The 57,671-nt window shown below is 38.9% G+C and carries 58 protein-coding genes and 1 riboswitch (2 of these 59 running past the window's edge); of the genes, 45 read left to right on the forward strand and 13 right to left on the reverse strand.

All coding sequences use genetic code 11. The features are described 5' to 3' along the window. Together gltB and gltD are read left to right on the forward strand one after the other, a co-directional pair. On the forward strand, positions 1-3,204 hold the 3' portion of the coding sequence (gene gltB / locus LIS78_RS11095) for a glutamate synthase large subunit (protein WP_252285159.1). It extends 1,350 nt beyond the left edge of the window; only the last 3,204 of its 4,554 coding nucleotides appear in the window; the start codon falls outside the window, past its left edge; its stop codon occupies positions 3,202-3,204. 16 nt (positions 3,205-3,220) lie between these two features. Next, positions 3,221-4,702: a glutamate synthase small subunit gene (gltD, locus tag LIS78_RS11100; protein WP_252285160.1), complete on the forward strand. Its 1,482-nt coding sequence runs from the start codon at positions 3,221-3,223 to the stop codon at positions 4,700-4,702. 33 nt (positions 4,703-4,735) lie between these two features. Here the strand turns inward: gltD and LIS78_RS11105 are convergent, their stop codons facing one another. Next, positions 4,736-5,215 carry a hypothetical protein gene (locus LIS78_RS11105; protein ID WP_252285162.1) on the reverse strand — a complete coding sequence of 160 codons (480 nt, stop codon included), beginning with the start codon at positions 5,213-5,215 and terminating at the stop codon, positions 4,736-4,738. Between the two features lie 52 nt (positions 5,216-5,267). Beyond that, positions 5,268-5,738 (reverse strand): staygreen family protein, encoded by a 471-nt coding sequence (locus LIS78_RS11110; RefSeq protein WP_195780229.1) that lies wholly within the window; start codon positions 5,736-5,738, stop codon positions 5,268-5,270. Positions 5,739-5,940: 202 nt separating this feature from the next. Between LIS78_RS11110 and LIS78_RS11115 the strand changes: the two genes are divergently transcribed. From LIS78_RS11115 to LIS78_RS11125, 3 genes are all read left to right on the forward strand, one after another. Continuing rightward, on the forward strand, positions 5,941-7,341 hold the full coding sequence (locus LIS78_RS11115) for an alpha/beta hydrolase (RefSeq protein WP_252285163.1): 1,401 nt from the start codon (positions 5,941-5,943) through the stop codon (positions 7,339-7,341). A gap of 248 nt (positions 7,342-7,589) precedes the next feature. Then, the gene (gene folD / locus LIS78_RS11120) at positions 7,590-8,444 is read left to right on the forward strand and encodes a bifunctional methylenetetrahydrofolate dehydrogenase/methenyltetrahydrofolate cyclohydrolase FolD (protein WP_195780227.1); all 855 of its coding nucleotides are present in this window, start codon (positions 7,590-7,592) and stop codon (positions 8,442-8,444) included. Positions 8,445-8,808: 364 nt separating this feature from the next. Further along, a complete protein-coding gene (locus LIS78_RS11125; protein WP_116515871.1) occupies positions 8,809-9,408 on the forward strand; it encodes a DUF3298 and DUF4163 domain-containing protein in 600 nt (199 codons plus the stop codon). A gap of 2 nt (positions 9,409-9,410) precedes the next feature. Here the strand turns inward: LIS78_RS11125 and LIS78_RS11130 are convergent, their stop codons facing one another. Next, a complete protein-coding gene (locus LIS78_RS11130; RefSeq protein ID WP_195780226.1) occupies positions 9,411-9,677 on the reverse strand; it encodes a diaminopimelate epimerase in 267 nt (88 codons plus the stop codon). 172 nt (positions 9,678-9,849) lie between these two features. Here LIS78_RS11130 and LIS78_RS11135 point away from each other — a divergent pair, with 172 nt between their 5' ends. Next, entirely contained in the window at positions 9,850-11,274 is a 1,425-nt protein-coding gene (locus tag LIS78_RS11135) for a phospholipase D-like domain-containing protein (protein WP_252285164.1), read from the forward strand. Positions 11,275-11,463: 189 nt separating this feature from the next. Further along, entirely contained in the window at positions 11,464-11,976 is a 513-nt protein-coding gene (locus tag LIS78_RS11140) for a GNAT family N-acetyltransferase (protein WP_195783272.1), read from the forward strand. Between the two features lie 36 nt (positions 11,977-12,012). Here the strand turns inward: LIS78_RS11140 and LIS78_RS11145 are convergent, their stop codons facing one another. Beyond that, entirely contained in the window at positions 12,013-12,300 is a 288-nt protein-coding gene (locus LIS78_RS11145) for a phospholipase (protein ID WP_342394269.1), read from the reverse strand. Between the two features lie 99 nt (positions 12,301-12,399). After that, positions 12,400-12,831: a MarR family winged helix-turn-helix transcriptional regulator gene (locus tag LIS78_RS11150; RefSeq protein ID WP_116515875.1), complete on the reverse strand. Its 432-nt coding sequence runs from the start codon at positions 12,829-12,831 to the stop codon at positions 12,400-12,402. Between the two features lie 191 nt (positions 12,832-13,022). On the opposite strand from LIS78_RS11150, the gene LIS78_RS11155 reads away from it, so the two are divergent. The 4 genes from LIS78_RS11155 to LIS78_RS11165 all read left to right on the forward strand — a co-directional run bounded on the left by LIS78_RS11155 (position 13,023) and on the right by LIS78_RS11165 (position 15,478). Further along, positions 13,023-13,427, forward strand: coding sequence for a CidA/LrgA family protein (locus tag LIS78_RS11155; RefSeq protein ID WP_252285165.1), 405 nt, complete (start codon positions 13,023-13,025; stop codon positions 13,425-13,427). Beyond that, the gene (locus LIS78_RS11160) at positions 13,397-14,089 is read left to right on the forward strand and encodes an LrgB family protein (protein WP_195780223.1); all 693 of its coding nucleotides are present in this window, start codon (positions 13,397-13,399) and stop codon (positions 14,087-14,089) included. The genes LIS78_RS11155 and LIS78_RS11160 overlap by 31 nt, the downstream gene beginning before the upstream one ends. Positions 14,090-14,250: 161 nt before the next feature. Further along, entirely contained in the window at positions 14,251-14,373 is a 123-nt protein-coding gene (locus LIS78_RS31350; RefSeq protein ID WP_286676972.1) for a hypothetical protein, read from the forward strand. Between the two features lie 232 nt (positions 14,374-14,605). Further along, complete coding sequence (locus LIS78_RS11165) at positions 14,606-15,478, forward strand: STAS domain-containing protein (protein ID WP_252285166.1); 873 nt, start codon at positions 14,606-14,608, stop codon at positions 15,476-15,478. Between the two features lie 135 nt (positions 15,479-15,613). On the opposite strand, the gene LIS78_RS11170 is transcribed toward LIS78_RS11165, so the two are convergent. Together LIS78_RS11170 and LIS78_RS11175 are read right to left on the reverse strand one after the other, a co-directional pair. Next, complete coding sequence (locus LIS78_RS11170) at positions 15,614-16,090, reverse strand: hypothetical protein (RefSeq protein ID WP_195780221.1); 477 nt, start codon at positions 16,088-16,090, stop codon at positions 15,614-15,616. 68 nt (positions 16,091-16,158) lie between these two features. After that, on the reverse strand, positions 16,159-16,731 hold the full coding sequence (locus LIS78_RS11175; protein ID WP_252285167.1) for a GNAT family N-acetyltransferase: 573 nt from the start codon (positions 16,729-16,731) through the stop codon (positions 16,159-16,161). 240 nt (positions 16,732-16,971) lie between these two features. Here LIS78_RS11175 and LIS78_RS11180 point away from each other — a divergent pair, with 240 nt between their 5' ends. From LIS78_RS11180 to LIS78_RS11240, 13 genes are all read left to right on the forward strand, one after another. Continuing rightward, positions 16,972-19,176 (forward strand): glycosyltransferase family 39 protein, encoded by a 2,205-nt coding sequence (locus LIS78_RS11180; protein ID WP_252285168.1) that lies wholly within the window; start codon positions 16,972-16,974, stop codon positions 19,174-19,176. A gap of 13 nt (positions 19,177-19,189) precedes the next feature. Continuing rightward, positions 19,190-20,155 carry a glycosyltransferase family 2 protein gene (locus LIS78_RS11185; RefSeq protein ID WP_164797937.1) on the forward strand — a complete coding sequence of 322 codons (966 nt, stop codon included), beginning with the start codon at positions 19,190-19,192 and terminating at the stop codon, positions 20,153-20,155. Then, complete coding sequence (locus LIS78_RS11190) at positions 20,148-20,552, forward strand: GtrA family protein (RefSeq protein WP_252285170.1); 405 nt, start codon at positions 20,148-20,150, stop codon at positions 20,550-20,552. Before LIS78_RS11185 ends, LIS78_RS11190 begins: the two co-directional genes overlap by 8 nt. Next, entirely contained in the window at positions 20,549-21,436 is an 888-nt protein-coding gene (galU, locus tag LIS78_RS11195) for a UTP--glucose-1-phosphate uridylyltransferase GalU (protein ID WP_252285171.1), read from the forward strand. The genes LIS78_RS11190 and galU overlap by 4 nt, the downstream gene beginning before the upstream one ends. 144 nt (positions 21,437-21,580) lie before the next feature. After that, positions 21,581-22,255, forward strand: coding sequence for a response regulator transcription factor (locus LIS78_RS11200; protein ID WP_195780216.1), 675 nt, complete (start codon positions 21,581-21,583; stop codon positions 22,253-22,255). 1 nt (position 22,256) lies between these two features. Further along, the gene (locus LIS78_RS11205) at positions 22,257-23,636 is read left to right on the forward strand and encodes a sensor histidine kinase (RefSeq protein WP_195780215.1); all 1,380 of its coding nucleotides are present in this window, start codon (positions 22,257-22,259) and stop codon (positions 23,634-23,636) included. 372 nt (positions 23,637-24,008) lie between these two features. Then, the gene (locus LIS78_RS11210) at positions 24,009-24,173 is read left to right on the forward strand and encodes a YezD family protein (RefSeq protein WP_013056824.1); all 165 of its coding nucleotides are present in this window, start codon (positions 24,009-24,011) and stop codon (positions 24,171-24,173) included. 346 nt (positions 24,174-24,519) lie between these two features. Beyond that, the gene (locus LIS78_RS11215) at positions 24,520-24,672 is read left to right on the forward strand and encodes a Fur-regulated basic protein FbpA (RefSeq protein ID WP_013056825.1); all 153 of its coding nucleotides are present in this window, start codon (positions 24,520-24,522) and stop codon (positions 24,670-24,672) included. A gap of 252 nt (positions 24,673-24,924) precedes the next feature. After that, entirely contained in the window at positions 24,925-25,989 is a 1,065-nt protein-coding gene (locus tag LIS78_RS11220) for a sulfate ABC transporter substrate-binding protein (protein ID WP_214987118.1), read from the forward strand. A gap of 94 nt (positions 25,990-26,083) precedes the next feature. Beyond that, positions 26,084-26,920, forward strand: a complete 837-nt coding sequence (cysT, locus tag LIS78_RS11225) for a sulfate ABC transporter permease subunit CysT (RefSeq protein ID WP_209151582.1) — start codon at positions 26,084-26,086, stop codon at positions 26,918-26,920. A gap of 12 nt (positions 26,921-26,932) precedes the next feature. After that, the gene (gene cysW / locus LIS78_RS11230) at positions 26,933-27,799 is read left to right on the forward strand and encodes a sulfate ABC transporter permease subunit CysW (protein WP_195780212.1); all 867 of its coding nucleotides are present in this window, start codon (positions 26,933-26,935) and stop codon (positions 27,797-27,799) included. Between the two features lie 19 nt (positions 27,800-27,818). Next, entirely contained in the window at positions 27,819-28,892 is a 1,074-nt protein-coding gene (locus LIS78_RS11235; protein ID WP_195780211.1) for a sulfate/molybdate ABC transporter ATP-binding protein, read from the forward strand. A 108-nt stretch (positions 28,893-29,000) separates the two neighbouring features. Further along, complete coding sequence (locus tag LIS78_RS11240) at positions 29,001-29,996, forward strand: ketoacyl-ACP synthase III (RefSeq protein ID WP_252285172.1); 996 nt, start codon at positions 29,001-29,003, stop codon at positions 29,994-29,996. A gap of 149 nt (positions 29,997-30,145) precedes the next feature. On the opposite strand, the gene LIS78_RS11245 is transcribed toward LIS78_RS11240, so the two are convergent. After that, positions 30,146-30,985, reverse strand: coding sequence for a YitT family protein (locus tag LIS78_RS11245; RefSeq protein WP_063248093.1), 840 nt, complete (start codon positions 30,983-30,985; stop codon positions 30,146-30,148). 248 nt (positions 30,986-31,233) lie between these two features. On the opposite strand from LIS78_RS11245, the gene LIS78_RS11250 reads away from it, so the two are divergent. The 9 genes from LIS78_RS11250 (at position 31,234) to LIS78_RS11290 (ending at position 40,511) form a co-directional block, all read left to right on the forward strand. After that, the gene (locus tag LIS78_RS11250) at positions 31,234-31,587 is read left to right on the forward strand and encodes a YolD-like family protein (RefSeq protein WP_195780209.1); all 354 of its coding nucleotides are present in this window, start codon (positions 31,234-31,236) and stop codon (positions 31,585-31,587) included. A 121-nt stretch (positions 31,588-31,708) separates the two neighbouring features. Beyond that, positions 31,709-31,849, forward strand: coding sequence for a hypothetical protein (locus LIS78_RS11255; protein WP_013056833.1), 141 nt, complete (start codon positions 31,709-31,711; stop codon positions 31,847-31,849). 382 nt (positions 31,850-32,231) lie between these two features. Continuing rightward, the gene (locus tag LIS78_RS11260) at positions 32,232-32,984 is read left to right on the forward strand and encodes a DeoR/GlpR family DNA-binding transcription regulator (protein WP_013056834.1); all 753 of its coding nucleotides are present in this window, start codon (positions 32,232-32,234) and stop codon (positions 32,982-32,984) included. Further along, a complete protein-coding gene (gene pfkB / locus LIS78_RS11265; protein WP_014460320.1) occupies positions 32,981-33,895 on the forward strand; it encodes a 1-phosphofructokinase in 915 nt (304 codons plus the stop codon). The genes LIS78_RS11260 and pfkB overlap by 4 nt, the downstream gene beginning before the upstream one ends. Before the next feature lie 12 nt (positions 33,896-33,907). Beyond that, positions 33,908-35,779 (forward strand): PTS fructose transporter subunit IIABC, encoded by a 1,872-nt coding sequence (locus LIS78_RS11270; protein WP_195780208.1) that lies wholly within the window; start codon positions 33,908-33,910, stop codon positions 35,777-35,779. Between the two features lie 195 nt (positions 35,780-35,974). Next, the gene (locus LIS78_RS11275) at positions 35,975-37,357 is read left to right on the forward strand and encodes an aspartate kinase (protein WP_252285173.1); all 1,383 of its coding nucleotides are present in this window, start codon (positions 35,975-35,977) and stop codon (positions 37,355-37,357) included. 116 nt (positions 37,358-37,473) lie between these two features. Next, positions 37,474-37,959, forward strand: coding sequence for a YusW family protein (locus LIS78_RS11280; RefSeq protein WP_195780207.1), 486 nt, complete (start codon positions 37,474-37,476; stop codon positions 37,957-37,959). A 357-nt stretch (positions 37,960-38,316) separates the two neighbouring features. Continuing rightward, positions 38,317-38,907 (forward strand): superoxide dismutase family protein, encoded by a 591-nt coding sequence (locus tag LIS78_RS11285; RefSeq protein WP_195780206.1) that lies wholly within the window; start codon positions 38,317-38,319, stop codon positions 38,905-38,907. A 116-nt stretch (positions 38,908-39,023) separates the two neighbouring features. After that, positions 39,024-40,511, forward strand: coding sequence for an FAD-dependent oxidoreductase (locus LIS78_RS11290; RefSeq protein ID WP_252285174.1), 1,488 nt, complete (start codon positions 39,024-39,026; stop codon positions 40,509-40,511). A 74-nt stretch (positions 40,512-40,585) separates the two neighbouring features. Here the strand turns inward: LIS78_RS11290 and LIS78_RS11295 are convergent, their stop codons facing one another. Continuing rightward, positions 40,586-41,818, reverse strand: coding sequence for a helix-turn-helix domain-containing protein (locus tag LIS78_RS11295; RefSeq protein WP_195780204.1), 1,233 nt, complete (start codon positions 41,816-41,818; stop codon positions 40,586-40,588). A 308-nt stretch (positions 41,819-42,126) separates the two neighbouring features. On the opposite strand from LIS78_RS11295, the gene LIS78_RS11300 reads away from it, so the two are divergent. Genes LIS78_RS11300 through LIS78_RS11310 form a run of 3 tightly spaced genes read left to right on the forward strand, consistent with a single transcriptional unit; the run spans position 42,127 to position 44,635 of the window. After that, a complete protein-coding gene (locus LIS78_RS11300) occupies positions 42,127-42,906 on the forward strand; it encodes an SDR family NAD(P)-dependent oxidoreductase (protein WP_209151585.1) in 780 nt (259 codons plus the stop codon). A gap of 12 nt (positions 42,907-42,918) precedes the next feature. After that, on the forward strand, positions 42,919-43,221 hold the full coding sequence (locus LIS78_RS11305) for an ArsR/SmtB family transcription factor (RefSeq protein ID WP_033578848.1): 303 nt from the start codon (positions 42,919-42,921) through the stop codon (positions 43,219-43,221). Between the two features lie 13 nt (positions 43,222-43,234). Then, a complete protein-coding gene (locus LIS78_RS11310) occupies positions 43,235-44,635 on the forward strand; it encodes an aldehyde dehydrogenase (RefSeq protein ID WP_195780202.1) in 1,401 nt (466 codons plus the stop codon). Between the two features lie 28 nt (positions 44,636-44,663). Here the strand turns inward: LIS78_RS11310 and tenA are convergent, their stop codons facing one another. Further along, entirely contained in the window at positions 44,664-45,353 is a 690-nt protein-coding gene (gene tenA / locus LIS78_RS11315) for a thiaminase II (protein WP_013056845.1), read from the reverse strand. A gap of 96 nt (positions 45,354-45,449) precedes the next feature. Continuing rightward, positions 45,450-45,548: riboswitch (TPP riboswitch) on the reverse strand. Positions 45,549-45,774: 226 nt separating this feature from the next. Here tenA and LIS78_RS11320 point away from each other — a divergent pair. The 3 genes from LIS78_RS11320 to LIS78_RS11330 all read left to right on the forward strand — a co-directional run bounded on the left by LIS78_RS11320 (position 45,775) and on the right by LIS78_RS11330 (position 48,517). Beyond that, positions 45,775-46,521 carry a TspO/MBR family protein gene (locus LIS78_RS11320; RefSeq protein WP_209151588.1) on the forward strand — a complete coding sequence of 249 codons (747 nt, stop codon included), beginning with the start codon at positions 45,775-45,777 and terminating at the stop codon, positions 46,519-46,521. A gap of 302 nt (positions 46,522-46,823) precedes the next feature. Continuing rightward, positions 46,824-47,006 (forward strand): hypothetical protein, encoded by a 183-nt coding sequence (locus tag LIS78_RS11325; RefSeq protein WP_013056847.1) that lies wholly within the window; start codon positions 46,824-46,826, stop codon positions 47,004-47,006. 176 nt (positions 47,007-47,182) lie between these two features. Beyond that, a complete protein-coding gene (locus tag LIS78_RS11330) occupies positions 47,183-48,517 on the forward strand; it encodes a sodium-dependent transporter (protein ID WP_209151589.1) in 1,335 nt (444 codons plus the stop codon). A gap of 325 nt (positions 48,518-48,842) precedes the next feature. Here LIS78_RS11330 and LIS78_RS11335 read toward each other — a convergent pair whose 3' ends face one another. Next, entirely contained in the window at positions 48,843-49,418 is a 576-nt protein-coding gene (locus LIS78_RS11335; RefSeq protein WP_209151590.1) for a cell wall hydrolase, read from the reverse strand. A 250-nt stretch (positions 49,419-49,668) separates the two neighbouring features. On the opposite strand from LIS78_RS11335, the gene LIS78_RS11340 reads away from it, so the two are divergent. From LIS78_RS11340 to LIS78_RS11360, 5 genes are all read left to right on the forward strand, one after another. Continuing rightward, entirely contained in the window at positions 49,669-50,700 is a 1,032-nt protein-coding gene (locus LIS78_RS11340; protein WP_209151591.1) for a LacI family DNA-binding transcriptional regulator, read from the forward strand. An 89-nt stretch (positions 50,701-50,789) separates the two neighbouring features. Then, a complete protein-coding gene (locus LIS78_RS11345) occupies positions 50,790-51,515 on the forward strand; it encodes a ThuA domain-containing protein (protein WP_013056851.1) in 726 nt (241 codons plus the stop codon). A 32-nt stretch (positions 51,516-51,547) separates the two neighbouring features. Further along, positions 51,548-52,573 carry a Gfo/Idh/MocA family protein gene (locus tag LIS78_RS11350; RefSeq protein ID WP_016763946.1) on the forward strand — a complete coding sequence of 342 codons (1,026 nt, stop codon included), beginning with the start codon at positions 51,548-51,550 and terminating at the stop codon, positions 52,571-52,573. 12 nt (positions 52,574-52,585) lie between these two features. Then, the gene (locus LIS78_RS11355) at positions 52,586-53,590 is read left to right on the forward strand and encodes a Gfo/Idh/MocA family protein (protein WP_209151592.1); all 1,005 of its coding nucleotides are present in this window, start codon (positions 52,586-52,588) and stop codon (positions 53,588-53,590) included. Between the two features lies 1 nt (position 53,591). Then, complete coding sequence (locus tag LIS78_RS11360) at positions 53,592-54,560, forward strand: sugar phosphate isomerase/epimerase family protein (protein WP_195780194.1); 969 nt, start codon at positions 53,592-53,594, stop codon at positions 54,558-54,560. A gap of 68 nt (positions 54,561-54,628) precedes the next feature. Here the strand turns inward: LIS78_RS11360 and LIS78_RS11365 are convergent, their stop codons facing one another. After that, positions 54,629-55,237, reverse strand: coding sequence for a DNA-3-methyladenine glycosylase (locus LIS78_RS11365; protein WP_209151593.1), 609 nt, complete (start codon positions 55,235-55,237; stop codon positions 54,629-54,631). A 462-nt stretch (positions 55,238-55,699) separates the two neighbouring features. Here LIS78_RS11365 and LIS78_RS11370 point away from each other — a divergent pair, with 462 nt between their 5' ends. Then, complete coding sequence (locus LIS78_RS11370; protein WP_252285175.1) at positions 55,700-57,199, forward strand: UDP-N-acetylmuramoyl-L-alanyl-D-glutamate--2,6-diaminopimelate ligase; 1,500 nt, start codon at positions 55,700-55,702, stop codon at positions 57,197-57,199. A 97-nt stretch (positions 57,200-57,296) separates the two neighbouring features. On the opposite strand, the gene LIS78_RS11375 is transcribed toward LIS78_RS11370, so the two are convergent. Beyond that, on the reverse strand, positions 57,297-57,671 hold the 3' portion of the coding sequence (locus LIS78_RS11375) for a hypothetical protein (protein WP_195780192.1). Its footprint extends 132 nt past the window's final position; the window shows 375 of its 507 coding nt (coding positions 133-507); the start codon falls outside the window, past its right edge — the gene reads right to left on this strand; its stop codon occupies positions 57,297-57,299.

The raw sequence follows: 57,671 nt of genomic DNA on the forward strand, positions 1-57,671 counted from the left end.
GAAGAAAAATCTGAATACTTCGATGATTTGGTCATTCGCCAGAAGTCATTTGGCTACACGTATGAAGATATTCATAAATATTTAGTTCCAGTTATTACAGAAGGAAAAGATCCGCTTGGTTCAATGGGTAATGATACTCCATTAGCCGTGTTGTCTGATCGTCCTCAATCGCTGTTCAATTACTTTAAGCAGCTATTTGCTCAAGTAACGAATCCACCGATTGATGCTATTCGTGAGCAGTTGGTTACATCGACAATGACATTGCTTGGTGCAGAAGGGAATTTACTGCATCCAACCAAAGAAAACATTCATCGAATTCAGCTTGAGACGCCGGTTTTAACAAACGATCAAACTGATCAGCTGAAGTCTGCAATTCATCCGGATTTCAAAAGTGCCGTTATATCTGCTGTATTTACAAATGATTTAAAAGCAGATCTTGATCGCGTATTTGCTGAAGCTGAAGCGGCAATTAACGCAGGTGCTAGCATTCTTGTTCTGACAGACCGTGAAGCGGGAGCTCAATCTGTAGCTATTCCAGCTTTATTAGCGGTCAGCGGGCTGCACCAGCACCTAGTGCGAAAAGGAAACCGTACAAAGGCGAGCATTGTAGTGGAAACGGGAGAAGCGCGTGAAGTGCACCATTTTGCAGCGCTGATTGGTTACGGCGCAGACGCAATTAATCCATATCTTACTTTTGCAACATATCAAAATGAAATTAACGCAGGTACGTTGAACGTATCGTATGACTATGCTGTTGAGAAATATGTAAAAGCCGTTACTGAAGGTGTCGTAAAAGTAATGTCTAAAATGGGTATTTCAACGGTGCAAAGTTATCGGGGCGCACAAATTTTTGAAGCAGTTGGAATCAGTGCAGAGGTTATCGAGCAATATTTTACAGGTACTGCTTCGCAGCTTGGCGGTATCGGTTTAGATGTTATTGCAAAAGAAGCGAAAACGCGTCATGACAATGCTTATGTTGAAACAATTGAGCAAACGTTAGAATCAGGAAGTGACTTCCAGTGGAGACACACTGGCGAGCATCATGCGTTTAATCCAAAAACAATTCACACGCTGCAGTGGGCTTGCCGCAAGGGAGATTACAGCTTATTTAAAAAATTCTCTGAATCGGCTAATGAAGAACGCATCGGTTTCTTGCGCAACCTGTTCTCGTTTAATGCATCGCGTTCATCTATCTCCATTGATGAAGTGGAATCAGTTGATTCGATTGTAAAACGTTTTAAATCAGGTGCTATGTCGTTTGGATCTTTAAGTCAAGAAGCTCATGAAACATTAGCGATTGCGATGAACCGTTTAGGGGCACGCAGCAACAGTGGAGAAGGTGGCGAGCATCCTAGCCGCTACACTCTGGATGAGAATGGAGATAATCGCCGCAGTGCGATTAAACAAATCGCTTCTGGGCGTTTTGGGGTGAAAAGTCACTACCTTGTGAATGCGGATGAGCTTCAAATTAAAATGGCACAAGGTGCAAAACCTGGAGAAGGCGGTCAGCTTCCAGGAAACAAAGTATATCCATGGGTGGCAGATGTGCGTGGATCAACGCCAGGAGTAGGCTTAATTTCACCTCCTCCACACCACGATATTTATTCGATTGAAGATTTAGCGCAGCTTATTCATGACTTGAAAAATATAAACCGTGATGCACGAATCAGCGTCAAGCTCGTTTCAAAAGCAGGTGTAGGAACGATTGCTGCCGGAGTAGCAAAAGGAGTAGCGGATGTTATTGTCATTAGCGGTTACGACGGAGGTACGGGAGCATCTCCAAAAACAAGTATTAAACATACTGGACTACCGTGGGAACTTGGCTTAGCAGAAGCTCATCAAACGCTTATGTTAAACGGTCTTCGTGAAAAAGTAGTGCTTGAAACAGACGGGAAACTAATGACGGGTAAAGATGTAGTCATGGCAGCACTTCTAGGAGCAGAAGAGTTTGGTTTTGCTACGGCGCCTTTAATTGTTTTAGGCTGTATCATGATGCGTGCGTGTCACTTAGATACATGCCCAGTTGGAGTGGCAACGCAAAATCCAGAGCTTCGTAAAAAGTTCCTGGGAGAAGCGGACCACATCGTTAACTATATGAAATTTGTTGCACAAGAAGTGCGCGAAATTATGGCTGAACTTGGATTTAAAACAGTGGATGAAATGGTTGGACGTACAGACGTATTAAGCGTTAGCGAACGTGCAAAAAATCACTGGAAGGCTCAGCACTTAGACTTAACAACTCTTTTATATCAAGCTGAAGGTGTCCGTACCTTTAAAACACCTCAAAATCATAAAATTGACGAATCTCTTGATATGCAAAAGATTTTGCCTGCGGTACAGCAAGCAATCGAGCATAAGTATCAAGTCGAGTTAGAACTTCCAATTTCTAATATTAACCGTGTAGCTGGAACAATTGTAGGAAGTGAAGTTACAAAACGTTACGGGGAGAAAGGTCTGCCAGAAGATACGATTACCCTTCGATTCACTGGCTCTGCAGGACAAAGTTTTGGTGCGTTTGTTCCAAAAGGGATGTCTATGTATCTAACTGGAGATGCAAACGATTATATCGGAAAAGGTTTATCAGGAGGTAAAATCATTGTTGCTCCACCTAAGGAAACAACAGCTGTGTCAGGTGAGAATGTTATCGTCGGGAACGTTGCATTTTACGGTGCAACAAGCGGTGAAGCCTATGTTAGCGGGCTAGCAGGAGAACGTTTTGCAGTTCGTAACAGCGGTGTGAACGTAGTGGTTGAAGGAATTGGCGATCATGGCTGTGAATATATGACTGGCGGACGTGTTGTCGTATTAGGCGATGTAGGTAAAAACTTTGGTGCAGGAATGTCAGGCGGTATTGCTTACGTATTTGCTGATGATCAAGAAGCATTCAAAAACCTTTGCAATAAAGACATGATTGGGTTTGAGAGCTTAAAAGGCGAAGAAGCAGAAGAAGTAAAAGAGATGGTTTCAAATCATCTGAAATATACGAACAGTCATAAAGCAGCATTTGTCTTGGAAAATTGGGAACAATCACTTTCAAAATTTGTAAAAGTGATTCCGAATGATTATAAACGCATGATGAATCGCATTGAAGAGCAAAAAGCAGCTGGACTAACGGAAGAAGAAGCAGCTATGAGTGCGTTTGAGGAAAATGCAAAACAAGAAAAGAAAGCATCGGCAAAACAACAAGAAGCGGTAGCTCAGTAAGAAAGGGGAGAGTACGATGGGAAAACCAACAGGATTTATGGAAATCAAACGTGAAAAAGGGAAGGAACGTGACCCGTTAAAACGTTTAGGTGATTGGAAAGAGTATGCTGCTCCTTTATCTGATGAAGCGCTAAGCCGTCAAGGGGCACGATGTATGGATTGTGGCACACCTTTTTGCCACATGGGAATGGATATTAATGCTTTTACTTCTGGATGTCCAATCTATAACTTAATTCCAGAGTGGAATGATTTAGTTTATAAAGGACGCTGGAAAGAAGCTTTAGAGCGTTTAATGAAAACGAACAACTTCCCGGAGTTTACAGGACGAGTTTGTCCTGCTCCGTGTGAAGGTTCCTGTACGCTTGCTATTTCAGATCCAGCGGTTTCGATTAAGAATATCGAACGCGCTATTATTGATAAAGGCTTTGAGAATGGGTGGATTACTCCGCGTATTCCCGAGAAAAGAACAGGCAAAAAAATTGCTGTTATTGGCTCTGGGCCAGCAGGCTTAGCAAGCGCAGATCAGCTGAACCAAGCGGGTCATTCAGTAACAGTATATGAAAGAGCAGATCGTGCTGGCGGTTTATTAACATATGGAATCCCAAATATGAAGCTAGATAAAGAAGTAGTGGAAAGACGTGTTCGTTTATTGACGCAAGAAGGTATTGATTTTGTAACGAATACGGAAGTTGGAAAAGACATTACTGCTGAAGAGTTAAAAGAACAATATGATGCTGTGATTTTGTGCACAGGAGCTCAGAAGCAAAGAGATCTAGTATTAGAAGGTCGTGAAGCAAAAGGAGTTCACTTTGCAATGGACTACTTAACAACTTCAACAAAAAGCCTTTTAGACTCTAACTTCAAAGATGGTCAATTTATTGATGCTGAAGGAAAAGACGTTATTGTTATTGGAGGCGGAGACACGGGAGCTGACTGTGTAGCTACTGCTCTTCGTCAAAAATGCCGCAGCGTTGTTCAGTTTGGTAAACATCCTCAGCTTCCTGCTGAGCGTACGGAAGATAATATGTGGCCTGAATATCCACATGTATTTAATCTTGAATATGCTTATGAAGAAGCACAGGCGAAATTTGGGGACGATCCACGTGAATATTCAATTCAAACGAAAAAAATCGTGGCAGATGAGCAAGGCAATCTAAAAGAACTTCATACGGTTCAAATGGAAAAAGTAAAAGGTGAAAATGGACAGTACATCTTTACCGAAATTCCAGGAACAGAAAAAGTATGGCCAGCTCAGCTTGTCTTTATTGCGATTGGGTTTGAAGGTCCAGAGCATCCGGTTCTATCAGCGTTTGGTGTTGAAACGAAAAACCGTCGCGTAGATGCAGCGTATGGAAATTACAAAACAAATGTTGAAGGTGTTTTTGCTGCTGGTGATGCTCGTCGTGGGCAAAGTTTAATTGTATGGGCTATTCATGAAGGTCGTGAAGTAGCTAAACAAGTTGATAGCCATTTAATGGGAGCAACTGTATTACCATAACAAAAAACCGTCACAATTGTGGCGGTTTTTTGTTTATCTAGGATTTGGTACTTCATTTCCTCTACGTAAATTTTCAAATGAAACGGTTAAAATCGTGTTGGTAATTCGAACTTGTGAAGCGGGGGAAACGCTGTATAAGTTAAAAAGTTCAAATATCCAGGGATCACGTTTTTTTAGCTGTCGCGCGGCTTTTTCGACGCGTTCGTTAATAGATCCGCTGTAATTGTTATAGTTATCATCAACAAACCTTACAATGGAACGAAATAAGTATTCTGTTAGTTTGCTATCCATCCCGCCTCGTTGAGCATCTCTGTAGATGGACTGATACTGGCGTTTTAAAATTTTCATCACTCTGTCTACATCGCGTGTTGATCTAACTTCCTCTTCTTCATGCAGGACATAAGAAAATAAGTCTTCATTGTATCTATAAGGTTCTAAATAATTTTCATTCGTAGTAGGAACCACTGGATGGTAGTAGCGTGGCATATAGGGGTAAACCCATTGACTGTACATGAAACATTCACACCTTCCTCGTTCATTTCCCATTAGTTTATGCACTAGAGTGCTAGCTACTGCATGTTTGTTTTAAATAAAATTTAGGAGTTTGATAATAGGACCACCCTCTAAATTCTTGATAAGTCGATGCAAAATAAATGTAAATCGGTGTATTTAGCAAGTCTGGATAATGTTGAAAAAACGCTTGGTCTCCGTAAAATATTGCTTCTAAAGCAAGCGGGAGCTCCCGGCGGAAAATGTGATAACGAAGCTGTGCTTGCTCGCGGCTGAACTCACCTCCGCTAACAAAAACTTCGCCTTGAATAACTGCTTGTCGGTCTGTTACGTGAAGAGCAGCTAGTACTTCATCACGCATATTTTCATCTATCGCCTTGTTGTTATATGAGCATCCGATGCTTAAAAAAAGCTGACCGGTTGTATCAGAATGAGTAAGAGTATATTTTCTTCCAGAAACCGGATAGGAGGAAGTAGCAGGGGGAATAAGAGTCGTAGAAAGTTTTGAAGAATTAAACGAACTCATAGTCATTGACACTCCTTTTTTTGAATAAATTTCAATATTATACGGCGCTATGGGCTCAGTTGTGATAAATGTCTACTTTCTTTCTGCAAGAAAGGCGTTTTGATGTACTTTTTGAGAAATGGATGGTAATATTTAACTAAAATTATGCGTGTACAGTCCCCCAAGATTGTCTTCAAAAGCAAATGTGAATGGAGGTTATCACTTGAATATCACGACGTTTGACGGTAAGTATGGAAACTGGTTAACGACTAAAAACCCTCTTCAATTTCAAGCAGCGACTGCCTATGGGAACATTGGGCTGGCTCCTATCTATTGGGGAACGAAAGAAGAAAAAAATGGATGGTATTACATGTATCAGCCTGAAGAAATAACGGGCGTTCAAGTAGAAGGTGAAGTTGACGGTGGTAAATTTCTCATTCGAATTCCTGATGACTGGAATGGAAAGTTAGTTATGTCAGGAGTTCCAGCTACCCGAGATGAGAAATCAACGGATTTACTGTTCAGCGACTATGTGTTGGCAAAAGGGTTTGCGTTTGCTGCTTCTGATAAAGGAACTCAGGGAGAAGAAGTGAGAGATGATCCATTTGCTAAAGCAAAGAACGCTCTAGTCAAAGAAGAAGACTCCATTAGAAAATGGCATATTCAATACCGAGAAGTGACAAAAATAGCTCAGAGATTTTTGTTTGAAAATTATCGTCACAAACTTCAAAAAGAATTGACAGAATATTTTGATATAAAAACGTATGCGTTAGGTATTTCTAATGGGGGTTATGTTGTTCGCTATGCTTTAGAAAACGATGGAAAAAATGGAGAGCCTCAGCTTTTTAATGGAGGCGTTGAATGGGAAGGGGTTATGTGGCGAGCTGATCACGATAACTTGATTACTTCCCTAACACCTGTTGTAAATCATGCCGAAGAAGCACTGTATACGGTAGGTGAATCGCAAAAAGAAGCTTTGCATCGTTTGTATCAAGCAGGGTTGCCAAAAGGATCTGAGTTTTTATGGCCATATCATGACCAGTATTATTGGTTTTTAACGCTTAATATATATAGAGATGAGTTTGACAGTCAAGCACCTAGAAGCATTCCATGGCAAAAATACTTGACGCTTTTTGAAAACGGAGTCAGAGATCGTTCGTTAGATTCTATTTTTGAAAAGTATGATTATCAAGAAAGGCCGCAAGATGTAAAGCAAAGAGTTCGTGAAATTGAAAATACAGGTGATATTTCCGTTCCGTTGATAAGCATTACAGGGTCGTTAGATGCTCTTATTTTTCCGGATATTCATGCTTATCCTTATGAACAACTGGTAAAAGATTCTGGTAAGCAGCACCTTCATCGTCACTATGTAATTGAAAATGGAAACCACATTGATAGCTTAGTATGGAATCATCAAATTGACCCAGATCGAAAGCTTCAGCCTCTCCTGCCTTATGTGTATCAAGGATTTGAACTGCTATGTGATTGGGTGGAGAATTTTGAAGAACCTCCGAAAAATAAGAAAATAAGTGCGCCTCTCAAGGAAATGCATGTAAAGGATCTAAAAACAGAGGAAGACGTGCTGCCGTTGACTACAAAGAAAAGCATATCAACAGAAAAATAAATCGTCGAAAACCGTGCCGAAGGTGCGGTTTTTAATTTGGAAAAGCAACGTTTGAATAAAAACAGCTTTGGTGAATACAAAATATTATAGTACGATAAGAACGGAACATACGTTATTTGTTGTTTATTTTCATCTATTTAAAATAAAAATTATAAAAACATTGAACAAAACCGAACTTTTGTGTTAGATTAATAACTATAATTCGTACATTTATTAAATGGCTACAGTTGAAAGGAGCAAAAAACATCATGACAGCGAAAGTAATTAAAGGAAAAGAAGTAGCGCAAGAACTGCGCGCCGCATTAAAAGAAGAGGTAGCTCAATTAAAAACAAAAGGTATCGTTCCTGGTTTAACCGTGATTTTAGTAGGAGAAAATCCTGCTTCCCAATCATATGTAAAAGCAAAAGCAAAGGCTTGTGAAGAAATCGGTGTTGCATCTGAAATTATCAAACGTGACGTAACGATTACTGAAGAAGAGCTTTTAAACGAAATCCATCACTTGAATGGAAATCCATCTGTTCATGGTATTCTGATTCAACTTCCATTACCAAAACATATTGATGAAAAGGCAGTATTAAATGCTGTATCTCCTAAAAAAGATGTAGATGGCTTCCACCCAGTAAGCGTAGGGAATATGGTTATTGGCGATGAGTGCTATTTACCATGTACACCACACGGTATCGTTGAGTTAATTAAACGTTCAGGTGAAGAAATTTCAGGTAAACATGCGGTAGTAATTGGACGAAGCAATATTGTTGGTAAACCAGTATCCATGCTGTTACTTCAAGAAAGTGCAACGGTAACAATTGCTCACTCTCGCACAAAAGATTTATCTTCTTTAACAAAACAAGCTGATATTCTTGTGTCAGCTGTAGGACAACCTAGACTTATCAAAGCAGATGATATTAAGCCGGGTGCCATTGTAATTGATGTGGGTAACACAATGGAAAATGGTAAACTCGTTGGTGATGTTGATTACGAAGCGGCTTTAGAAGTTGCAGGTTATATCACACCAGTACCAGGCGGAGTTGGTCCGATGACCATCACAATGTTATTAAAAAATACGGTAGACGCTGCTAAAACAATTAACAACGTAAAATAATAAGAAGTTAAAAAGAGGCTGAGACAAAGATATTTTCGTTGAAGGAAGATCCGAACGAGTTTGATTCTTGATTGAGAATCAAACCCGTTCGGATTTTTTTCATTGATAGGGTCAACATAGGTTTCATGTATGGAGGTGCTTCTAGCCGTTGATTGGAGGGCAAGGCGAAGACTCCCGCGGAAAGCGAAATCTTGCACGGAAATTAATAGCGGTGTTACAAGCGATCAATACTAGAGCATTTATCCAGTTTGTTCGTCTTTAGATTGGATTGATTTCGTTATGTCTGAATCTTTTTTTGTTTCAGTAATGGAATAAAAGCTAAAAGAATAGAATGTAACAACCTGTATAGAAAGAGGAGGAAGCGATGGTTACATTACCTGCAACCGTATATTCTCAACAAATGGTGAAGAAAAAGTTAAACGTTTACTATCCAGTTGTACATTTGACTAATCAAGCTGTTCAGCACAGCATGAACAGTAAAATTTTGCAGCGTACGAATGAATTAATACGTCAGCAGGGATATGGAGAAAATCCGGATACAGAAGAAACGGGTTATTATGAGTTGAAAACAAACGAGCGAAATGTGCTCAGCTTAACACTTGTCAATTTTGCTTATTCCGGGGGAGCGCACGGATTGACCGTGGTAGTTCCGTTAACGTTTAATGTGCTGACTGGAAAAACGTATCAACTCAAAGATCTATTTAAAAAAGACAGTAATTACGTGAGCGTTCTTTCTAAAATAGTAGGAGAGCAAATAAAAGAGCGCGATATTATGGTTCTTGGAGAATATAAAGGAATTAAACCAGATCAAGATTTTTATATCGCCGATAAATCACTTGTGCTATTTTATCAGCTGTATGACCTGGCTCCTTACGCATATGGAATTCCTTATTTTCCAATTTCTATCTATGCTATTCAAGATATTATTGAAGATGAAAGTCCACTTGGACAAATGTTTGGATAAAGTTATAAAAAATTGCGGTGCGGCCGTACGTATCTTTTTAATTCGGCCGCTAACTGCTGACGAAGCGAACGAACGCCAATCGCTTCAGCAATATCTTTTGCTACAGGAAATACCCCGATTTTAGTGATATGAACACGAAGATAACCCTCATACAAGCATCCTCGCTCCACATGCTTGATTTTGGTGCGTACAACAGCTTCTATTTTATCGTTTTCATTTTGCAAAGGGTAAGAATCTGTAATATGAAAACGAAAAGAATATTCCTCCATCACCATCATCCTTTTTTCTATGATATGTACTAGCATACTATACAAATAGTGAATCAGAAAAAATAAATGTGTCAAAAAGACAAAGCGCAAAGCAATCAAGGAAGCAGTTTCTTGCATCTAATGATCATTATTTGTGAACGATAACAGAAAAAGACAAAAAGCTGGAGTTGCGATGATAAAAATAGCATTCAAAGGATTACTTATTATTTTATCTTTATATATTCTGTATGTGGTTATAACGGCGGTGGTTCTCTTTTATGTACCTTTAAAAACAGGAGAGGAAACGACCTCAATTAAACCGGCTAGCTTTTTTGGTCACAGTGAGTCTACGGACCGAGTCAGACTTCTTGAAGATGGTTATGAGGCAGGAAGAGTTCGTATTCAAATGATTCAAGAAGCTGAGAAATCGATTGATATTGCTTATTACTCAATAGGAAAAGGAGAGTCAACTGATTTAATTATGGCCGCTCTTTTTAAAGCAGCTGATCGAGGCGTCCATACTCGCGTTCTTTTAGATGGGATAGCTAACGGCTTACGGGGAAACCGAAGAGGCGTGCTCTATGCATTAGCTTCACATCCTAATATTGAAGTAAAGTATTACGAACCGTTTCAATTGTTTAAACCTTGGGCGTGGCATAATCGTATGCATGACAAAATAATGATTGTAGACGGGAGACTAGGTATAATAGGAGGACGGAATATAGGGGACAAATATTTGGCTAAAAAGCCTCCTCCAGACTTCGTCTATGATCGTGATGTCTTTATTACAAACAGCAAACATAAACAAGATAGCGTCATCACTCAAATGCAAAATTATATAAATGAATTATGGGCTCATCCTTACACTAAAAAAGCTTTTCATCATCTCACCCAGTACCAGGTCGATCAGGGAAAGAGGATGAAAGCTTTGCTGCTGCAGCAATATGATAAAGCTAAGCAAGTAGGAGAAACGTTTGCGACGCCTAAGATTAATTGGAATGCTTCCACCGTTCCTACAAAGCGTGTTTCTTTTATTCATAATCCAATTGAACGCTTTAATAAAAGACCTTTTATGTGGAAAACGTTTATTAACCTGGCAGAAGGAGCTAACCGCTCTGTTCTTATTCAAAGTCCTTATGTGGTGCCAACTAATGCGATGAGAAAGTATACAGCAATGAAAAAGAATCCAGCTGTTCAATGGACACTACTCACAAATTCAGTTACATCTACGCCCAATGTGTTGGCTTTTTCCGGGTATATAAGTATGCGTGATACGATTATGAAGACAGGTGTAAAGCTTTACGAATACCAAGGACCTTATTCGATCCATGCAAAGTCTGTGATTTATGATCAAAGACTCAGCGCCGTAGGCTCTTTTAATTTAGATTCCCGTTCTACATTTTTGAATAATGAATCAATGGTCATTATCGATAGTCAAGAATTTGCAAAAAAGTTGACGATAGCGATGGAAAACAAAATGGATAAAAGTATCCTTATTGCCAACCATAAGCGATGGATTAAATCTCCTGACATCCAAAAGAAAGAAGAACCTGTTATGAAGCGAACCTTCCTATACGCCCTTGCAAAAGTGACGAGGTTTTTTAAGGAATTTATTTAAACAACCGGCAGTAGAACAAAAAGCACTCAATGAACATTCATTGAGTGCTTTTTGTTACATATCTTATAAATAAGTGAATAAACACACTTATCACATGATGTAAATTATCCTCTTTTATTTACTGGGGAAAATAGGTAGTATAAACATAATAAACAAAAAGGAGGAAGGCACGTGGAAACCGCTGTTTTGATGAAACCAGATGTAGCCTACCGGAAGGCTTATATGAGCTTTTATAATGAATGGAAAGAAAGCGGAGAAAAAATGATTCCGTGGGTAATTGCTAAAGATCCTGCTTACTTTGAAAAAATGGTTCAAGAGTTGTTAGATGCAGAAAAAGGGATCGGATTAAAAAAAGGATATGTACCCGATTCCACCTACTGGCTAATGCATCACGAAAAAGTAATAGGCGTAGTTAATATCCGCCATGAGCTAAGTGAAATACTTCGAAACAGCGGAGGACATATAGGTTATGGCATTCGGCCAAGCGAAAGACAAAAAGGATATGCGAAGCTGCTACTGAAGTTATCTCTTCAAGAAATTAAAAAGCTGGGGGTTCAACGGGCATTAGTTGTGTGTGATGATTGGAACACCGCTTCTCATCGAACTATTCTGGCAAACGGTGGTATACAAGACGAGGATTATATAGAAGAGGACGGAGCTGTTGTTCAACGCTTTTGGATTCATACGGATAAAATGGCATAAGAAAGAGGTGAATTTTTCAATTCTCCTCTTTTATGCTTAGTCATATTGTTTTAAAGCTAGCTTCAACCGCATATAGGTATACATGGCGTATGCCTGTCTTCCTTCTAAACTGTACGGATTTGCTTTGGAGCAAAGACAGTCAAGAAATTGCTCATCACATGAGCGGCATGATCCGTAATCTTCATAGCATAAATCATGGTATTTACAGCAGCAGTCTACATCATTTACAGGACATCCGGGACCACTGCATCCGGGACCACACCATTTATAGCCAGGGAAGAGGCAGGGCGTGGCTTTCCGTTTGTTCGGAACAGACATAATCATACATCCTTTTCAATAGTCTCTTTACATTAAATGCAAGAAAAAGAAAAGAGACAGGGACAAACACCTTGCAGCAGCAGCCTAATTTTCATGAATTTCTATTTAATCGATAAATGCGTCATTCATCCGCATTAATAGTTTGCCAAAAAGCTCCTTTTCTTCACTTGACCATTTTTTTAACATACTATGATAGCGTTCAAGACGCATTTGCTTATCAGTTTGCAGCATTTGTTTTCCACGTGGTGTGATGTCAAATAGGCTGACGCGTCCATCCGAAGGATCAGAGGAGCGGGAAATAAGCTTTTTATTTTCTAAAGCAGCTGCTTGTCTAGACAGAGTTGAAATGTCAAGTTTAAATGCTTCTGCTAGCTCTTTTACACGCGCTGGTCCAAATTCATCTAATTGCCGTAATAATAAATAAGCTGATCTTTCTAGGTTTCCTATTTTATTTTCAGAATTATCAAGATAGACGGCTCGTCTAATAAAGGTAGTAAGTTCATATTCAATCAATTCAATTGAATTCTTTTCTTGCATTATAATCTCTCCTTACAAAATCATTCATTGACAAAGAAATATATACTTGTATAATACAAATGTATATATAGTTGTATAGTACAAGTAAAAGTAGGTAAAGTAAAGGATGTTTATATAGTTAAATGTTAGACAACATGACAAAATAAAGAGAGGAGGACAGCTGTTCTTTATCTATAGGACAGTGACCTATAATGAAAGTGATACGAATCATTTTACAAATCGCGATTCTTTATACTTTTTCTATGATTGGCGAAGCCGTTCACCACATACTTCACCTGCCTATTCCAGGCAGTATTATAGGCTTAATTTTAATGCTCATTTGCTTAACGTGCAAAGTCGTTCCCATCAAAGTGATTGAAGACGGAGCAAGCTTCTTGTTATCTTTTTTACCTTTATTATTCATACCAGCTATGGCAGGAGTGATGAATTATCCTTCGCTTCTTTCAAGCAGCGGAGCGATTTTGTTTTTAATTATTGTGCTTAGTACAATCATTACGATGGCCGCCGCAGGGGCTGCTAGCCAACTTTTGGAAAAGAAAGCGAACAAACGAAAGGAGAAACAACAGTGCAAGAATTCTTTATCGCGGTCTTTATAATCATAGCTACAGTTGCTCTGTATCTAGTCATGGCGAAAGTATACGTACGGTTCTCCTACCCAATTCTTATTCCAGTTTTAACTACAACCGTATTCGTTATTCTTCTTTTGCTTGCTTTTCATATTTCCTATGACGAGTATATGATTGGAGGCAAATGGATTAATTCACTTCTGGGGCCAGCGGTTGTTGCATTAGCGTATCCACTGTATAAACAGCGTGAGATGCTAGTAAAATACAGCATTCCTATTATTGGAGGAGTGTTTGTAGGATTATTTGCAGGCATGATTAGCGGACTTGTGTTCGCTGAAGTATTCGGCATTGACCGAAGCCTGATTTTATCCATTATTCCTAAGTCTATTACCACTCCCGTTGCAATTCAAATTGCCATGGGACTAGGAGGGGTTCCATCCATGACTGTGGTATTTGTTATGATTGCAGGCTTTTCGGGAGTAATTCTTGGACCTTTACTTTTAAAGTGGATTCGTATTAAAAGTTCTTTAGGAAAAGGAATTGCACTAGGCAGTGCTTCTCATGCGCTAGGAACTTCTAAAGCATTTGAATATGGTGAACTAACGGTATCGATGAGCTCAGTATCAATGACGTTAAGCGCTGTACTAGGATCAGTTTTTGGACCTATTGTTGTGTGGCTATTCCAAGTGTAAGGTGAGGTAAAAGAAAGTGAATATAAAAAACGAGGCTGAGACAAAAGTATGTTAGTTAAAGTTAAACACGAACTATCTATTGAAAAGTGATGGATAGTTCGTGTTTTTTTATGATCATCGTAAACGTAGATTTAATGTATGTACTGGCTTCTAGCTGTTGATTGGAGCGCAAGCGACGAGGAGGCTTATCGGCCGCCCGCGGAAAGCGAAGCCTTGCACGGAAATCAACGGCGGTGGAACAAGCAGTGCAGATCATTTATCCAATTTGTTCGTCTTTAGATTGATTTCGTTATGTCCCAATCTGGTTTTTTATATAAAAGCATAAATTTTTTCCGCAGCAAACTTTAAGTTGTGCAGCTCTTTTTCAGGTACTATAATAAAAAGAAAGAAAATTCATAAAATAACCACTTTTTTGTTATTTTTAGGAAGGCTAGTCAATTGTCGGGTGGGTAAGCAGGCTTAGTCAAGGTTATATACGCAGTAAAAATAGCAGAAAAGAGGAGCTGAACATATTTTATGAAAGAGGAGCTCGTGTATATAGGAAAAAAGATTCTTGAACATAAATATAGCTTGTCAGAAAAATTAGCCGAACGTTTAGATTCTACACATACGCTAAGTCTAGAGGAATTGAAAGAAAAGAAAATTTTGAAATGGCGAGTGTCAATTATGGAGTACTTTGGAAGAGCGCTATTTGAAGAACAAGAGGCTGTACTTAAACTTGTTAAAGAATGGGCACTTGACACGGGAAAATATACAGTGGAAAAAAATATTCCTTTAGAAAAAGCACTCGGTAGCCTCCCAATCTATCGCAGCGTTATTTGGGATGTATTTACAAGAGAACTAGAGGAGCATCAGTTTGCTGCAATTACCATGCTGCATGTCAGTGAGCGAATTGATCCGCTTTTAGATACGGTAACATGTGTTTTTGGTCAAATTTATGATGAACATAATCGATATATGATGAATTTAGCTTACACGTCACTAGAAGAACTGTCAGTTCCGCTCGTGCCTGTCACAAAAGGTATCGCTATTATGCCGATTATTGGAGAAATTGATACTCATCGCTCCCAAGTTATTATGGAAACTTGCTTGAAAAAAGGGACAAGCCTTCAATTATCCTATCTTATTTTGGATATTTCAGGTGTGGTGATTATTGATACAATGGTAGCAGACAATCTTTTCAAAATTCATCAGTCTCTCAAATTAGTAGGAGTGGAAGCTATTATAACAGGGATACGACCGGAAATTGCCCAAACGGTAGTGAAACTGGGAATTGATTTTAATCAAATTAAAACAGAAGCAAATTTAGAAGCAGCGCTTTTAAAAATTGGGTTTAGACGTCCTGAAGAACATAGCCGCGCGCATGTGTCATCACGGCGCATAAAATGACCGGCTATGAACACGCAGCACCTGTGTTACATATGGAGATATTCATTCTTCTAAACGTCGGTATGAAATATGGATTTCAGCAGATAGAAAGTAAGCGCATAGTAAAAAAGCGGATGTTAATCAACATCCGCTTTTTTACTTAATAAATGCTATATGCCATGGTAGCACAAAAGCATAAACGAGGAAGTATACCACTATTGAATAGATAAAAAACCAGCTGTTTAAATGCATATAGCCACTTTTAATCATTCCGTATTCTATGAGTAGTGAACCCGCGCAAAAGAGAAGTGATAAAACCCATTTATTTTTAGCTGTTAAGTAAGTCAAAAATAAAACGGAAAGGGAAGGTGGAATAAATGTATAGCTTAGAATATCTCCAAGTCCTGTAACTTTTGGATCTCCCAAATCAATCACGTTAAAAACACGCGTAATGATAACATCACAAAGCCATCCGACAAATCCAACTACGCTAAACGTGATATAAAAATCTCGCCAAGTTAGCTGTCGTTTAAATAAAACAAGGGCAAGAATAAATAAACATAAACTAACGGTAATCGGAAACCACAAACCATGTGCAGGTAAGTCTAAATGCTGAATTGCTTGCTCCAACATTGTTCACCTCAAAAGGAAGAGTTAGTGTTGAAGCTAGCCTATGTTATGGAAAGTATTTTATACATTTTCTACGCGTTGCGTGTATATTCTTCTCGCAAGATTGAATATAACTTTAAGTCTTGATGAGCTCCCTTAATAAACATGGCTTTTCGAATCGTTCCTTCATAAGACATACCGATTTTTTTCATCACTTTCTCAGATGCAGTATTTTCAACAAAGCACCTCGCCTGAATGCGGACTAAATCCATTTCTTCAAATCCAAACGCAATTACTTTTTCAGCTGCTTCCGTAACAAATCCCTTATTCCAATATGCTTCAGAAATCGCATAGCCAATTTCCGCAATGCGATGAGTAGGGTTCCAAGTGACAAAGTCAATGGTGCCAATACATTTTTTCAAGGCTTTGATTTCCATAGCCCAAGGAGAAATGGATTGGTTGCTGTACTGCTTTAAAACGAAGGAAACAAACTCTTTTGTATCTTGAAGCTTTCGGTGCTTTTCCCAATTTACATATCTGCTTACCTTTTCATTTGAGGCATATTCAAACATGTCACGCACATCTTTTTTGGTAACTTTCCGCAAGCGGAGTCTTTCTGTTTCTAGTGTGGGTAAATTTCCGTATATATCTTTTACTTGAATCATAAAGTTGTCTCCTTTCTCAGCAAGAAGTGGATGAAGTGTTGATGATAATGTTTCATAGAAGCTGCAGCATTCCAAGAATACGCTTTCTATTTCATGTGCTTGATTCTTTAATTGTAAAATATTTCATTGGTGAGCGTAAGAGGTCAAATGGATTTTTAAAAAATAAAAAATTATTTTTGCTGTTCATAATCAGTTCACATATGCTTGTTAGACTAAAGTCAGAAATTACGAAGGAGTGAAATGAAACACATGAACAGTGAAGTGAAAGAAGAACGAACTTCAAATAAAAAAAGAATAGATTTATTTTTAGTTCCCATTGTTTTAATTGCAGCGTTTTTGAACTTATTTAAAATTTGGACAGATGAATACGCCAACGCTTATTACACGGCAGCTGTCAAAAGTATGCTTCAAAGTTTTCATAATTTCTTTTACGCATCTTTTGATCCAGGAGGCTATGTAACGATTGATAAGCCGCCGGTTGTGTTTTGGATTCAGACAATTAGCGCCAAAATATTTGGATTTCACGGATGGAGCGTCATTCTACCGCAAGCATTAGCGGGCATCGGTTCAGTCCTTTTACTATACGTACTCGTAAAACGTACGTTTGGCGTATGGGCTGGGAGATTTGCTGCTCTTGCCATGGCTCTGACGCCAATTGTACCTGCGGTAAGCCGAACAAATAATATCGATAGTATGCTTGTATTTACATTATTAGTAGCAACGTGGATGTTATTTCGTGCTGTGCGCACGGCTAAATTTGGCTGGGTTTTAGCAGCTTTTGCGATGATTGGTGTCGCATTTAATATGAAAATGCTTCAAGCATACATGGTTTTACCAGCATTTTATGTTTTCTATGTAGTGGCAACCAAAATCACTTGGAAAAAGAAAATTGCTTTTTTAACAACAGCGACTGCACTAATGCTCGCCGTTTCTGTCTCATGGGCAGTTGTAGTGGATTCAACTTCTGCTGATAAGCGACCTTATATGGGAAGCAGTCAAACAAATTCAGTTCTAGAGCTTGCTTTCGGATATAACGGTATTAATCGTTTAACTGGAAATACAAGCGTGACGGGAAGCAGTCATAAGCAGCCTGCTCAAACTCAGCAGCAAACAGCAAGCAATGAAACAAAACAAAATAGCAGTTCAAGTGCTGATGCTTCACAAAGCTCAAATCAAAGCAAGAGCTCTTCTCAAAAGATGCAGGCTCCAGGTGGAGGGAATCAAAACGGAATGTTCAACACGGGGAATCCTGGTCCATTCCGACTATTCCAAAAAGGGTTATCAGATCAAATCAGCTGGTTATTACCATTTGTAATCTTTTCAATCGTGGGTCTATTTGCCGGAGTGAAATTTAAAGGGCCTTACACGACAAAACAAAAAGAAAGTTTATTTTGGTTAGCGTGGCTGCTACCAGTAGCTGTCTTCTTTAGTATCGCAGGATTTTTCCATCAGTATTATTTAATTATGCTGGCACCTCCAATCGCCGCATTTGCAGGAGCGGGAGCAGTAGCTTTATGGAGCATGTACAAACAGCGTAATGGCTGGAAATCATGGCTGCTGCCAAGTGGTATTTTAACAACAGCAGCACTTCAAGTATATATTATGTCTCCTTATGTCAGCTCAATTGGGGTAACACCAATTGCCGGTGTAGGAGCACTGGGCGTTATTTTAGCTCTTGTTTTAGCTGTTCGTAAAGAGCGTAAAAACTCTGTGACCAATTATCTAGGAGTCGCAGCGATGGTTGTCTTGCTTGCAATGCCGGCGTACTGGGCGATGACACCGATTATTTATGGTGGAAATAGCATGCTTCCAGCAGCAGGTCCTGATTCTTCAAGCGGTATGGGAGGACTTCCAAGCACAGCTACAAATAGCAAACAGTCTGGTTTTAACGGCATGCAGCCTCCAGGAAGCTCTAATGGCAATTCATCTTCAAACAATCAAATGCAGCCGCCAAGCGGTTCATCAAACGGCGGTCAAATGCAAATGCCGGGCGGTTCATCCAATAATAGTCAAATGCCAAACAGCTTTTCAGGCAAATCATCATCTTCAAAACGAAAAAGTGGAGGGATGAACGCAGAAGTAAACCAAAAGCTACTAAATTATTTAACAAAAAATAATACAGGTGAAAAATATTTATTTGCCACAACGGATTCAACTTCAGCTGCGCCTTACATTATTAAAACGGGCAAGCCAGTAATGGCAATGGGTGGATTTAGCGGTTCAGATCCAATTTTAACGGTAAGTAAATTAAAAGCCATGATTAAAAAAGGTGAAGTGAAATATTTCTACTTGTCTGGAATGGGCAAGGGAGGTCAATCTGACGTTATCACGTGGATTAAAGAAAACAGTAAGGAGGTTCCTTCTTCCAAATGGCAGTCTACTTCATCAAGTTCTCAGCAAGGACCATTTGGAAATGGAACACTATACGAAATAACGCTTAAATAAGGAGGACATGAATATGAGTTCAATTGTCAAATATTCTATTGTTGTTCCTGTGTACAACGAAGAAGAAGTGATTCATGAAACCTACCGCCGTCTAACAGAAGTGATGCGTTCAACGAAAGAAGCTTACGAGCTTCTTTTCGTGAACGACGGCAGTAGAGATCGAACAGCAGAAATCATTAAAGAATACAGCGAGCAAGACCCGGCCGTTGTTTTATTGGATTTTGCCCGTAACTTTGGTCATCAAATTGCTATTACAGCTGGTATGGATTATGCAAGAGGAGAGGCCGTCGTTGTAATTGATGCTGATTTGCAAGACCCGCCTGAATTAATTTTAGAGATGATTGAAAAATGGAAGCAAGGGTTCGACGTTGTATATGCTAAGCGTACAAAGCGAAAAGGAGAAACATACTTTAAAAAGCAAACAGCTGCTATGTTTTATCGTTTCTTACGTGCGATGACCGATATTGATATTCCTCTCGATACAGGGGATTTCCGTTTGCTAGATCGCAAAGTGTGCAATCAAATGAATAGCATTCAAGAAAAAAATCGCTTTGTTCGCGGATTGGTAAGCTGGGTCGGCTTTAAACAAATAGCAGTAGAATATGAGCGAGACGAGCGTTTGGCCGGGGAGTCGAAATATCCTTTGAAAAAGATGCTGAAGCTTTCAATGGATGGCATTACATCTTTTTCCTATAAACCGCTAAAGCTAGCTAGCTATGCTGGTGTAACTCTATCTGGTATCGGTTTTATTTATCTTTTAGTGGTGCTGTATTTGAAGTTATTTACAGACAGCACCATCACAGGGTGGTCGTCATTAATTGTCATTCAGCTATTCTTTAGCGGCATCATTTTAATTATTCTTGGTATGATTGGAGAATATATTGGCCGCATCTACGATGAAACAAAAAACCGTCCACTCTATATCGTCCGTGAAAAGTATCAGCTTGAAACACGCAAGGAAGTATCACTTCGTGACTAACAAATGGATATCTTTTATTAAATTTGCGTTAGTAGGAGTTGTAAATACACTGATTGATTTTGTAGTATACGCACTTTTAACAACAATCGGTGTTAACTACATACTAGCGCAGTGGATTTCATACAGTGCGGGCATTTTAAACAGTTATGTCATGAATCGCAAATGGACGTTTGAGAGAAAAGAAAAAAGCAGTAAGCGTGAAGTGATTTCATTCGTAATCGTAAATTTGATCACTTTATCCCTAACATCTTTTCTGTTGACTGTTCTATATAATAAATGGGGTATAGCGCTGCTAATCAGTAAACTTCTGATTACAATCGTAAGTGTCGGTATCAACTTTATTGGTACTAAATTATTTGTATTTACTACTAAAAAAGAAAGAGGGATTCATATATGACGATAAAAAAAGCAGTTATTCCAGTAGGCGGTTTAGGAACACGATTTTTGCCAGCGACAAAAGCGCAGCCGAAAGAAATGCTGCCAATTGTCGATAAGCCTGCTGTACAATATATTGTAGAAGAAGCAGTGAAATCAGGCATTGAAAGTATTATTTTTATTACAGGACGAAACAAAAAATCAATTGAAGACCATTTTGATAAATCAATTGAGTTAGAGCAAATGCTTGAAGAAAAGCACAAGTTTGACATGTTAAAAGAAGTACAAACGATTTCATCAATGGCCAGCATTCACTATATTCGTCAAAAAGAGCCGTTAGGACTCGGTCATGCTATTCTCTGTGCCGAGCAGTTCATTGGTGATGAGCCGTTTGCCGTTCTTCTTGGAGACGATATTATGACTTCTGAAGAACCTGCGCTCAAACAGATGATCCAAGCGTATGAAAAGACGGACCAATCAGTTATCGGCGTGAAAAAAGTGGATGCAGAAGAGGTATCAAAATACGGAATCATTCAGCCGAAAAATAAATCTGGCAGCCTTCATGAAGTGAATGACTTGATTGAAAAACCATCGATAGAACAAGCTCCGTCAACTATTGCCGTTATGGGCCGCTACATTTTAAATCCTTCTATTTTTTCTTATCTAAAAACGATTGAAAGAGGGGTAGGAAATGAATTACAATTAACAGATGCACTGCGTGTGGTATGTGAAAAAGAGCGACTGTTTGCTCTTGAACTGGAAGGGCAGCGCTTTGATATTGGAGATAAGGTAGGCTATATGAAAGCGATGGTAGAAGTGGCGTTAAAGCGCAGAGATTTACGTCAAACGTTTTTATCGTATTTGGAGGGAATTGTAGAAAAAGAACGAGCAAACAACTTCAGCTAATAAGAGTTAATCAGTTTGTTCATATTCAGTTCATATTTGAAGTATAAAATCATTGTATTATCTTATGTCGCTCTCTGTTTGGTATAAACAGAGAGCTTACTGTGCGTAAAAGCTGGACAAACTTAGGAGTAGGGAGAGACATGTATGATTCAAATATTAGTTGCAGATGATGATCAACATATTCGAGAGCTGATATCATTATATTTAGAAAATCAAGGATTTAAAATTATAAAAGCAGCAGATGGTGAAGAAGCATGGGCGAAAATGGAAGAGTTTCGAATTGATCTAGCAGTCGTTGATATCATGATGCCATTTAAAGACGGATGGGAACTAACAAAGGAAATTAAGGAGTATTTTGATATACCGGTTTTGATGGTAACAGCTAGAGGCGAATCGCATGATAAACTAAAAGGATTTGATATCGGAACAGACGACTATGTCGTGAAGCCTTTTGATCCTCAGGAAATGGTTGCTCGTGTAAAGGCCCTTTTACGCAGGTACCGAGTAGAAGCTAACAATGTAATCTATATGGGGAATATAAAATTAGACCGTACCAAATTAGAGATGAGTGCAGGAGAAACAAGCGAACAGCTGCCGTTAAAAGAGTTTGAATTACTGTTCACGTTAGTTAGTTCTCCAGGAAAGATTTTTACTCGTGATCAGCTTATTCAATTAATTTGGGGATATGATTATGAAGGTGATGAGCGCACGGTAGATGTTCACATAAAACGTCTGCGAGAGAGGCTTAATCATATGAAAAAAGTCGGTATGGAAATCAAAACAATTCGTGGACTAGGCTATAGAGCAGAAGGGTGTTAACGTGAAATCAATTTATGTAAAGCTGGTTCTGTCGTTCATCATTACGATTTTATTGAGCGTTGTGATTACCGTTGTCGTTACGACATTTCTTAGCAAGCAGAAGCTCGAAATGCGATTAGGTCAGGATATGGTGAAGATGGGAGAAGATTTTATCGATTTGTACGGAGCAGAAGACTCCGACAAAGCTGCAAGGTTTTTATCTAATTCATCATTCATTCATTTTTCGTTTATTATTATTGATGATCAGCATGAAGAAAAAGTATTAGGACAGCCAGGACCGCCTATTCCAATTACACCGGAAGAAATCGATCAAGTATTAGACGGGAAGCGTTATTCTAATTTAAACGAGGAAAAAGGTGATCGTCCACAGCCAAACGTAGTGGGTCTTCCTTTTAAAGAAAATGGACGGTCGTATGCCCTATTTATTCAGTCTCATCCACAGCGGCAATTTTCAGTTATTCAAGATGTTCAAAATATCCAGCTTATTACGATTTTATTAGTAGGTATTGTATTATTTGCATACGTTTCAACGATTATTATTAAACCGATTAAGCGCCTGAGTACAGCGATGAAAGTGGTCGGACAAGGCGAATACAATGTGCAAGTCGAGCACACAGCGAATGATGAAATCGGTCTGTTAACTAAAAACTTTAATCAAATGACTAAAGAATTAAACAAAATAGAAACGATGAGGCAAGAGTTCATTGCTAGCGTTTCGCATGAAATTCAATCACCGCTGACCTCTATTCGCGGTTTTTCAGCGGCACTTAAAGATGATATCGTCAGTGAAGATAAAAAGATACAATATTTAACGATTATTGAAAAAGAAAGTACAAGACTTTCTCAGCTTAGTTCCAATTTGCTAAAGCTTGCTTCTCTTGACTCTGAACATCAAACGCTAATGCTGCAGCAATACCGGTTAGATGAACAGATCAGGCATGTGGTCATGGCTTTAGAACCTCAGTGGACAAAAAAGAACATAGAAATTGACCTTGATTTATCCAATGTTCAAATGGAAGCAGATAAAGATTTGTTAGAACAAGTTTGGCTAAATTTAGTAACAAATGCTATTAAATATACGCCTGAAAATGGATTGGTGAAAATATCCATTCATCAAAAAAACGAAGAAATAGACGTGAAAATAAAGGATAATGGAATTGGTATTGCCGAAGAAGATCAAAAATATATTTTTGAAAGCTTTTATAAAGTAGATAAATCCAGAACGTTAAAAGGAAGCGGCCTCGGTCTAGCCATTACAAAAAAAATTGTGCGGCTGCATGAGGGCGCAATACGTGTTGAAAGCAAAAAAGAACAAGGAAGTATCTTTACGGTAACCCTGCCTACCCAAAAAAATAGGACTAAAAAAGACTCGTCTGTGTAAGTTCATCCAGATGAGTCTTTTTTATTAGGTCAAAGATATAAAAAAAATTAATAATATCTATTTATTTTTTTAATCCCTACTTGACATATAGGTAAAGTGTAAATAATATAGATAGTATAAATCTTTTGAAAAAATTGGGATGCTAAAGAAGCTGATCGGTCAACCGAAGGCTCATACTTGTTCGCTACTAGTGTGGGCCTTTTCTGTACATTGGTTGTGGTCATTAAAATCTCAATCTTCAACTGAACATATGGGGAGGATTACCATGTATTTATCTTCTGCACATTATACAAGTACTTATAGATGTTGTTCGCTTTGTTTATTCAACTGCAACTAAAATATAAATTTATCTATGAATAGGAGAATGATAAAATGGCTTCAATTACACAAGAAAAATTAGATTATATTGTTAAATTACTAACTGAAATCAACTATGGATCTGTACTAATTACTCTGCACGACGGACAAATTACTCAAGTGGACAGCACGGAAAAAAACCGCTTTTTAGCTAAAAGCAAAGTAGCAAGCCACAAATAAGCCTATTTAAATACGTATTTAGAGAAACTGAAGGGCCAGCCTAGATAGCGAACGCTTGACGGCGGGGCAAGCAAGTACTGTACTAAATATAGAAAACGTGCGTATTTGAAGAAGAATTGACTTTCTTTCCGGTCAAAGATTTAGAATTTTTCGAATTAAAATTGAGTTATAGGTTGTATGAGTATGACGATGAGAAGTGTAAAGCTGCTAAAGCAGCAGCTTTATACTTTTTAAAATTATGAAGATCTGACAGTTTCATTCCTGTGCTGATCGGATTACCGAAGGCTTCTGACCTGTGTTAGGAGTCTTTTTTTATTCTTAAATTAATATAATAGGAGGAGAAAAAATGGAAAATTTATTACGAGCAGCGGTGCGGCAAAGAAAACAATACCTCATTGAAGAGTTACTGAAAAAAGGGATTTACAAAAAAGAAAACCATCATCTTTTTGAACTCACACTCTCTGACTTAGAAAAAGAGTATCAGGCACGCAGTAAGTAAGGAAAACACGTAAAAAGAACTAAAATAAGTGTAAAAAAGATTAAAAACCTAGTTGACTAATAGGTAAAGTGTGTTTATTATAAAAACAAGAATAAATTGTCTTTTCAGAAAGTATCTTCTTTTTATTCTTACGAATAAATTTAATAAGAATAATTTAAGAGCATATACGCTGATCAGACTAACTGAAGGCTGCTTCTCTTTTTTAAGAGATAGCGGCCTTTTTGTATTTTTTTATAAAAAGGGGAGTAAAACATGAAGAAAAAAGCAGTTCAGTTTTTAATGGTGCTGACAGCACTGCTCGTGGTGCTAGCAGGTTGCGGCAATGGGAAATCTACTGAAACAGCAGGGAAAGATAGTTCTGCGAGTAAAAACGATTCAAAAAAACCAGTAGAACTTTTAAACGTTTCATATGATCCTACACGTGAGCTTTATCAGGAGTTCAATAAGAGCTTTGCGTCTTATTGGAAAGATAAAACAGGGCAAGACGTTACTATCCAGCAATCACACGGTGGCTCTGGTAAGCAAGGTCGAGCAGTTATTGACGGTTTAGAAGCTGATGTAGTAACGCTGGCGCTTGCTTACGATATTGATGAAATCGCTCAAACTCGCCAATTATTAAACAAAGACTGGGAAAAAGAATTGGCTCATAATTCTACACCATACACATCAACGATTGTTTTTTTAGTTCGTAAAGGAAATCCAAAGGGAATTAAAGATTGGGATGATTTAACGAAAAAAGGTACATCTGTTATTACGCCGAATCCAAAAACTTCTGGAGGCGCACGCTGGAATTATTTAGCGGCTTGGGCATACGCGAAGAATAAATATAACGGAGATAACAAAAAGATTGAAGACTTCATGAGTAAGCTTTATGGAAATGTCGAAGTGTTAGACTCAGGCGCACGCGGAGCTACAACTACCTTTGTAGAACGAGGCATTGGAGACGTGTTAATTGCATGGGAAAACGAAGCTTACTTATCGTTAAATGAGCTAGGAAAAGATAAATTTGAAATTGTAACACCGTCATTAAGTATTTTAGCAGAGCCGCCTGTTGCTGTAGTAGATAAAGTAGCTGAAAAGAAAGGCACGACAAAGGTAGCAAAAGCATACTTAAAATACTTATATACAGAAAAAGGTCAGGAAATCGCAGCGGAAAACTACTATCGCCCTCGAAATGAAAAAGTATTAGAGAAACACAAAGATCAATTTCCTTCTCTTAACCTAGTCACCATTAAAGATTTTGGTGGATGGAAAAAAGCTCAAGAAACGCATTTTAACGATGGAGGAACATTCGATCAGATTTATCAGCCAAAGTAATATGATTCATTAAAAAAGTAGAACGAGGAAGATACGAATGGTGATTCGTATCTTCTGTGTACATGTATCTTGAAAGCAGAAAGAGGTGTAAGACGTGAGGGTGTTACAACGACAGAAGAAAAAGAAAAGCATCTTACCTGGATTTGGGCTTTCTTTAGGTTTTACGATGTTTTATGCAAGCATCCTTGTTCTTTTTCCGTTAGCTATGATTTTTTTTAATACGGCATCTATGGGGTGGAGCGACTTTATTAAAACTGTTACAGACCCTAGAGTAGTAGCATCGTATAAATTAAGCTTTGGAGCAGCATTTGCAGCCGGTTTCATTAATGTTATTTTTGGAACCATTATTGCGTGGGTATTAGTGAGGTATCATTTTCCTGGAAAGAGGTTTATTGACGGACTTGTGGATTTGCCGTTTGCCTTACCAACGGCTGTTGCCGGCATTGCCTTGACCACTCTTTACGTTCCGAAAGGATGGATTGGTCAATTATTTACGTTTAAAATCGCATTTACGCCTATCGGAATTATTATCGCTCTTACGTTTATCGGTCTGCCGTTTGTCGTCCGAATGGTGCAGCCGGTATTGCAAAACTTTAATGCAGAGATCGAAGAAGCATCTGCTAGTTTAGGAGCTAGCCGAATGCAAACGTTTAGAAAAGTTATTTTTCCAGAGCTGGTGCCTGCTATTTTAACAGGTTTTTCTCTTTCATTCGCAAGAGCGCTTGGAGAATATGGATCGGTTGTTTTTATTGCTGGAAATATGCCGATGAAAACTGAAATTACGCCGCTTATTATTATGACAAAACTCGAGCAGTACGACTATGCGGGCGCTACTGCTATTGCATCAGTCATGCTCGTTGTATCATTTTTTCTGTTATTACTTATTAATATTATTCAATGGTGGACAAATCGTAAATTTGTACATAGTTAAGGAGGGATGACATTGGCAGGACATGTTCCAATGCAGCATGCAAAAACGACTGTTAAACTTAATCATTCTAGTTTAAAAGAGCCCAAAGTCGTCCGATGGCTGCTTACATTTATTGCGCTGGCTTTTTTAGCTCTATTCTTAGTGCTTCCGCTCATCACCATTTTTATGACAGCTTTTCAAAAAGGGTTGGAAACGTATCTAGCTGCGATTACGAATCCGGATGCTTTGGCTGCTATTAAACTAACGTTAATCGTTGTGCTTATTACCGTTCCTTTAAATGCCGTTTTTGGCGTGGTAGCTGCATGGTTAATTACAAAGTTTGATTTTAAAGGAAAGAATATTTTAATTACGCTTATTGATTTACCGTTTGCCGTTTCGCCTGTTATTGCTGGATTGGTTTTTATTTTATTATTTGGTGCACAAGGGTTATTCGGAGAATGGTTGTTTAATCAAGATATTAAAATTGTCTTTGCTATTCCCGGTATTATATTAGCTACCCTTTTTGTAACGCTTCCGTTTGTTGCCAAAGAATTGATTCCACTCATGCAAGCTCAAGGGTCAGCCGAAGAAGAAGCGTCGTTAACGTTAGGAGCCAGCGGTTTCAAAACTTTTTTTCTAGTGACGTTACCTAATATTAAATGGGGCTTATTATATGGCATTATTTTATGTAATGCGCGTGCGATTGGGGAGTTTGGAGCTGTTTCCGTTGTGTCTGGGCACATTCGAGGAATGACAAATACGATGCCTCTTCATATTGAAATTCTCTACAATGAATATCAATTTGCAGCAGCGTTTGCGGTAGCATCTTTAATGTCAGTTTTAGCTATTTTTACATTAATTGTAAAAAATATTATTGAGTGGAAAGCCAAACATATTTAAATAGGAAGGAGCTTATGAGATGAGTATCCATATTAAGCACGTATCAAAGAACTTTGGTGATTTTAAAGCGCTGGATTCTATTAACATTGATATTCAAACGGGTGAATTAGTAGCTTTACTCGGTCCGTCCGGTTCTGGAAAAACATCTTTGCTTCGCATCATTGCCGGTCTTGAACATCTTGATCAAGGAGCTATTTTATTTGATGAAAAGGAAATTACGCACGTAAATCCAAAAGAGCGGAATGTAGGGTTTGTTTTTCAACACTATGCTTTGTTCAGGCATATGACTGTGTTTGATAACATTGCGTATGGTTTAAAAGTACGACCTAAAAAAACAAGGCCTTCTAAAACAGACATTACCAAGAAAGTAACCGAGCTGCTGCAGCTTGTTAAACTAGAGCCGCTTGCAAATCGCTATCCCTCTCAATTATCGGGCGGACAGCGCCAGCGAGTAGCGCTTGCTCGAGCGTTAGCAGTAGAACCGAAAGTACTGCTACTAGATGAACCTTTTGGCGCTCTGGATGCAAAAGTTCGCAAGGATTTGCGCAGATGGCTGCGTAAATTGCATAATGATTTTCATATTACGAGTATTTTCGTTACACATGATCAAGAAGAAGCCTTAGATGTAGCTGATCGTATTGTTGTTATGAACAACGGGAAAATTGAGCAGATTGGAAGTCCTGAGGAAGTATATGATCATCCTAATGGTCCATTTGTGTACGATTTTTTGGGGAATGTCAATTTATTAAAGGGCCGCATTCATAAAGGCAGACTAAAACAAGGAAGCTTTGAAATAGATGTTCCAGAATTTAGCGGAAGAAATGAAGAAGCAGCTGTTGGATATGTACGACCTCATGATATTCACCTTGAAAAGGTAAAAACAAGTGCAGATGCTGTTTCTGCAACCGTTAGCCATATTCATGTGATAGGTCCTATTGTGCAAATTGAATTAAAAAGAGAAGATGCAGAAGAATTTTTAGAAGCTGAATTCAGCAAAGAGCACTATAAAACACTCAGCCTTCAAGTGGGAGAGCAGGTGTATGTAAAGCCCAAGCAGCTAAAAGTATTTATTCCAGAAGATTATTCTATTTAATAAAAAGCGTAAAGGGTATGCCTTTGCGCTTTTTATCTGCTAATAAATTAGTACCAGATATTAAAAGTAGATGTTATAATTAAGTATCAACTGATTTGAGGTGGAGAAATGATACAATCAAAAGCTAGAATCACAGGAATGGGGACGTATACACCAAAGCAAAAATTAACGAACGACCATTTGAAAGAAATGGTTGATACAAGTGACGAATGGATTGTGCAGCGTACGGGAATGAAAGAACGACGAATTGCTGGTGAAGGCGAATACACGTCTACGCTTGCCATTCGAGCAGTTGAAAGTTTGCTTAACCGATATACTGTAGAAATAGAAGATGTAGATGCAATTATTGTTTCGACAACAACGCCGGATCACTTTTTTCCTAGCGTAGCATGTCAGGTTCAAGAATACTTTCATATTGAGCAAGCTGCAGCATTTGACTTAAGTGCCGCATGCGCCGGGTTTACATATGGCCTTCATGTGGCCAATGGCTTAGTGACATCAGGATTGCATAAAAAGATTTTAGTTATCGGTGCCGAAGTGATGTCCAAAATCACAGATTATACGGACCGGGCAACATGCGTGCTTTTTGGTGACGGAGCGGGAGCCATGCTTGTAGAGTACGATGAGCATAATCCGAGTTTCTTAGGCTCTCATTACGGAACGGATGGAAGCGGAGGCGTAAATTTATACCGTTCTAATTTATCTAACACTCTTTCCGGAAAAGAAATTAATTTCAGTGGGAATTTAGTTCAAAACGGGCGTGAAGTATATCGCTTTGCTGTCCGAACGATTCCAAAAGGAATAGAAGAATTATTAAAGAATACTTCCATTTCTCTTTCTGATGTAAATTGGTTTATTCCGCACAGTGCAAACCTTCGAATGATTGAAGCTATTTGTGCTAAAACAGGTGTTTCAATGGATAAAACGTTAACGAGTGTGCAATACTGCGGAAATACATCTTCAGCTTCTATTCCGCTTGCTTTAAACGAAGGAATAATGACAGGAAAAGTACAGGATAATGACCTCCTTATTCTCTATGGGTTTGGAGGAGGATTAACGCACTGCGGTTTGTTAATTAAATGGACGTGTAAAGAAAAAAGCTAAAAGGCATCGCCTTTTAGCTTTTTAGATTTTCATTACAGAGCTTTTTATTGTCGTTACAAGAAAGTTTTTTCTTTTTATAACAGCAGGTTTACTGTATTTTCAGCGCAAACATATATAATAGAAAAAAACCGCTTTTTTACAGCGGGTTTTCAACTGGCCTTTGGAATGGTAAAACCTACTCCAAAGACGTCGCGCACATCGTGTACGACCACAAAAGCTTGTTCGTCGACTTTATGAATAATGCGCTTTAACTCTAGCAGTTCTTGTTTGTTCACAACTACGTACAATACGTCTTTTGCTTCTTTTGTATAGCTTCCATGAGCAGAAAAGACAGTGACTCCGCGCTGCATCTTTTTATTGACTTGTTCGGCTACTTCAGCTGAACGGTGAGAAATAATAGTGATTGCTTTGCGAGGGTTGAGTCCTTCAATGATATAATCAAGCACCTTCGTTCCGATGTAAAGAGAAATAACCGTATACATCGTCTTTTCTCCACCGATGACAAAATAAGCGCTTGCTACAACTAATAAATCAATTGCTAGCATCGTTTTGCTAATATTCCAGTCTAGATATTGATTAGCTAAGCGGGCAATAACTGCAGAGCCTCCGGAAGTTCCGCCACCTCTAAACACAAGTCCGAGTCCTACACCAGCTAAAATACCAGCAAAAATAGCCCCCAGTAGCGTATCGTCAAGAGGATTTCCCAGTCCTTCAGTTATATGTAGGAATAGAGACGTGAAAATAATACATATAATTGTGTAAACAATCACACGTTTATGAAGCAATTTGTATCCGATCAGTACCAGCAAACCGTTTAATATAAAGTTTGTGATACCGGGAGACCAGCCTAATACATAATAGGTAATCATTGTTACACCGGTTACACCGCCTTCTGCTAATTCATTTGGAATAGCAAAGTAATTAATGGCCAGTGCGAAAATGAGGCTTCCTAGAATAATGAGGATAATTTCTTTTATTTTATTAATCATGAACGTTACCTCCAATCATCAAAAACTCCGAAAACACAGTCATGACAATGTATTATACCAACTCTAGAGACCGAATTAAAGATGGGATATTATTATTTTTTAAAAAATCAGTTTCTGCTATCAACATAAAATCTTTTGACAGTTTTTATGGAGTATGAAAAAATGAATTGTTTGCTTTTATTTTGATTAAAAAGTTTTGCAATGAGAATGTTCGTTCGGTAAAATAGAAGCAAGAGTCAAGGGGGAGAATGAACGTGTATCAAGATGAATTAAAACAGTATGCGAAGTTAGTAATGCCCGAGCATTTAGAGAAAATGAAGAAAATGTACAGTCCCGAAGCGCATAAGCAGTCTTTAGGATTGAAAAAAGAAAAGATTGAGCATATTGAAAATGTCATTATGAACAGTTACTCGGAGCATCATCCAGTAACGCTTCACGTCTATGAAGCAGGACATATTCAAAGATATGAACGAGTGACGATTGATAAAGTCTCACTGCAGTCGAATACGCTGATGGTGACAGGCCCTTGTTATACATATTCGATTCGAGCGGATGCAGTAATTGAAGCAAATGTATGGAAAGATGAAAGCTACTCTAGCTAAGAGTAGCTTTTTTGTTCGTTTTGTATCTTTTTTTTAACGCTTGCATACAATACATAAAAGTATATTCTGCGAGTAGTAACTTTTAGCTACTAGGAAATTTTGATTAAAGAAGGGATATTGTATGCAAAATGAAAAAACTCAAGTAAGAGAAATTGAATTAACGCAGTTCATTAAAAAAAGGCTCGTTCGTTTTATCTCAAGTTTAGCTATTTCTTCTGCCCTTGCTTCCATATTATATATGCTTCTGTTTTTATTTAAATGATGGGTCACTTCGAGTTGTCCAAAAAGGTGGACAACTTTTTTGATGTATAGGCTCTCATTAAAACAGGACAAGCTAAACGTAATTCAGTCAGAAAAAATTCAATCGGTCAAGAAATAGTCAAAAACAGTCATAGCTAATTGAGTGAAAGAAAACCTTTACATATAATGAGAAAAGTAGACAAATTCTTGAATTACCAGCTTATTTCCTTTTATATGAACTATTATTAAACCAAATGCAAATCTAATTGTTCGTTCAAAAAACTTTATTTTGTAATTAAAAAAATGAATGTTTTTGATTTTTTATGATTGATTTTGAATGTAAACCGTGATAAAGTAAGTACATGAAATAAATGAAAACGCTTTTTTGAAAAAGGAGCTAGAACATGTTAACGCCGGAGAGACATCAACTAATCTTAAAACTTTTAAAAGAGAAAGAACTTGTAAAAGTGCAAGAGTTTATCGAAGTTACAGGCGCTTCGGAATCCACCATTAGAAGAGACTTAAGTCAACTAGAAGAAGAGCAAATGCTCAAACGTGTTCACGGTGGCGCTTCGCTTATTCGCAGTAAACGAATCGAACTGAGCGTTATCGAAAAATCTGCTAAAAATGTTCAAGATAAACGAAACATTGCAGAGTATGCGGCTTCCATTATAAATGAAGGTGACTGTATTTTTTTAGATGCAGGAACTACAACGTATGAAATGATTCCTTTTTTAAAGCAAAAAGATGTAGTTGTCGTGACAAATGGTTTAATGCATTTAAACCCGATGCTAGAACAAGGTATCACCCTCTATTTAATTGGGGGATCTGTTAAACATAAAACGGGCGCTTTAATTGGCAATGGAGCTCTTTTAAGTCTTGAGCAATATCGTTTTGATAAGTGCTTTATGGGAGCGAATGGGATTCATCATCAATATGGATATACAACTCCTGATCCAGAAGAAGCGTTGATCAAGCAAACGGCAATGAAGCTGTCTAGAGAATCTTATATTTTATCAGATTCCACTAAGTTTTTTGAAACAAGTTTTGCGAAAATAGCCGATTTACATGAAGCAAAAATTATAACAAATGACGTACCTAGCGATGTACTTATACAGTATGCAAACAAAACAGACATAAAGGTTGTGAAATCATGATTTATACATGTACGTTGAACCCATCCGTTGATTACGTAGTACATGTTTCAGCATTCGAAGAAGGCGGGCTTAACCGCACAACGAATGAAGCCAAGTTTCCAGGAGGAAAAGGCATTAACGTCTCTCGCGTTTTAAAGCGATTAGGTGTTGATAATAAAGCTCTCGGTTTTGTAGCGGGCTTTACAGGAACCTATATCGAAGACTACTTAAAAGCGGAGAATATTGAAACTGCTTTTACAAGAGTTGATGGAGATACCCGTATTAACGTAAAGTTAAAAACAGAAAAAGAAACAGAAATTAACGGTCAAGGACCTGCTATTACAGACGAAGCGCTTCAGTCTTTATTGACTCAAGTAAAGCAAATGACTGAAGGCGATATCTTCGTATTAGCGGGGAGTATACCGAAAACGCTTCCAAGTTCTGTGTATGAAACGTTAACTGAACTAGCAGCAGCGAACGGAGTAAAAGTTGTAGTAGATGCAAGTGGAAAAACCTTGCTAGACGTCGTGTCTCACAAGCCGTTTTTTATCAAACCGAATCATCATGAACTTGCAGAATTGTTTGATGTAGAAGTAAACAGTGCAGAAGATGCGCTAGTATATGGTAAGAAGCTCGTGGAACAAGGAGCGCAAAACGTCGTTGTATCCATGGCAGGCGATGGAGCACTTCTTATTAACGAAAGCGGTGTCTACAGTGCCACAGTCCCTAAAGGAACAGTGAAAAATTCTGTTGGAGCTGGAGATTCACTTGTAGCTGGATTTATTGCTTCTTATGTAAAACAAGGAGATTTATTAGAAGCCTTTCAAACAGGAGTTGCTTCAGGAAGTGCCACAGCATTCTCACTTGAATTATGTACAGCAGAAGATGTAAAGACGCTTCGTGAACAAGTGTCAATCACAAAGGTAGAGTAGGGGGAACCGAGAATGAGAATTACAGAACTATTAAAAAAAGATACAATCATTCTTGATTTAAAGAGCACATCAAAAGCTGATGTTATTGATGAATTAGTTGGGAAATTAGACGAAGCTGGTCGCTTAAGCGACCGAGCTGGCTATAAAGAAGCAATTTTAAATCGTGAATCTCAAAGTACAACGGGAATTGGGGAAGGCATTGCTATTCCACATGCAAAAACAAGCTCGGTAAAAACACCGGCCATTGCATTTGGACGCTCAACAGAAGGTATTGATTATGAATCATTAGACGGACAGCCTGCACACTTATTCTTCATGATTGCAGCGAGTGAAGGAGCGAATAATGCTCACCTAGAAACATTATCTCGTTTGTCTACGTTATTAATGGACGAATCGTTCCGAAAAACGTTGCTAACAGCATCATCAATTGATGAAGTCATTAAAGCAATTGATGATAAAGAAACTGAAAATGAAGCGCCGGAAGAAGAAGTAGATACAGCTTCAGATCAATTAGTGCTTGCTGTAACGGCTTGTCCAACAGGAATTGCCCACACATATATGGCAGCGGACAGCCTAAAAGCAAAAGCGAAAGACATGAATGTGACGCTCAAAGTTGAAACAAACGGTTCCAGCGGTGTTAAAAACGCGTTGACGAAGGAAGAAATTGAAAACGCTACCGCTATTATTGTCGCAGCGGACAAGCAAGTAGAAATGGAACGTTTTGCAGGTAAAAAAGTTATTCAAGTTCCAGTAGCTGAAGGAATTCGCAAGCCTGAAGAATTAATTAACCGCGCGTTAAAAGGAGACGCTCCTGTATACAGCGGCGGCGGTGGCAGCAAAGAAGGCGGAAAAAGTAAAGGATCAGAGCGTGCAGGGTTTTACAAACACCTAATGAGCGGTGTATCCGCAATGCTTCCGTTTGTTGTAGGTGGCGGGATCTTAATTGCTATTTCATTTATGTTTGGTATTCACTCAGCAGAACCAAAAGATCCGACGTACAATGCATTTGCAGCGGCGCTAAAAACAATTGGCGGAGATAATGCATTCTTCTTACTAGTACCGGTACTAGCAGGGTTCATTGCAATGAGTATTGCTGATCGTCCTGGTTTAGCTCCCGGTATGGTTGCAGGTCTTCTAGCAGCTTCTGGCGGAGGCGGTTTCTTAGGTGGTTTAATCGCTGGTTTCTTAGCGGGTTATGTAGTAGTGGGGTTAAAGAAATTATTCAGCGGTTTACCGCAAGCGCTTGATGGAATTAAGCCAGTTCTTCTTTATCCGCTATTTGGGATTTTTATCTCAGGATTGATTATGCTTTATGTTGTAAATGAGCCAGTTAGTGCAATTAACAAAGGATTAACGCACTGGCTAAGTGGATTTGGTACAGGTAACTTAGTATTATTAGGTATTATCTTAGGCGGTATGATGGCTATTGACATGGGTGGCCCTATTAATAAAGCAGCCTTTACATTTGGTATTGCAATGATTGATGCTGGAAACTATGCACCACACGCAGCGATTATGGCAGGCGGTATGGTTCCACCATTAGGTATGGCTATTGCGACAACTTTGTTCAAAAACAAATTTACTCGCCAAGAGCGCGAAACAGGTAAAACGTGTTATGTAATGGGTCTTTCATTTATCACAGAAGGTGCGATTCCATTCGCAGCAGCTGACCCAGGCCGTGTTATTCCCGCATCGGTTATCGGTGCTGCAGTAGCAGGTGCTTTAACAATGATGTTCCACATCGGTTTACCAGCACCACACGGCGGCGTATTCGTTATCGGAATTGTACAAGGAAATCCTCTTTTATATGCACTAGCAATTTTAATTGGTGCAATTGTAACAGCGGTCCTTGTAGGTGTATTAAAAAAGCCAAAAGCAGAATAACAAATAAAGACTGATTTTACACTGTGTAAAATCAGTCTTTTTGTGTTTTTGTGGTAGACATTTGTTCTTTATGAGAGTACAATTACGTTAGTGTTCCTTTAATTTTTAGAAAAGTTAGATAGATAAGCTTTTCTACTTGATAAAATATGGTACAATAATCGAATATTAAAAACAAGGTAAGGAAGTGTCTCAAACATGAAGGTTGCGAAGTTTGGCGGGAGTTCAGTTGCAAGCGCAGAGAAATTTAAACAGGTTGCGCATATTGTAACGTCTGATAAAGAGAGAAAGCTGGTAGTTGTATCAGCTCCGGGCAAGCGATACGGAGAAGATACAAAAATGACAGATTTGCTAATCGCACTTTCTGCCAAAATACAGCTTGGAGAAGATTACGTCGATGAGTTTGGGCAAGTAATTGATCGCTATCGTGAAATCGTTGTGGACTTGTCTATGCCAGAAACGATTATTACTGACATTATTACGAATTTACAATCACTTATTGATTTACATAAAAACGATCCATTTCGCTTATTAGACTGTCTAAAAGCAAGTGGAGAAGATAATAACGCAAAGGTAATGGCTGCTTATTTAAACCATTTAGGGTTTGAAGCTCATTATGTAAATCCAAAAGAAGCAGGTATTTTTGTTTCTGATGAACCCGGAAGAGCAAGAGTGCTTCCACTGTCTTATGAAAAACTACCGCAGCTAAGAGAGCGTTCGGGCATTTTGATAATTCCAGGATTCTTTGGCTACTCTGAAGAAGGGAACATGGTTACGTTCTCGCGCGGTGGGTCAGATATCACAGGCTCAATTGTAGCAGCGGGAGTAAAAGCTGATTTGTATGAAAACTTTACCGACGTAGATGCTATTTATAGCGTAGATCCAAGACTTGTGGAAAAGCCTCATGAAATGAAAGAAGTAACATATAGAGAAATGCGTGAACTATCCTATGCAGGTTTTTCTGTCTTCCATGATGAAGCACTAGAGCCGGTTTATAAACTAGGCATTCCTGTATGTGTAAAGAATACAAATAATCCTGAAGCAAAGGGTACATTTATTGTAGCTGAGCGTCCTCACGGAGATACGCCGGTAGTTGGAATCGCTGGGGACAAAGGTTTTTGCAACATCCACGTGAGCAAATACTTATTAAACCGTGAAATTGGTTTTGGCAGAAGATTGCTTGAAATTTTAGAGGATGAAGGTATTTCATACGAACATACCCCTTCAGGAATTGATAATATCTCTGTCATCATGCGCGAGCATCAGCTTACGCCAGATGTGGAAAAGCGTGTATTTGCTCGAATTGAAAAAGAACTTGAAGTAGATGAAATCTTTATTGAGCGTGATCTTGCTATGGTTATGGTAGTAGGAGAAGGAATGAATAGCACAGTAGGAATTGCTGCAAAAGCTACAGAAGCTTTTGCTCGTGCTGAAGTGAATCTTGAAATGATCAACCAAGGTTCTTCTGAGGTGAGCATGATGTTTGGTGTGAAAGCAGACGCTTTAGACCGTGCTGTTCAAGCTCTTTACAATACGTATTTTAACAGCATGTACAGTATTTCTTATTCTAATGTAAAATGAACAAGACGAAAAACCCCGCTTTCTTTTTAGAGAGCGGGGTTTTCTAGTGAAGGCGTATAAAAATCGAATTTGTGGACATAAAGGGAAGGAAGAGTGAAGTCAAAGGAGGAAATGCAGTGAAGAAACGACCCTTTTTCATATTCTTTTCCCTTATAGGTATTAGCGTACTTTCAGCATGCCACAATGATGATGCAGCACCGGCAAAAGAAGCTCAAAATAAACAAGGCGTGACGAATGGCGGAACGCCGATGAGCTATGATAATCAAAGTGAAAACACATCTTTTAACTTTTCAAAATTTGATTTAGAAGTAGACTATAAGGGGCTTAACAATGATTATGAAGCTGACTATGAAAATGAAAATGATGAGATAGAAGCCAAAGTGGATGATAATATTAACGATGAGCACTTGAGTGGAGACAAAGCTTTTAATAAATTATCTTCAAAATTTAAAAAGTTAAATTTTGACCAGCGCACGCCCGATGAAGATGTAAAAAAGGAAGTAATCGATGCGTTTGGTCTGAAAAAAGATTTTCAGTCGTTTGAATTAGAAGTTCGTTTTTCAAACGGAACGGAAAAAGAATACAATTTTAAACAAAAGTAAGACGTTAAAGCAAAGTATTTTAGTTGAAGGAAAATCCGAACGATGAATCGAGGTTCTTCATTAAGAATCCAACTCGTTCGGATTTTTTCATTGGTAGGGTGAACGTAGGTTTCATGTGTTTAGTTGCTTCTAGCGGTTGATTGGAGCGCAAGCGACGAGGAGGCTCACCGGCCGCCCGCGGAAAGCAAAGCCTTGCACGGAAATCAACCGCGGTGTAACAAGCAGTCTAGCTCTTTAATCCCCTTTGTTCGTTTTCAGATTGGATTGATATAGTTATGTCTTAATCTTATTTTTGATGTCTAAAAAAAGGAAAATAGTGAAAGGATGGTGATAAATAAGCAAAAGGAGGAATCACGGATGCAAAAGTGGATAATGAACGGATGTGTAGTCTTTGTTCTGTTATTGTTAGGAGCATGCAGCATGGTAAAAGAGCAAAATAACGCTCATGAAAACCACCTGAAAACAGAGGAAGCGAAAGAAACAAGCGAAGTATCGGTAGAACCTGTTAAAGTGGATTTAACGAATACATCAGGCAAAAAAGTAGGAGAGGCTACCCTGTCAGAAGCAAAGAACGGAGTGCAAATTAAATTAACTGCTCAAGGTCTTTCACCGGGAAGACATGGATTTCATATTCATGAAATAGGAAAATGTGAGGTGCCGGATTTTAAAACAGCGGGTGCCCATTTTAATCCTTTTAAACGTGAACACGGTTTTAAAAATACAAAAGGCCCGCATGCAGGTGATTTGCCCAATCTAGAAGTTGCTCCAAATGGCAAAGTAGATACAGAAATTTTTGCTTCTCTTGTCACGCTGCAAGAAGGAAAGCCGAATTCTCTTTTGGATATGGATGGGTCGGCATTAGTGATACATGATAAAGTCGACGATTACACAACGGATCCTTCAGGAAACTCAGGAGATCGGATTGTTTGTGGAGTGATTACAAAATAATCCAAAAAGCTGTGAGATCATTCACGGCTTTTTTATTTCAGTAACGAGCCGCTTCTAAATTGCGGTCAGCTTCTTTTTTTTGCACAATAGAAGAAAGAGCTAAAGAAGGTGAAAACATGCATAAGCAAGTTGTCGTAATAGGCGGAGGAATAGGTGGGTTAACAGCGGGAGCGCTTTTAGCTAAACATGACTATGAAGTGACGGTTTTAGAAGCTTCTCGAGAATGGGGAGGCTGTGCAGGGAAATTTCAGCGCCATTTGTATACGTTTCCTGTTGGAGCGACGCTTGGAATGGGATTTGAGCACGGAGGGATACATGAGCGGATCGGCACGTACCTTGGCCTAGAAATTGAAAAGGTTTCTCTTGAGAAAATCATGAAAGTTCATCTTCCTCATCGTGCACTGATTTATTATCAAGACCGGTATCAGCATATTTCCTATCTTCAAAAACAATTTCCTCATAAAGCAAAGAATATTAGGAGCTTTTATGAAAATGTTTTTAGAATTGCAAAAGAAATTCGCAAGCTTATGCAGTCTCTGCCTGTTCTTCCTCCTCTGACAGTCGGTGAGTGGAGCAGGCTGGTAAGTTCGTTGAATTTTGGTTCTGTGAAGCTGTTGCCTTATTTTCATCAATCGTTTAGTTATTTACTAAAAAAACACAGCTTGCTAGACGAAGCGGACTTTCTTCATTTTATTGATGGTCAATTAATAGACAGCATGCAGACAACGAGTGAGAACTGTTCAATGCTTATTGGATGTTTAGCGTTGGATATTTATCAAGAAGGAGCTTTTTATGTGAATGGCGGCTTATACAAAGTCGCAGAAGCGCTGCAAAAATCGATTAAAGCCAACGGAGGAAAAACGACTCTAGGAAGGAAAGTAGTAAAGATAGAGCGTGATAATGACGGGTGGATAGTGCATGATCATAGAGGTAACCATTACCGTGCATCAGACGTTGTATGCAACGCGCCGGTTCAAAGCTTAAAGTCTTTGCTGCATGATGAAGATTACCAACATGTTCATAAGCGCGCAAAAGAAAAAAGCGAGCTTCCGCAGTGGGGAACGTTTTCGATGTATTTTGCGATTGATGAAAGAAATCTGCCGCAAAAGGTAGAGTTGTTTCAGCAAGTACTTCAATCCGAACGAGGAGAAATGACGGAAGGAAATCATTTATTTATCTCAGTCTCTCATCCTGATGATCGTTTTCGTGCGCCTGAAGGCAAGCATACAATTACAGCGTCTACTCACATTGACCTTAGCAAGTGGAGTAACAAAGAAGCCTATGACCTTCAAAAACAAGTTCTTGAGAAAAAAATGATAGCAGGCATTAAAACAATTATTCCTAGCATTGAAAAAGCAGAGCATCAAATTTCAGGAGCACCTAAAGCGTGGGAGAGGTTTACTTCTCGTCCAAACGGCGGAGTGGGAGGCTTTCCGCAAACGTTAGATCATGCCTTGTTTAACAGTGTTTCGCACCGATCTGGCTTAAAAGGAATGTGGTTATGCGGAGATACAGTGTTTCCAGGAGCGGGAACTATAGGCGTATCGGTAAGCGGCTATCATGTGTTTCAAAGTATAACGTCTCATCGCCATACGTTACCTTAACATTTCTTACATACAAGCTACTATTGTTCATACCATCAAAAAACACCGGCCCTATTACCATAGGGCCGGTGTTTTCAGGAGAGGAACAGCTTCCACCACTTCCGTTTTCGCTTCATGTCAGCAGCGGCGGTTTGTCTAAAGGTTTGGACAAAATCACTAAACATCTCTTCGCGTTCAGCTACGCTTTGACGATGAAGCTTGCGTTCTTTCTCCATTTCTTTTAAATAATAGACTCGTTCCTCATTCATTGAATCAATTAAATCACGAAGCTCTTCTGTCGTATTAGTTGAAGAATTGTTTAATTTTTCAACCATAAATTTTACTTGATTCATCGCAACGGTGGAATTGCTTGAGAATCGGTCTAATAAATACTGCATTTCTTTAGAGGATTCATCCGCATTCTCCATGACATCTTTCATGAACAGGCGCATATCCTCGGTTTTCTCTTCAGCGATTGTTGAATAATCTTCAATCAAAGAAGTGACTTCATCAAACGATTTTTCATTAGAGCGGATAATTTTTTTAGACATATTTTCTACATCTCTTGCGCTGCGTTCTGACGACTCAGAGATGTATGCCCCGACCGACTCCACCATTTCTACAGTTTGAGTAGCACTTTTTTCAAGCTCTCTTTTTACTTCTCCGACAATTTCTTCGCGAACTTCATTTCGCATTCCTTCTCGCATTTCTTTTAACAAATCAGCTTTAAACGTATCAAGTACTTCAAACACATCTTCATAGCGGCGAACAGCTTCTACTAATTCCCCTTGAAGCAGTTCTTTTTCATTCACAACAAGGTCGTTTGGTTTTGGCTCTTCAATAGAAGCAGAAATAGCCTGCTTTTCTTCTTCAGTAGCTAATCGTGCTTCAGGTATAGGAGGGGTCTTCTCTTGCTTATTTTCTGAAATGCTTTCCTGCTTTTCAGCAGCTTTTTTCTTTTCTTGCTTCATTTGTTTATTGGAATGTTCTTGAAAATCAATGACGTTTTCTTTTTTAGAAGTTTTCAACTTTGCTGGTTCCTCTTCTTTTGAAACCGCTGCCTCTGATTCCATCACTAAATGCTCCTGTTCTTCTTGTTCTTTGATAAGCAGCTGAACGTATTCTTTGACTTCATCTAACGTACATTGTTCATCAAACAGCTGTTTAATATCATTAAATAATTCAATTTGTTCCTCTGTATAGACACGGGCCCCATCTACTCGTTCAATTGTTAAATAGCTGCCCAATAATTTTTCCCATTGTTTTAGCGTTTTCTTTTCTACCTCTAATTGAGCACTTACTTTTTTAATTGTATATGTCTCCATCATTTTTCATTTCCTCCCTTATCTATTTTCATCCAACTATGTAATGGATTATTTGTTGTATGTTGTATTCACCATATCTTCACTTGTTTTCCTGCTAGGTGACAAAGGTTGTCAAAACTAGACGACATTAGCCTTCTATGTAAAGAAAACGCATATTTTGTAAAAAAATGTACAGAAATGCGCAAATGGCAAAAATGGAAAATACAAAAGAAAAGGAGAGTATAGAAAACAGTTGACGGGAAAAAATGAATCCTATAAGATGAGTTTAAATGTTTAAGTTCTTGAACATATAAACATAAGGAGTGAACACGATGTCACAGCATTATGCGCTCATCACCGGTGCGTCGGGAGGAATAGGTAAAGAGTTAGCTTATCAATTCGCAAAGGATGGGCATCCTTTAATTTTAGTTGCCAGAAGCGCTGATAAACTAACAGCTATTGGAGAGAATTTAAAATCTACTTATAATATTGAAGTGATAACGGTTGTTAAGGATTTATCAAGAGAAGAAGAGATACAGTCACTATATGAAGAACTTAAAAATAAAAAAATGCACGTTGATTATTTAGTGAACAATGCTGGTTTTGGACTATACGGCAAATTTATTGAAACAGCTTTAGATGAAGAGTTAAACATGATTGATTTAAATATTCGAGCATTAACTCATTTAACAAAATTATTTTTACCGGATATGGTCAAAAGAAACCGTGGGAAAATTTTAAATATTGCGTCTGTTGCTGGGTTTATGCCAGGTCCGCTTATGACGGTATATTACGCAACGAAAGCGTACGTGTTATCTTTCACAGAGGCCCTTGAAAATGAATTAAAAGGTACCAATGTAACGGTAAGTGCTCTATGCCCGGGTCCAACTAAAACTGGTTTTAGCGACCGAGCCCAGCTAAGCAACTCCAAGCTTTTTCAAAGCGGTGCAATGGATGTAGAAACAGTAACGAAAGTTGGCTATAAAAAATTTATGAAAGGGCAGACGGTTATCGTACCAGGAGTACAGTTTCGCCTTGCTACGTTCATCCCGCGCTTCGTGCCAAGAAAGTGGCTTGCATCCGTTGTCCGAAGAACACAAGAAATTAAATAAAGGAGAATATATATGAGTGAAAAAGCAGTCGAGTTATTTCGTGCCAGCATTCCGATTTTTCAAGCACTAAGCGATTCAGCAAGACAAGATATTATTTTGCTGCTCGCCGAAAAAGAGCCTTTAACCGTTAATGAAATTGCAAACGAGTCTACTCTGTCACGACCGGCAATTTCTCATCATTTAAAAATTTTACGCGATCAAAAGCTTGTGCAAATTGAGCAAAAAGGGACGCAGAGATATTATTCATTAGCTTTAAATGAGGCAGTTGAACTATTAAAAAGCTTGCTTGCTACAGTTGAAGCCGAATGTTTATAGGGAGATGAAAGAGATGAACCACGAGCGATTCTATATCACAGATGAAACGGTCATTGAACATATTGTCTCTACACAAAAGCAGTATTTCTATGCGCAAAAGACAAAGAGTATCAACAGCCGCATTCAAGCGCTGAATAAGCTCAGAGACGCAGTCAAACAAAACGAGCAGAGAATTATGGATGCTTTAAAACAAGATTTAAATAAATCTGCAGTAGAGGCCTACACGTCGGAAATTGGGATTTTACTAGAGGAAATTCGATTTACGCTTAAACATTTAGCAAAATGGATGAAGCCTAAAAAAGTAAAAACCGCTTTAACACACCTGGGCTCTAAAGGAAAAATTGTTCCTGAACCGTATGGAGTCGCGTTAATTATTGCGCCGTGGAACTATCCGTTTCAATTAGCGCTTTCTCCTTTAGTAGGAGCGATTGCCGCTGGGAACACGGCTATTATTAAGCCTTCTGAATTAACGCCTAGCGTATCTCGTGTTATACAAGAATTACTAGCTGAGGCTTTTGATCCAGCATTTGTGACGGTGATTGAAGGCGCTGTAGACACCACAAGCCTGCTTTTAAAACAGCACCTTGATTATATTTTCTTTACGGGAAGTGTAAATGTAGGGAAAATTATTATGCAAGAAGCAGGGAAGCAGCTTATTCCAGTCACGCTTGAGCTAGGCGGGAAAAGTCCGTGCATTGTACATGAAGATGCAAACCTAGATCTTGCAGCAAAACGAATTATGTTTGGCAAAGGAATGAATGCAGGCCAAACGTGCGTTGCTCCTGATTATTTGCTCGTGCATAAAAAAGTGAAAGCGCAGCTGGTAGAGAAACTTCGCGAAGCGATTTATCAATTTTACGGAAGCAATCCGCTTGAAAGCGACCGCTACGGCCGTATTGTCAGTGAGCGCCATTTTACTAGGCTAGTTGAGTTTTTTAAAGACGGAAATGCTATAGTTGGAGGCGGGTACAATAAAAACACGCTAACAATAGAACCTACGGTGTTAAGTGAAGTAAGCTGGACATCAGATGTCATGCAGGAAGAAATCTTTGGGCCTATTCTTCCTATGATTGAATATGAAACACTAGACGAAGTCATTCATAAAGTTCAAGAAAAAGCTAAGCCGTTAGCTCTTTACTTATTTACAGAAAGTGAAGATGTGCAAAACGTCATAACGGAGCGTCTTTCATTTGGAGGAGGCTGTATAAACGATACGCTTATGCATATCGCTACGCCATATTTACCCTTTGGCGGAGTAGGAGAAAGCGGCACGGGTCAATATCACGGAAAAGACAGCTTTCAGACATTTACTCATTTTAAAAGCATGCTGTCTCAAACAACCAAGTTTGATTTGTCATTCCGCTATCCTTCGGAGAAACAAAATTTGAAAATGATCAAAAAATTATTGAAATAAAAGAGCCTCCCGATAGGAGGCTTTTTCGTTATTTTGAAAGTGAAAGCTGTGAAAGCGGCCATTTTTCTTGCGTATACGCCATTTCCCAAAATAAATACTCGAGTTCACAGCTTTTGATGAAGTGATCTTTCATACGGTTACGTTCTTCTTCAGTCGCTTGTTCGGCGAGTTCATCAAGCTTGTTACAAAACCATTGTGTTGTGCCATTCATTTCTTCATTGTTATAAAACTGAATCCATTCATAAAAAGGATGAGAAGGAGATGGATTTACTTGTTCTGTAATGCGCTGGCCAATTTCAACGTACGTCCACGGACATGGAAGAAGCACTGCAATGATTTCCGCTAAGCTGCCTGTATGCGCAACACTTGTCATATGGTTAATGTAATGGCTGGCCGTCGGTGAAAGCGTCTCAGTGTGAAGGTCTTCATAGCGTACGCCTGCTACTTCACAAAAATTATTATGAGGGTGTACTTCACTATGTAATACCGTAGAAATGCCGGCATTAAAGGCTTCCATTTCGGTACGCGTGCGGCATTTCGTTAAAGCAGCGCCGTAAATGCGGACAAATGCTGTTAAGTATTCGTAATCTTGAGAAACGTAGTGAATAAGCGCTTCTTTGGGCACGTTTCCTTCAGCAATTCCTTTAATAAAAGGATGGTTAAAAATGGCTTCGTAAATATAGTTTGCTTCTTGTCTTAATTGAGATGAAAATGACATTAAAATCCTCCTTTAATATGAGGAAGTCACAAACAAGCACATAAAGGAAATAAAAAAACACTCCGTTTATAAACGGAGTGGCAAAGGACAGTAAAAAACTGAACATTGCCACTTTCCTACGCTGGTATGAGCCAGATCAGGTTCAAAGGGATCAAGAAAACTTGTCTCAGCCGGTGGGCACCCCTAGTGGACTTCCTATTAATCTATGTTTAACTTACCATATATTCTGAAAAAAAGAAAGCGTTATGGGAAATTGTGCTCTAACCGTTTTTATCTCTTAAAGAGGTAGCTTCTTAAAGCTATTTTTACTCATTTTTGTTTAAAAATGCATATTTTTAGGGAAGAAGAGGTATTAATGAAGGGAAGAGCCGTTTTCGTCTCCGAAACATTCTCATATAAATAGAAGAAAGGAGAGAACAAAATGGCAAAATTTCGTTTGTATGCTGTATTAAATACAGTAGGCTTGGCTATTACACTACTTGTGAATTATTTAGCAAATGCCATTCCAATAGGAGGCAAAACAACGGGAGAGGCTTCTGCGCAAGTTCCTACGTTGTTTACACCAGCGGGCTATGCCTTTGCTATCTGGGGCGTTATCTATTTGTTATTAACCATTTGGGTTATACGCCAATTTTTTGCAAGAGAAGATCAAAAGGAAATATATGCACGTATCGGCATTTGGTTTTTTCTAAACTGTTTGTTAAATAGTGCGTGGATTTTTATTTTCCAAAACGATTACTATAAGTTATCCCTTTTAGTTATCCTCTTTATCTTAGGTACATTAATGATTGTGTATTCCATTATTCAGCATTCTCGGATGACAACATGGTTTATGCGTCTGCCGATTTCGCTTTATCTTGGATGGATTTCTGTTGCGACTATTGTCAATGTGTTTGTCGTATTTCAAGCAAATGGAATACAGCACTTGCTTGGCCTGAGCGAGTTAGCATGGACGATTATTATGCTGCTGGTAGGAGCTGCGCTGGGTATTATGTTTACATTAAAAAACCGAGACGCTGTTTATCCGCTTGTTTTTATTTGGGCTTATATCGCCATTGCAGTGAAGCAAAGTGTAAATCAGCCAATTGTCATTACTGTCATCATTTCGGTTGTTTTATTAGCAATTGCTATTATTGTCGGGCTGATTAAACGCTATAGACGTTTTTAAAAAGAAACTCTAGCTTTTGTAAGCTAGAGCTTTTTATGATGCTCTTTTGATTGTAAAAAAGCAGCTGTAAAAGCAATTAAGCTAATTAAAATACCAAAAGGAACAACAATTGGTACGAATGATAAAATAAATGTCATAAGTGTAACCTCCATGTTGCATCGGTGCATAATGAAAAATTCAACTTTTTTAAATTGAAGTTCCGCTATTATAGTATGCTAGGCTTTATGTTTGGAGCCTATATGTTTAGAAATAAACGAAAAAGGCAACATACGTTACATACAGGTTATATAGGAGGAGTTAAAATGGAAACTTATTTAGTCGCTTACACAGATAAAGATGATATGGAATATAAACAAGTGACGTGCGAGAGTTATGAAGATGCAGAGCGTACGGTCCTTCGTCTAGAGAGAGAAGGGCATATGCATATTGAAGAAATTTCAAATCAAGAAGCCTACCGTGGAGATGAATCATCGTACAGAGAATAATTTTTGAATAGAAACACCAACCTTAAAATGAAGAAGCAGCTGCTTCTTCATTTTTTCTATTCTATATAGATATCGTCTTATAGAAAAAAGTAAAACGGGAATGATTTTCTTCTGCATTTATGGTACAGTACTAATCAGGTGAGTTTTGAGTTTAGAAGAGGAGAGAGTAACATTATATGAGTAAAGGAAATCAGTGGTCTTCACGCCTCGGTTTTATTTTAGCATCTGCTGGGGCAGCAATTGGTCTAGGCGCGATATGGAAATTTCCATACGTAACGGGAACCAGTGGCGGTGGAGCATTTTTTGCGTTGTTTATTTTATTTACAATTTTTATTGGATTGCCGCTTCTGTTGGCAGAATTTATCATTGGAAGATATACGGGAAAAGAAGCGATTAGTGCTTATAAGGCAATTGCCCCAAAGTCCGCTTGGGTATGGATTGGCAGGCTGGGAGTACTCAGCTGTGTCGTTTTGCTTTCCTTTTACAGCGTCGTTGGCGGCTGGGTGATTTTATATACGATTATGAGCGTAACCGGTATGCTAAGCGGAAAAGAGTACGGCCCGTTGTTCAACGCCGTCATTAGTCAACCATATGTAGTATTAGGTGCACAGGCGCTGTTTTTATTAATTACAGTGTTTGTTATTTCAAAAGGCGTACAAAAAGGAATAGAGCGTGCTAATAAATACATGATGCCGCTGTTATTTACCTGTTTTATCATTATCGTGGTGCGTTCTTTAACATTAGACGGAGCAATGGACGGAGTAAAGTTCTTTTTGAAACCAGATTTTTCAGCCATTACAGGATCATCTATTCTCTATGCGCTTGGTCAGTCGTTTTTCTCGCTTTGCGTGGGGTTATCCTGCATGGTGACATATAGCTCTTATTTAGGGAAAAAAGTAAGCTTGACGCGTTCAGCTGGCACCATTGCTATTTTGAACTTGTTTGTTTCGCTGCTGGCGGGCTTAGCTATTTTTCCAGCTGTTTTTTCGTTTGGATTAAAGCCAACTGAAGGACCTGGACTTTTATTTGTGGTCTTGCCAACAGTATTTGAGAAAATGCCGTTTGGCACCGTCTTTTTAGCACTGTTTTTAATTTTATTTCTATTTGCTACGCTTACGTCTGCTTTTTCACTGCTGGAAATTATGGTAGCTGCTTTAAGCAAAGACGATCAGACAAAACGAACTCGCTACGCTTCTTTATCAGGGATTCTTGTGTTTGTAGTAGGTATCCCATCAGCGCTTTCGTTTGGTGTACTAAAACATGTCTCACTTTTTGGCAGAAGTATATTTGACGTAGCTGACTTTTTTGTGAGCAACTTAATGCTGCCTCTTGGAAGTTTAGCCATTGCGATTTTTGTGACATTTAAAATGAAAAAAGAAGCCGTGTATGAAGAGTTTATTTCAGGAAGTACAAAAGGCGCTAAATTATTTAACGCATGGTTCTTTCTAGTTAAATACGTATTGCCTATTATTATTATAGCTGTTCTATTAAGCTTACTTGTTGCATATTAAATAGGCTGAGACAATAGTATATTAGTTGAAGAAAGCTCCGAACGATTCATCGTTCGGAGCTTTTTATTGGGATGGTGAAGGTAAGTTTAATCGATTTAATTGCTTCTAGCTGTTGATTGGGGCGTAAGACGAAGACTCCTGCGGGAAAAGCGGAACAGGTGAGACCCCGCAGGAGCGTAAGCAACGAGGAGGCTCACCGGCCGCCCGCGGAAAGCGAAGACTTGCACGGAAATCAACAGCGGTGTCACAAGCAACCCATACGAGTTCCTTTACGCCATTTGCTCGCCTTTAGATTGGAGCAATTTCTTATGTCTCAATCTTTTGTTTATTTTGCAAAAACGTGATGTCCGATCGTGATCGTAACCTGTTTTTGGCGAAGCCATTGATCGCTTGTTTTGTCAGGATTAAAGAAAAATAATGAACCTTTTCCTTGACCTCTAAAAGCTAGAGCTTCATTTACAGCTTTTTTTGCTTCAGCATCCGCTGCTTTATTAATTTCACCGTTTTGTACAGGTGTAAACTGTGTACCTTGATAAATGACATCATGAATAGAGTTTGGGAAAGAATTGCTATCTACGCGGTTTAAGACAACTGTTGCTACAGCCACTTTGCCAGCGTAAGGTTCGCCTTTTGCTTCAGCTTGTACAAGGCGAGCTAACAGATCTTTATCACTTTCGCTAATAGAGTTAGGGATTGTTAATGTTTCATTTGCATTAATAGAGTCGGTAGATTTGTGATTCGCTTCTTTTAACTGCTTAACCGTAACGCCGTATTCAACGCCAATCTTGTAAAGAGTCTCTCCGGATTTTACGCGATGGGTTGTTTCAGCGGCATTTGCCCCGTGACTCATGCCGAACATAGGAACTGCTAGTGCTCCAATAATTGCTAGTTTCTTAAACATAAAGTAAGTACCTCCTGAAATCCTTTTGAACGCCCCTTTTATCACAGATCGGTGCGTGCTGTGCACCGAACTTTATATGTACGTTTCAAAGATTAACAGGTGTCAATACATCTTGTCATTGCTTAAAACATACCAATCTAGGAAGATATTATAATAGTTAACAGATAATTTGAAAAATACGTTGACTGATAATAAAGGAGTGAATTATAATGAACGAGTAAATAGTTAACCGTTTAACTGGAGAGATTTTATGGGAGAAAAGATAACGATTCGTGATGTAGCAAAGCATGCAGGGGTGTCTGCAGCTTCAGTATCTTACGTCTTAAACGGAATTAACAAAGTATCCGATGAAACAAAAGAGCGAATTTTAACAGCGGTAAAAGAATTAAACTACGAACCAAATTTAACCGCCGTTAGTCTTTCGAAACAAAAGTCGAATATGATTGGCGTTATGTTCCCGCTTACAGATGATTCACTTTCTACTATATTTAAAGATAACCATTATTACAGCGAAATGATTAGTGGAATTGAATATGTAATCCGTAAGCATGGTTATGATCTAGTCATATCTGGAGCGAGTAGCCCAGCTGATTGCCTAAAATGGATTCGAACGAGAAATATTGATGGTCTTCTGTTTTTAGGAGCCTTCCCGCATCGATTGTATGAGGAAATGAAAGCGTTATCGAATCCGATTGTGCTAGTAGATACATACGAAAGGTACGAACGTGATTATCATCATATTTCTGTAGACGATGAGTATGGAGGATATCTAGCTACAACACATTTAGTGAATTTGGGGCACAAAGAAATTGCCTTTGTTGCTCATCACCTCGTCAATAGTCCAGTGGATAAAAAGAGGTATATAGGCTACGAGAAAGCATTAAAAGAAGCGGGTATTACACCATCAAAGACGTTTGTTTTTGAAGTGAACGAAAGTTCGTTTGATAACGGTTACAATTTAGGGAACAAGCTGCTGCAAGATCATAAGGATATTCGGGCGGTTTTTGCATCCTCTGATACGCTGGCGCTTGGAATTATGAAAGCACTGCAAGAAAAGGGGAAAAAAATTCCACAGGATTACTCAATCGTAGGGTTTGATGACATAACATTTAGTAGCTATGCATCTCCAAGTCTAACAACAATTCGTCAAGATGTATTTAACAAAGGAGTCGTCGCCGCGACGTCTGTTATTCAAGCAATTGAACACCGTTTCAGCACGCTGCAGCATGTAAAATTATCGGTTGAACTTATTATTCGAGATTCTACTGCTAAGCGCGGGTGAATCACAGTAAGTTAACCGGTTAACAAAAGTTTAGCATTTATAAAAAAAGGGGATATAAGTTAGCATTCACAAAAAAAGGGGATATGAAAATGATTAATGTTACAGTATGGAATGAAAATCGTCATGAACAGAAAAATCCGGTTGTAAGAGAAATTTACCCTGAAGGCATCCACGGTGCCATCGCTTCTTTTTTAGAAGAAGGAGGGTTTCGTACGCATACCGCAACATTAGACGAAGTAGAACACGGATTGACTGAAGAAGTATTAAATCAAACGGATGTTTTAGTATGGTGGGGTCATTTAGCACATGACGAAGTAAAAGATGACATCGTTGAGAAAGTAAAGCAGCGCGTGCTAGACGGTATGGGGCTTATTGTCTTACACTCAGGTCACTTTTCTAAGATTTTTAAAACGTTAATGGGCACAAGCTGCGACTTAAAATGGCGTGAAGCAGATGAAAAAGAGCGCTTGTGGGTAGTAGAACCGAGCCATCCGATTGTGGAAGGTATTGGTGAATTTATCGAGCTTGAGCGCGAAGAAATGTATGGAGAGCACTTTGATATTCCAGCACCTGATGAACTGATTTTCACGAGCTGGTTTGAAGGCGGAGAAATTTTCAGAAGCGGCTGCACGTACAAACGCGGAAACGGAAAAGTATTTTATTTCAGACCTGGACATGAAACATATCCAACATACCATAACAAAGACATTCAGCGTGTCATTATGAATGCTATTAAATGGGCGAAGCCAGCAGAGAGAAAACGTCCTGTTTACGGCAATGCGCAACCGCTTGAATCAATCGCTGTTAAAAACTAATTAATAATGCTTAAGCAAAGGGGATAGGAAAGATGGCAAAAGTAAAAATTGGCGTTATTGGGTGCGGAAGCATTGCGCAACACCGTCACTTACCAGAATATAAGATGAATGAACAAGTAGAATTAGTAGCCGTTTGCGATATAAACACAGAACGTGCAAACAGCGTAGCACAGCAGTACGGTGTAAAAGCTTACACAAACTATGAAGAACTTTTAGCAAGCGGTACAGTGGAAGCAGTGAGCGTATGTACGCCCAATTATCTTCATGCGCCTATTTCGGTTGCAGCGTTAAACAGCGGAGTTCATGTCCTGTGTGAAAAGCCGATGGCAACATCAGAAGAAGAAGCGAAAGCAATGATTGAAGCAGCAAAAACAAACGGTAAAAAACTAATGATTGGACATAATCAGCGCTTTGTAGCTTCTCATCAAAAAGCTCGTGAACTTATTGAAAAAGGGGAAATCGGTAAAATTTATAGTTTCCGTACGGCTTTTGGCCACGGTGGTCCTGAAGGTTGGAGCGTGGACGGAAAAGACAGCTGGTTCTTCAAAAAAGACGAAGCGTTTATTGGTGCTATGGGGGATTTAGGCGTTCATAAAACCGATATGCTCCGCTACATATTGAATGAAGAAATTGTAGAAGTGGGTGCATTTGTGGAAAGCAATGCAAAAGACTTTGCAAATGTAGACGACAATGCTGTGTGCGTATTAAAAACGGAAAGCGGGATTATCGGGACGCTTGCGGCAAGCTGGGCTTACAATGGAAAAGAAGATAATTCCACGATTGTTTACGGAGAGAAAGGGATTCTTCGTTTAGAGGACGATCCGACGTATTCATTAGTTGCACAATATGCAACGGGTGAAGTGGTGAACTATGAATTAGGAAAAATCCAGTCGAACGATGAAGGCGGACAAAGTAATTCTCACGTCATTGAACAATTCGTAGATGCAGTTGCAGAAGATAAAGAATCTCCTGTTCCTGGTGAAGAAGGATTAAAATCACTTGCTGTTATTTTAGCAGCTTTAAAATCAAGTCAAACGAAACAAATTACGCGCGTGTAAGAGGTGAAAAACGTGAGAATTGGCATAATCGGAGCAGGAGGGATTGCTGTAAGCAGGCATATCCCAGCATTCAAACAACTGGGTGATGAATGTGTGATTTGGGGGCTTAGCGATATTAATAGTGAAAGAGCCACAGAGGTAGCCAATGAGCATAATATCCCTCACGTATTTGTTGATTATAAAGATATGTTCAAAGAAGTGGATGCGGTGTGCATTTGTACACCCAATAAATTTCACGCCGAGTTTGCAGTAGCAGCGTTAAAAGCAGGCGTTCACGTCCTATGTGAAAAGCCAATGGCGATGTCTAAAGAACAAGGTGAAGAAATGCTTGCTGCCGCTAGAGAATCAGGTAAGCAGTTAGCGATTGCGTATCATTACCGGTTCATGAAAGAAGCGCAGGCGGCGAAAAAAATGATGACAGAGGTAGGACGCCCATTAGTGGCACGTGTCAGAGCAATGCGTCGCCGAAAGGTTCCCGGGTGGGGGGTATTTACGAACAAAGATCTTCAAGGAGGAGGCAGCTTAATTGATTACGGCTGCCATTTGCTTGATTTAACGCTTTGGCTAATGGGAAACCCAAAGCATACTGAAGTACTGGGAAGTACATATAATGACCTGAGTAAAACGCCTAACCAATTAAATCAATGGGGAACATTTGACCATGAAACATTCAGCGTGGATGATCATGTAACGGCCTATATTAAATTTGAAAATGGAGCGTCGCTTCTTTTAGAAACTTCTTGGGCTGCTAATATTGAAGATGATGAAGAGCACGTAAGCATATCAGGGGTAGAAGGCGGTTTAAGCGTGTTTCCGTTTGAACTATACACGTCTAAAAACGGTATGCTCATGAACAGTACGTCACCTTGGATAGATGGAGAAGATGATTACAGCTTAAGTCAGGCTAAAAATTTCGTTGAAGCGTGTAAAGGAAATGCTGAATTAGTGGTAAAGCCACAAGAAGCGCTTCAAGTCTCAGCTATTATTGACGAAATATATCGCACAGGGGGAAATTAAAATGAAACTTGGAGTATTCACGGTCTTATTTGCGGATCTTTCTTTTGAAGAGATGTTGGATAAAGTAAAAGCAGCAGGTCTTCATGCTGTTGAAATCGGAACGGGCGGCTATCCGGGAAACAGTCATTGTCCGCTAGATGAGCTGCTTGAAGATGAAGAAAAACGAGAAGCATATATGAAGCAGATAAAAGACCGCGGACTTGCAATCAGCGCATTTAGCTGCCACGGCAATCCTATTTCACCTGAGGCAAGTTTTGCAAAAGAATCTGACGAAACGCTTCGCAAGACCATCCAACTAGCATCATTAGTAGACGTTCCAGTGGTTAACTGCTTCTCTGGAACAGCAGGAGATCACGAAGAAGCGAAGTACCCAAACTGGCCTGTTACTCCTTGGCCTAACGAGTATGGAGACGTATTGAATTGGCAGTGGGAAAATAAGCTTGTTCCTTATTGGAAAGAAATTGGAGAACTAGCGGAGGAGCATAATGTAAAAATTGGTTTAGAACTTCACGGTGGATTTTTAGTTCATACTCCGTATACGCTCCTTAAGCTTCGCGAAAAAACAAGTCCAGCGATTGGCGCTAATCTTGATCCAAGTCATTTATGGTGGCAAGGAATTGATCCGGTGGGAGCTATTAAAATTTTAGCAAAAGAAAATGCGATTCATCATTTCCATGCAAAGGATACGTACTTGGACCAAGATAATATTAACATGTATGGACTGACGGATATGCAGCCATACGGAGAAGTCCAAACGCGTGCATGGACGTTTAGATCCGTAGGATGCGGACATGATGTAAAAGAGTGGTCTGATATGATGAGTGCACTTCGCACATACGGATACGATTATGTAGTCAGCATTGAGCACGAAGATCCAATCATGTCGATTGAAGAAGGATTTAAACGCGCGGTTACAAACTTACAAAGTGTATTAATTGAAGAAACTCCCTCACAAATGTGGTGGGCGTAAGCAAAAAGAAGCATCTCTAAAAAGAGGTGCTTCTTTTATTTGCATCAATCCCTCAATTAGCCTATCGTTTACCTGAATTTCGATACAAACGGGTGATTGGTAACCCAAAAGCGCCAAGGGTAATCCTTCGCTTCACCAGAATTATCAATGCCAACGCGAGGTCCGGCGGAAATCTCTGAAGGAGTGAAGCCACGAGCAATATAAAGAGGAGGGCTGGTTAAATCATTACCGTACAAATCCATTGAAACCCCTAGTGCTTTTGTTAGTTTCCCAGGACCGTTTGTCCAATTTATTTCATTTTCCATCCCTCGACGTCTATTTTTCATCAAATTTTTTCCGCTAAATGGCTCAATAGCTCGAATGAGGACGCCTTCTGGACAATCGATGTCGCTGCTTACAACATTGAGTAAACAATGTGTATGCATTGTATGCGTATAGGCATGACCAGGAGGACCGAACATTACCTCCGTTCTTTTTGTGCGCCGGTTATTAAAGCTATGAGCTGCTCGGTCGAAAGGCCCTTTATAAGCCTCTGTTTCTACAATAAAACCAGATGCAGTTCCTTCTGCCGTCTCGTGAACAAGAAGACATCCTAACAGCGACTGAGCTAATTCAAGTGTAGGCTGTTGATAAAATAAAAGAGGAAGTGGTTCAATCGCTAAAAGAGAACGCGTCATTTGCTGTAGTCCATCCTTTCAAAGCAGAGTCATTCACGCTGTTATGCGCATCTTTTATTATGATGTTTTCTTTGTTATTTTGCAAAGGGAGGGACTGATTAATACAGTAATCTTTCTTATCCCACGTTCAAGTATTTATCATGATTCAACTCACTCTATGAAATTATTTTATTTTAAAGAATGGTTTCGTTTTGCACGTGTAGGGGGAATATTTTACTACAATGCTTCGCTTTTGCTGCTGGTATGATATACACAGTTCATCCATATTTTACATGCTTTTAGTTTTAAAAAATAGTGATCCGTCTTTTCTTTATTTTCGTTCTACACATGAAAGCAAAATAAAAAGATTGAATTGTAGAAAGTTCTTTATAAATGGAAATAAAGAAAAAATATCCTTCAAAGAGTATTTAAGGGATTTTAGAACATATTAAAAATAAAATTTATACACTGTGAGGAATAGCTATGAACATCCACTTTGATACATTAATGAACTTATCAATTAAACATATTTTTGGGCCTGCATCTCAAACGATCCACGATCTAACATATCATTCAAAGCAGGTTCAAGACGGATCAGTATTTTTTAGTATAAAAGGTGAAAATGAAGATGGACATCAATATATTAAAGAAGCTATAGCTAGAGGAGCCGTAGCAGTCTTTGGGACAAGCATTGAGGAGCTTCGTCTTTTGAGCACTCAGTATTCTCACTGTACGTTTTTAGCTGTTGACGACGTTCGCAAAGTAATGGCGTCTTTTTCTAAAATGTATTTTGATTATACGGATGAAAAAATTGAGACAATTGGCGTTACAGGTACAAATGGTAAAACAACCGTAGCAGCTTACGTAAGGTCGCTTTTAACTCTTTTAAAATTGCCGACAGGATCGATTGGAACGACCGGCATTTGGTCATCAAAGAAGAAGTTAGTTTATAAAAAAAGTACGCCTACAACACCTGAATCGGTAGACTTGCATAAAATCTTTTATGATTTGTATACAAGAGGCGATGAAGCAGCAGTGATGGAAGTATCTTCAATTGCTATTGATCAGCAGCGAGTAGAAGATATTTACTTTGATGTAGCCATTCACACAAATCTGTCAGAAGAGCACTTAGAGTATCATAAAACGTTTGAGCACTATAAAAAATGCAAGATGAAATTATTTCAGCAGGCCAAACATGCCGTTATTAATATAGATGATCAGGACATGGGTAAAAACTTAAGTGGGCTATTTGAAGGGCCTAAAGTCACGTATAGCTTATTAAATAATGCGGAGGCAACTCTGCAAGCAAAAAACATTACCGTCAAAGAAGGGGGCTCTTTCTTTGATTTACTTTATAAAGGACAGTCATACAAAGTAGCAGTGCCTGTATATGGCGATTACAACATTGCTAACGTGCTCGCAGCCGTCGGTACAGCTCTTCACTTTGAATACCACATTGAGGATATTATTAGCGTGCTTCCTCAATTGGAAAGTCCAGAAGGTCGCTTTCAAGTGATAGAAGGTCCTAATAACCAAAAAGTGATTTTAGACTATGCCCATACGCCTGTTGCCCTTACGCGTTTAGTAGAAGAAGTAAAAAAGATGGAGTATAACCAGCTAATTGTCATGATTGCAGGGATCGGCATTCGAGATTTTAATAAAATGCCTAAAATGGCGCGTACCATTGAAGGAAAAGCTGATGAAATTGTCGTAACGGTTGATCATCCAGGTCATCATGATCCGAACGTAATTGTAGATCAAGTAATGACGGGTTTTTCAAATCCAAGCGCAAGTAATATTCACCGTTCCCCTACCCGAACAGAAGGAGTATTAAAGTCGCTTTCTTTAGGAAAGTCGAATGACATTATTTTACTTACAAGCGGCTGTATTAACGGCGCTCAGCTTGTAAAAGGAAACGAAATTCCGCATTCAGATGAAGAAATTATTGCCTCTTATTATGCATCGTTAAGCAATATTTCCTAATACTCTTCTTCATTTATCGAACGAACGTGGAGAAATTGAAACAGCATACGAAAGAAGGTCTCTTACTATTTTTAGAGACCTTCTTTTTGCATCAAAACTATAGGCTGTTTTCTCGCTGTGTTTTTGGTTCTTCAATTTTTACATCATGTTCTTTAGCCAGCTTTTTAATAGCTGCATTGTAATCGCGTATGCCTTTTCGTGCTTCATCAAGCATAGCGTTTGCCTCAGCAATAAGGTTGCGGTCCTGCTTTTCTAAAGCGCTGACAATTTTAATGAAAGCATTATACTGGGTATTGGCAGCCTTTATATAGCCTTCATGAACCTTTCGAAGATCGTCGGTTTCTACATCGATGTTTTCCAGTTCGTCAACAAATTTACGATAGGTGGGAATGACTTCACTCGTCATCATATCGTACATCACCGCGTCACTTGTGTAATTAGCGCCTGTAACAGAATCGTATGCGTCAATCGC

This window comes from Priestia megaterium (assembly GCF_023824195.1).
GTDB lineage: Bacteria > Bacillota > Bacilli > Bacillales > Bacillaceae_H > Priestia > Priestia megaterium_D.

Excerpts from the sequence above, each read along its gene's own strand:
- gltD (WP_252285160.1), top strand. The coding sequence starts at position 3,221 with ATGGGAAAACCAACAGGATTTATGGAAATCAAACGTGAAAAAGGGAAG.
- LIS78_RS11105 (WP_252285162.1), bottom strand. The coding sequence starts at position 5,215 with ATGTACAGTCAATGGGTTTACCCCTATATGCCACGCTACTACCATCCA.
- LIS78_RS11110 (WP_195780229.1), bottom strand. The coding sequence starts at position 5,738 with ATGAGTTCGTTTAATTCTTCAAAACTTTCTACGACTCTTATTCCCCCT.
- folD (WP_195780227.1), top strand. The coding sequence starts at position 7,590 with ATGACAGCGAAAGTAATTAAAGGAAAAGAAGTAGCGCAAGAACTGCGC.
- LIS78_RS11125 (WP_116515871.1), top strand. The coding sequence starts at position 8,809 with ATGGTTACATTACCTGCAACCGTATATTCTCAACAAATGGTGAAGAAA.
- LIS78_RS11130 (WP_195780226.1), bottom strand. The coding sequence starts at position 9,677 with ATGGAGGAATATTCTTTTCGTTTTCATATTACAGATTCTTACCCTTTG.
- LIS78_RS11135 (WP_252285164.1), top strand. The coding sequence starts at position 9,850 with ATGATAAAAATAGCATTCAAAGGATTACTTATTATTTTATCTTTATAT.
- LIS78_RS11140 (WP_195783272.1), top strand. The coding sequence starts at position 11,464 with ATGAAACCAGATGTAGCCTACCGGAAGGCTTATATGAGCTTTTATAAT.
- LIS78_RS11145 (WP_342394269.1), bottom strand. The coding sequence starts at position 12,300 with ATGATTATGTCTGTTCCGAACAAACGGAAAGCCACGCCCTGCCTCTTC.
- LIS78_RS11150 (WP_116515875.1), bottom strand. The coding sequence starts at position 12,831 with ATGCAAGAAAAGAATTCAATTGAATTGATTGAATATGAACTTACTACC.
- LIS78_RS11155 (WP_252285165.1), top strand. The coding sequence starts at position 13,023 with ATGAAAGTGATACGAATCATTTTACAAATCGCGATTCTTTATACTTTT.
- LIS78_RS11165 (WP_252285166.1), top strand. The coding sequence starts at position 14,606 with ATGAAAGAGGAGCTCGTGTATATAGGAAAAAAGATTCTTGAACATAAA.
- LIS78_RS11170 (WP_195780221.1), bottom strand. The coding sequence starts at position 16,090 with ATGTTGGAGCAAGCAATTCAGCATTTAGACTTACCTGCACATGGTTTG.
- LIS78_RS11175 (WP_252285167.1), bottom strand. The coding sequence starts at position 16,731 with ATGATTCAAGTAAAAGATATATACGGAAATTTACCCACACTAGAAACA.
- LIS78_RS11180 (WP_252285168.1), top strand. The coding sequence starts at position 16,972 with ATGAAACACATGAACAGTGAAGTGAAAGAAGAACGAACTTCAAATAAA.
- LIS78_RS11185 (WP_164797937.1), top strand. The coding sequence starts at position 19,190 with ATGAGTTCAATTGTCAAATATTCTATTGTTGTTCCTGTGTACAACGAA.
- galU (WP_252285171.1), top strand. The coding sequence starts at position 20,549 with ATGACGATAAAAAAAGCAGTTATTCCAGTAGGCGGTTTAGGAACACGA.
- LIS78_RS11200 (WP_195780216.1), top strand. The coding sequence starts at position 21,581 with ATGATTCAAATATTAGTTGCAGATGATGATCAACATATTCGAGAGCTG.
- LIS78_RS11210 (WP_013056824.1), top strand. The coding sequence starts at position 24,009 with ATGGCTTCAATTACACAAGAAAAATTAGATTATATTGTTAAATTACTA.
- LIS78_RS11215 (WP_013056825.1), top strand. The coding sequence starts at position 24,520 with ATGGAAAATTTATTACGAGCAGCGGTGCGGCAAAGAAAACAATACCTC.
- LIS78_RS11220 (WP_214987118.1), top strand. The coding sequence starts at position 24,925 with ATGAAGAAAAAAGCAGTTCAGTTTTTAATGGTGCTGACAGCACTGCTC.
- LIS78_RS11235 (WP_195780211.1), top strand. The coding sequence starts at position 27,819 with ATGAGTATCCATATTAAGCACGTATCAAAGAACTTTGGTGATTTTAAA.
- LIS78_RS11240 (WP_252285172.1), top strand. The coding sequence starts at position 29,001 with ATGATACAATCAAAAGCTAGAATCACAGGAATGGGGACGTATACACCA.
- LIS78_RS11245 (WP_063248093.1), bottom strand. The coding sequence starts at position 30,985 with ATGATTAATAAAATAAAAGAAATTATCCTCATTATTCTAGGAAGCCTC.
- LIS78_RS11250 (WP_195780209.1), top strand. The coding sequence starts at position 31,234 with ATGAACGTGTATCAAGATGAATTAAAACAGTATGCGAAGTTAGTAATG.
- LIS78_RS11255 (WP_013056833.1), top strand. The coding sequence starts at position 31,709 with ATGCAAAATGAAAAAACTCAAGTAAGAGAAATTGAATTAACGCAGTTC.
- LIS78_RS11260 (WP_013056834.1), top strand. The coding sequence starts at position 32,232 with ATGTTAACGCCGGAGAGACATCAACTAATCTTAAAACTTTTAAAAGAG.
- pfkB (WP_014460320.1), top strand. The coding sequence starts at position 32,981 with ATGATTTATACATGTACGTTGAACCCATCCGTTGATTACGTAGTACAT.
- LIS78_RS11270 (WP_195780208.1), top strand. The coding sequence starts at position 33,908 with ATGAGAATTACAGAACTATTAAAAAAAGATACAATCATTCTTGATTTA.
- LIS78_RS11275 (WP_252285173.1), top strand. The coding sequence starts at position 35,975 with ATGAAGGTTGCGAAGTTTGGCGGGAGTTCAGTTGCAAGCGCAGAGAAA.
- LIS78_RS11285 (WP_195780206.1), top strand. The coding sequence starts at position 38,317 with ATGCAAAAGTGGATAATGAACGGATGTGTAGTCTTTGTTCTGTTATTG.
- LIS78_RS11290 (WP_252285174.1), top strand. The coding sequence starts at position 39,024 with ATGCATAAGCAAGTTGTCGTAATAGGCGGAGGAATAGGTGGGTTAACA.
- LIS78_RS11295 (WP_195780204.1), bottom strand. The coding sequence starts at position 41,818 with ATGATGGAGACATATACAATTAAAAAAGTAAGTGCTCAATTAGAGGTA.
- LIS78_RS11300 (WP_209151585.1), top strand. The coding sequence starts at position 42,127 with ATGTCACAGCATTATGCGCTCATCACCGGTGCGTCGGGAGGAATAGGT.
- LIS78_RS11305 (WP_033578848.1), top strand. The coding sequence starts at position 42,919 with ATGAGTGAAAAAGCAGTCGAGTTATTTCGTGCCAGCATTCCGATTTTT.
- LIS78_RS11310 (WP_195780202.1), top strand. The coding sequence starts at position 43,235 with ATGAACCACGAGCGATTCTATATCACAGATGAAACGGTCATTGAACAT.
- tenA (WP_013056845.1), bottom strand. The coding sequence starts at position 45,353 with ATGTCATTTTCATCTCAATTAAGACAAGAAGCAAACTATATTTACGAA.
- LIS78_RS11320 (WP_209151588.1), top strand. The coding sequence starts at position 45,775 with ATGGCAAAATTTCGTTTGTATGCTGTATTAAATACAGTAGGCTTGGCT.
- LIS78_RS11325 (WP_013056847.1), top strand. The coding sequence starts at position 46,824 with ATGGAAACTTATTTAGTCGCTTACACAGATAAAGATGATATGGAATAT.
- LIS78_RS11330 (WP_209151589.1), top strand. The coding sequence starts at position 47,183 with ATGAGTAAAGGAAATCAGTGGTCTTCACGCCTCGGTTTTATTTTAGCA.
- LIS78_RS11335 (WP_209151590.1), bottom strand. The coding sequence starts at position 49,418 with ATGTTTAAGAAACTAGCAATTATTGGAGCACTAGCAGTTCCTATGTTC.
- LIS78_RS11340 (WP_209151591.1), top strand. The coding sequence starts at position 49,669 with ATGGGAGAAAAGATAACGATTCGTGATGTAGCAAAGCATGCAGGGGTG.
- LIS78_RS11345 (WP_013056851.1), top strand. The coding sequence starts at position 50,790 with ATGATTAATGTTACAGTATGGAATGAAAATCGTCATGAACAGAAAAAT.
- LIS78_RS11350 (WP_016763946.1), top strand. The coding sequence starts at position 51,548 with ATGGCAAAAGTAAAAATTGGCGTTATTGGGTGCGGAAGCATTGCGCAA.
- LIS78_RS11360 (WP_195780194.1), top strand. The coding sequence starts at position 53,592 with ATGAAACTTGGAGTATTCACGGTCTTATTTGCGGATCTTTCTTTTGAA.
- LIS78_RS11365 (WP_209151593.1), bottom strand. The coding sequence starts at position 55,237 with ATGACGCGTTCTCTTTTAGCGATTGAACCACTTCCTCTTTTATTTTAT.
- LIS78_RS11370 (WP_252285175.1), top strand. The coding sequence starts at position 55,700 with ATGAACATCCACTTTGATACATTAATGAACTTATCAATTAAACATATT.